Here is a 55,770-nt window from a genome sequence, read left to right on the forward strand (position 1 = left end):
GAACGATGTCTACATCCTGCCCAAGCACCTGGACGAAAAAGTTGCTCGTCTGCACCTGGACCGGATCGGTGTGAAACTGTCGAAACTGGCCCCCGAACAAGCGGCCTATATCGGCGTCAAACCCGAGGGCCCGTTCAAGCCTGAGCACTATCGCTACTGATCCTATCTTCCTTCTGATTTTCGGAATGAAGTAAACGTACAGAACACCCCGCCTTCGGTGGGGTGTTTTCTTTTATGTAACTGATTTTTATTTGCCTTTTAATAGGTCTGACCTAGCACGCACCGCGCGCGACAACGTTGTTTCGCGCTCAAAAGTTCCAATAATTTAATGTCGAGATTCCGGAAAAATCCGGGAACGTATTCGAGCGGCATGACGTTTGATTTCCGTACTTCAAACGAAGGAGAAAACGACATGACCGAACTGAAAACCAAAACCCGTATTCTTGCTGGTGTGACTGCTGCTGCCCTGATGGCTGGCGCTGGTATTGCGCAGGCTGGCACCTCGGTGCCGCGTGGCGAAAGCAAGGCTGACACCCAGATCGAAACCGTTGGTGGCCAGGAAACAACCGGCAGCGTGTCGCTCGACACCACCGAAGGCACCACCGTTCCGCGTGGTGAATACAAGGTAGATAGCGGCGTTGAGACCGTGAACGGCCAAACTCCGGCGGATGGCGATGAAAACGTCAATGTAAGCTCTGACGCTTCCACCACCATCCCGCGCGGGGAATATGATGCTTCGGATGCCGCTGGTGAACCTCTGCCGCCACTGGATGAGATGACCGTCGCTGATCTGGTCGGCAAAAACGTCTTCTCCGCGACCGGCGAGAATGTCGGTGAGATCGACTATGTGATCGAACAGGACGGTAAGATCGCAGGTGTGATCGGCGTCGGCGGTTTCCTTGGCTTGAATGAATACACCGTTGCCGTGCCGTTGTCCGACATGGATTTCACCCGCAACGGTCAGCTGAAGCTGAGCACACGTACCGAGGCGGCTCTGCGCTCGATGCCGGAGATCGACGAAAACATGATCAAGCCGCTGCAGGATGATCGTCTCATCGGTGACCGCGTATAACGCGACTCTGCCACATTGAATCGGCACCTGATTGAGGTGTTGTGAGATGGCTTTGGCGCCCCTCATCCGAGGGGCGCCATTTCTGTCGTGTTCGGCGATTGTTCGTCGTTTCGCACAGAAATGAGAGTTTACCGCCGAAATTCCCGGTTGCCCTGTTCCGTTCTGCGACTAAGCTGCTGGAATAAGAACTGATCAGGCGCAGTGCCTGGCGATACCAGTAGTTCCGCTGAGTAACATGGGAGAGAGAGTTTTGGGAAAACGCGACGATCTGATCGAGCAATATGCAAGTGATCTGAAAACCAAATGTGGCATGGATCCGGATATGGACCTGCTCACCAAGGTCACCATCGGCTGTGGTCCGGCCATCTATGACGCCGACGCATCCACCGTAGCCTCCAGCCAGCCGGCAGAGCTGGAGACCGTCAAAAATAACTTCCTGATCAAGAAATTGGGCCTGTCCGATGGGCCCGAGCTGATGTCTGCAATCGATAGCGTGATCGAGACCTACGGGAAGTCTGAGCGGAACAAATACCGCGCAGTCGTCTACTATATGCTGACCAAGCACTTCGGAAAAGAATCCGTCTACGGCTGATCAGATTGCCTGAAGACCGCTGAGGATCGCCCGTCGGAAGCCCCCGGCGGGCGCTTTTCGTATATCATGATGTATGGTGGGGCGGCTTCTTCTAAGTCGTTCTGTCATTGGTTCGTGGAGACACCGGGATTAACCGACATCACGGCGACACGGAACATGCCCCGGTTGTACATGTATTGCATTTTACCTGTATTGCCTTTGCGGAATCACCGCTGGTCGGCCTATCTTCTAGATACCGGTCAGGATGGCCAGGATCACAGATTTACGAACACGTGTGGTGGAATTGGAGCACGTGGGGTGAAAGGGAAGATCCTGTCATATGATCGGATCTTCCCTTTTTTGTGCATAGCGTTTCGCCAGCCAAGGGCGTCAGAACAACGTCAGCACGATACCAATCGCACCGCAGGCCAGCGTGGCGTAGCCGCCATCAATCATTGACAGGCGCAGCGGTCTGACAGCGTAGAGGTTATTGATCATGATCCATGGGGTGATGAAAAACAGCCCTACGCCCAGCCCGCCGACGAGGCCACCGCCCACGGTATCAATCCCCGACAGGGCAAAGACATGGCGCATCATGCCCGCAACAATGAGCTGAAGCACAAAGGTAGCCGCGAAAACCGCCGGTGTTTGCCCACCTGTCGGTTTGCCGTTTTCATCGCGAGGCACCTTTGCCGCCTGCATCCAAGGCTCAGCCAGCACGCCATACCAGACCGCGCCCAGAACAAAGCCGGCAATCGCGGCTGCGATAACATTCAATATTTCCATTGCACTCTCCCTGATACCAGCGCCAGCCTGAGAATTCTGTCAGATCAACCGGGATCTGTCTCCCCCAACGCGCAGATATGGGCCCATTCTTCAGCGGTGACAGGTTGTACCGAGAGGCGGGAGTTCTTGACCAGAACCATGTTTTCAAGCCGCGGATCGGCTTTTATCTGATCAAGTGTCACCGGTTTAGAGAAGCTGCGCACCGCTTTGATATTGACGCATTCCCAGCGCGGGTCATCCGTGGTGCTGTCTGGGTGGGCCTCGGCACAGATTTCGACGATCCCCACCACAGATTTCTCCTTCATCGAGTGATAAAAGAACCCGAGGTCGCCGATTTCCATGTCGCGCATGAAGTTGCGCGCCTGGTAGTTGCGGACGCCGTCCCACTCCTCACCCGCGTCACCTTTGGCTAACTGATCAGCCCAGCCCCAGGTGGAGGGTTCGGATTTGAACAGCCAATAGGCCATCAGCCGACGACCTTTTTCCAGGTGATCAGCTCAACCGCTTCAAACAGTCCGGCCTTTGCATAGGGGTCGCTATCCGCCCAAGCCTGGCCCGCAGCCATGTCTTCGACATCAAGGATAATCAGCGAGCCGACCATGCCGCCGTCTTGATCCAGTAGCGGTCCCGCCTGCGCAACAACGCCGGTCTCCTCGATATAGGCCAGATGCGCGGCACGGTTGTCCATCCGGGTCTGCAAATGATCAGGTTTATCGCGCGCGATCAGGGCAATCAGCATGTCATTCCTCTTTTAGTGGTCTTGCAAGCAGTTGAGCGGTGGCATCGGCAATCGTCAAGCGCTGATCGAGCAGGGCGACGACGATAGCGGTGATAGGCATGTCCAGTTGCCGCGCCGTGGCCGCGGCATGAACCGCGCGTGCCGTGGCGGCGCCTTCGACTGTGATATTTGGATCGAAAGCCTCGCCGCGGCCGATGGCAAGCCCCAGGCGGTAGTTTCGCGACAGATCAGAGCTGCATGTGAGCGTCAGATCGCCAAAACCGGAGAGACCGGCCAGTGTCTCGGGGCGGGCCCCTGTGGCCAGCGCCATACGCTGCATCTCGGCATATCCCCGGGTCATCAGCGCGGCGCGGGCGCTATCGCCCAGACCGGCGCCAATCACGGCGCCGCAGGCAATGGCGATAACATTTTTCAGCGCACCGCCAATCTCTGCGCCAATCGTATCTGTCGTGCGATAGAGCCGTAGGGTCTTGGTGGTCAGCTGTTGTTGTAATTCCCTGCCGGTCTCTGCGTTACCACAGGCCAGCGTAAGGGCCGTTGGCAGGCCCCGTGCGATGTCAGCGGCAAAACTGGGGCCGGTCAGCAGCGCCGTTCGGGCCTCGGGCAGGCAGTCACGGATCACCGCCAATGGACCAAGCCCGGTTTTGAGCTCCATCCCTTTGCAGCAGGCCACAAGCCTGCGGTCGCGCAGCAAAGCGGCGTGAGCGGTTATGAACCCGCGCAGCGTCTGCATTGGCACCGCAAGCAGCACCGTTTCGGCCTGTGCGGCGCGTTCCAGATCGTCTGTCACCGTCAGCTTGTCCGGCAGCGCAGCATCTGGCAGGCGCCGACTGTTGCGGCGGGTTTCCTGCATCTGCAGCGCCTGGTCGGCGTCGCGCGCCCAGAGGGTGACCGGCCCGTTGGCTACCAGCGATATCGCCAGAGCAGTGCCAAAGGCACCGGATCCGAGCACGGAAACACTCATGCCTTTGCTCCTTTCTTGCCGCTGCCCAACATGGCAGGGCTGCTTTGGTCCAGCGGCCAGCGTGGTCGCGCGGCAAGGTCCATGCCGTCGCGCTCGCCATTGCGAAACCGTTCCAGTCCGGCATAGGCAATCATCGCGGCATTGTCGGTACAAAGTGCCAGCGGCGGGGCAACGAACCGGGCGTCGAACTCGGCACAAACTGTCTCTAACGCGGCTCGAATGGAGGTATTGGCCGCGACACCTCCGGCAACGGCAACCGTGCGCGTGTCGGGGCTCTCCTCGAGGTAGAGCCGGATCGCCCGGCGCGTTTTCTCGGCCAGAACATCGGTGACAGCTGCCTGAAATCCGGCGCAGAGATCGGCCCGGTCTTGACGTGTCAGACCGCCTTTTTCGGCGATAACCTGATCGCGCATCCGCATCAGCGCTGTCTTGAGGCCGGAGAAGGACAGGTTACAATCTGGACGATCCAGCAAAGGGCGGGGGAAGCGGAAACGACGAGGATCACCGGTCTCCGCCTCAGCCTGTACGGATGGGCCACCCGGTTGCGGCAGACCCAGAAGGCGGGCGGTTTTATCGAAAGCCTCACCCGGAGCGTCGTCAATGGTGCCGCCAAGCCGTCTGAAATCGGCAGGCCCACGAACGATCAGGTACTGACAATGGCCGCCGGACACCAGAAGCATCAGATAGGGGTAGGGGACCGCATCGGTCAGCCGTGGAGTCAGCGCATGACCGGCAAGATGGTTCACGCCAATCAAGGGCAGCCCGCTCGCGGCGGCCAACCCCTTTGCGCACATGACCCCGGAGATGACGCCGCCAATCAGCCCGGGACCTGCGGTGACCGCGATAGCATCCATATCCGATAATCTCAGGTCGGCGGCAGCCAGCGCATCCCGAACGCAATGATCAAGTTTTTCAGCATGAGCGCGGGCCGCGATCTCCGGTACAACGCCTCCAAAGGCACTGTGAAGCTCGGTCTGGCCGAAAACGATGGAAGACAGCACCTCCGCCGGGCCGTGTCCCGGATGGCGCACTACCGCTGCCGCCGTATCATCGCAGCTGCTTTCCAATCCCAGCAGGGTGAGGTCTCGTGTCATGGCGTTACCGTTGCATCATATCCCCGCTGGGGCTACCACCTATGGCAGTGGCGAACAATCCCGAGGGGCGTGTGATGGTCGGCCTATTGATGACACGCCCCCGGGCGGCGGCGGAACGGTTCGTTGCGGATCTTCCGGCATCCACCCGCTCGACGATGCAGGTGATCTACGCACCATTGCTTGATGCGCAGCCCGTTGATGTGCAACTGACTTCGCCCGAAACCGATCTCTATACTAGGGATGTGGTTTTTTCTTCCGCCAATGCAGTCCGGTTTGCCCCTAAGCCTCAGTCAGGTCAGCGGGCCTATTGTATCGGAGACCGCACGACCGACGTCGCCAGAGCAAAAGGGTGGCAGGCGAAATGCTGTGGGCAGGATGCCGATCAGCTGGTCCGGACGGTGACAGAGTTATCACCTGAAACCCCACTCGTTCATCTTCGCGGTGTCCACAGTCGCGGTGATATCGCAAAGCGGCTTTGTCAGGCCGGTATCAACTGCCAGGAACATGTAATCTACGATCAGGTTCTGCTGCGCTACGACGATCAGTCCCGTGCGGCGCTGGATGCGCAAGCCTCGCTGATCGTGCCGCTTTTTTCACCGCGCACTGCGCTGCAATTCGTCAAATTGGCACCATATCGCGCAGAGCTCCATCTGATCGCCTTCAGTAAAGCAGTGGCCGAGCCTTTGAACATATTGAAATGCAAAGACTTACAGATATGTAACTCTCCAACGGCGAAGGATATGTGCGCATTGGTGCGTGATGCCGCAGCTGGTCTGGCGCGGGTTGAGGGTGGACCATCGGCACAGTAAGTTTATTGCCGAGTTGATGTTATGAGATTTTTAGAATCGAGGGGGATGTCGGCGTGGCTGACAAGAAAACATCCGATGAGACGCAGGCCGAGAGGGGCCAGACGTCTGTCTCCAAGCTGGACATCGACGAAACCGCAGCTGGCGACGATCCGTCCGAGCTGGTCGAAGCGACGCAAGCTGAGGACTCCAAATCCGAGGTGGATTCAGAGGCCGAAGACGTGCAGCCAAGCGAGCCGGTAAATGCTGAAACCGGCGCTGTCTCTGATGATCAGCGCGATCAACTTGACCCGCAGCAGGCAGAAACTGCCGAACTGGCCGAAGCCTCGACTGCGGAGACCGCCGCTACGGAGCGCAGTGCAGATGATCTGCCCCCCTTCACCCCACCGGCGCCCGAGGTTGAGCGTATCGTAGAGAGACGCGGCGGTTTTGGCGCAGCGGTTCTGGGAGGGGTCGTGGCGGCTGGGCTTGGGTTTGTGGCCGGGCAGTCGAATGTGCTGGACGGCTTTCTGCCCCCGTCGTGGCGCAGCGCCCCGTCGGTTGATGCCACGGCTCTGGAGGAGCTTCAGGAGCGCCTGAACACAAGGATTTCCGAGCTGGAAGACCGGATTGCCGCCACCGCTGCCGATCTGAATATTGCACCGCAGGCGGAACAGCTGGATACGCTGAAGCAGGAGGTGGCCGCGCTGCAATCCGGAGCGACCGCCGCAGGTGATACCGGTCTCGCGGACGCGCTGGATAGTCTGGCGATCCGCGTTGATGCGCTGGAAAGCCGTCCGATCACGGACGCGGCTAGCCCAGAGGCTGTTGCTGCCTTTGAGGCGGAACTGAACAAGCTTCAGGACAGCTTGGCTGCACAGCGGGCCGAGGTCGAAAAAATGGTCGATGAGGCGCGTGCAATGGATGCAGCCAGCGCCGAGGCCGCCCGAATCGCCAGTGCGCAAACAATTGTCGCGCGGCTGCGCTCGGCGCTTGATGCGGGGACAAGCTTCAGCGGTCTGCTGGATGAGCTGCGGGCGGTTGGTGTGACGCCGCCAGAGGCGCTGGCAGGCTCTGCAGAGGCTGGCGTCAGTACCCGCTCCAGCCTGCGCGATGGGTTTGCCCCGGCTGCACGTGAGGCGCTGGCTGCGGCACGTCAGGAAGCCAAGGGAACCGGCGGTATCGCCGCCTATATGCGGCGTCAGCTTGGGGCACGTTCGGTCGCACCGCGCGAAGGGGATGATCCTGATGCCGTTCTGTCCCGTGCCGAGGCAGCCGTCCAGAATGGCAATCTGCAGGACGCACTGATGGAACTTGAGGCCCTGCCCGAAACCGCGCTTGCGCCGCTCGCTGATTGGCAGGCTGCTGCACGCGCGCGCCTCTCGGCGGTTGCTGCCGTGAATGAACTGGCCCAAAGCCTGAACGCCAAATAAGGAAGCTGCCATGCTCTGGTCATTGTTGAAGATTCTCGTTTTCGTCGCCATCGTGGCGGTGCTCGCCTTTGGTGCCACATTGCTGACGGAAACCGCTGGCGGCGTTCAGATCACGGTTGCCGGCACCGAATACACCCTGAGCGCATTGCAGTCGGTCATTGCGCTTGCAGTTCTGGTTTTTGCCGTTTGGGTTGCATTCAAACTTCTCTCACTTCTTCTGGCGACGCTACGGTTCCTTAATGGCGATGAAACCGCGATTTCGCGCTATTTCGACAAGGGGCGCGAGCGCAAGGGCTATCAGGCGCTATCCGACGGGTTGATGGCGCTGGCTTCTGGCGAAGGGCGGTTGGCAATGGCCAAGGCTGCGCGCGCGGAGAAATATCTTGAAAAGCCGGAGCTGACGGACCTGCTGACAGCGCAGGCTGCGGAACTGGCAGGCGACACCAAGAAGGCAGCGGAGGCCTATAAGCGGCTGGTGAGCAACCAGTCCACCCGCTTTGTCGGGGTGCGCGGCATCATGAAACAGAAGCTCTCCGAAGGGGATACCGATACGGCACGTCAACTGGCCGAGAAGGCGCTTGCTCTGCGGCCCAAACACGAAGAGGTGCAGGATACGCTGCTGACACTTCAGGCGCGGGCGCAGGATTGGGCTGGTGCGCGCAAGACGCTAACGACGAAGTTGAAGACCGGCACCCTGCCGCGTGACGTCTACAAGCGCCGCGATGCGGTGCTGGCCCTGTCCGCCTCTCGCGCGATTGTCGAAGACGGGGCGACCGTCGAACAGCAGGAACAGGCGATCGAGGCCAACCGGCTTTCGCCGGATCTGGTCCCCGCGGCGGCCATGGCGGCCCGTGCCTATCTGGCGCGCGACAAGAAGCGCTACGCCATCCGGGTTCTCAAAAAAGCCTGGGAAGCGCAGCCGCACCCGGATCTGGCACATGCCTTTGCCGAGGTCGAGCCGAATGAAACCGCCGCGGAGCGGGTGAAACGCTTTGCTCAACTGTCGCGGCTGGCGCCGCAGCATGATGAAACCCGGCTGGTGATGGCCGAGCTGCATATCGTCGCGGAGGATTTTCCAGAGGCCCGTCGTGCGCTGGGCGATTTGGTCGAACGAAATCCCGATGCACGGGCGCTGACCTTGATGGCGGCCATCGAGAAGGGCGAGGGTGCCTCGGACGCGGTAATCCAAGGCTGGCTGGCACGGGCGTTGAATGCGCCACGCGGACCACAGTGGGTCTGTGATACCTGCAATCATATCCACGCGGAATGGGCGCCGGTCTGTGAAAACTGTTCTAGCTTCGACACACTCAGCTGGCGCCGCCCCGAGGCCCCCGAGATTGTCGGCGCCACTGGTGCGCAGGTGCTGCCCTTGATCACAGGCACGCCGGAAGGGGCCGCCGGACCGGATACAAGTGACATCCCCGAGGTCGAATTGCTGGAAAGTGACGATCCGGCGGCGGTACCGGATCCAGACAGCCCAGCATCAGACGCTTCCGAAGAGCCCAAGGGGAAATTCCAAGGCGCGAAATAGATCTTTTCCAAGCGGCGCGCCAATGCTAAAGCGCGCCGCACAGACCGCTGCGGGCCCTGACCCGCGCTGGTCGCCGCTGTAGCTCAGCTGGTAGAGCACGTCATTCGTAATGATGGGGTCGTAGGTTCGAGTCCTATCAGCGGCACCACCCTTCTCAGACGTCACCCCGATTTTAGCACTGAAATCAACTCCTTCGGGAAGCCCGCAAGGTGACGTTTGCGCTTTCGATTTTGGGACATCCGGGCTAGGCTGCACTCAGGATTGGCAAAATGGCCGATCTCGGGGCGTAGTAACCCCTCCCGTAGCGGTCGGTGCAGACCGTAATGCACCTCCTCGAACCTTATGGTCGGGGAGGCACTGGCGTATGTCCAGGGCTTCGGCCTAAAGGCCAGCGCGGTTGTCTACGGGCGGCTTACTAACTCCCCGGCTGCCAGAGGAAACTCTGGTGGCCGATTTCGTTAGTAGAGGAGCCGTTATGAGCAGCAGTGAATTGAAGAAACAGGGAACGACCTTCGTCGGAGTATTTATCCGTTCCCAAATTGTGATTTTGGAACTCGTCGCCTTTGGCTTTGCCCTACATCTACTCCAACAGAACAACGTGAATGCCCAGACGCTGGTGGCAATGCTGCTATTCTGCGTATTCGCCTTTACCCTACTCACTGGCAAAGGGATTCCGCACTTTCGCCATCGGGGCAAAGCATTGCTGTTTCTAATAGTCGCCGGGTTCTTCTCCCTGCAAGGCGCGGTCATGTTCGAGGAACAACGCGAGGCCCGTTGGGCAGAACTCCGCGTCAGCGACCCAACGGCATATCTCGCGGAATTGCATGAAGTGGATGTAGACAGATGGTTTGCCGAACTGCGCGAGCTTGATCCCGATGCCTATGCTGCGGAGGCGGACCGAAGGACTACCATGGCGGAAGCCGAACGGCTTGCCCAATGCACAGACCCGAAAGCTTCTCAAGCCTACGTCATGATCCAAGCCGACGTGCGGAGGGGGTTGGTTGCACCTTCAACAGCCGAGTTTCCGGGGCGTTACGGGGCAGGCACTCGCCATGTCGGCGATTGCGTGTATCGGGTGAACGGGCATTTTGATGCCCAAAACGGGTTCGGCGCAATGCTTAGGGGAACGTTTACCGGCACCACCCGTTATTTCCCCGAAAGTGGTAGCTGGCAAACCCAATCGCTTAGCGTCAACTAGGCGCGGTGCCAGCCCAGCGCGCTTGTAAAAACCTATACCTGCCAGCCCGGCGAAGCAGGCGGGAGAGGCGCAAAGCGGGCCGCACAGGCCCTGCCGGGGGCGTGCCCTTCCCACCCACACCACTGCAAGCCCAAAGCGCCCTGTACGCCCTCTCTCTGGTGCCCAAGGCAACAGGCTTATTTGTCTGCCACATATCCTTTTTGTAACTTGTAACCGTAACTTAGCTCAGAACGTTTCAAAAACGCAAAAGGCGGGGCACCGTAGCGCCCCGCCGGGTATTGCAGGCCAGTTTGGGCCTTATGTTACGTTACAGGTTGCGCTGGGCGGCTCAAAACGGCGGTTCACCGTCACTCCGCGTATCAACAGGCATGATCACGACCACACCACTGTCCATGCGCTGTGCGATGAATTCAGCCTTGCGCTCATCCTTGTCGCCGCGCGCGAACCCTTTGCGCTGGCGTTTTTCACGCCGACCCAGGTCGTGTAACCGATGGGTGCCATAATCCCAGCCCATCTTGGCCATGATCGAATTGATACGCTCAGCATCCATAGGCAACATACGTGCTGTGTCGAGCCCCAGGAGCAGCTTAATGCTGTCCATCGACACCCGTCCCTCGGTTTCGCTGAAGGCGGCGCTTAAGACGTCCTCAAAAGCATCTTCCACCATGCGCTGCCCCTGCAAGACGGAAGCTGCATCCCACAAACGTTGCGACAAGGTAATCGACTCGCCTTTGGCCTCCCGCACGACCGCTTCTGCCCAAAGTTGATCGACTTCAACCGTAAAGTGTTCAAGGTCAATTTGACCAACAGTCACCGGCCAGATTCTACGATTACCCGTGCGGTCGCGTAGGTAGGCGCGCTCGTTTGTCGTACCTAAGATTATGCAGTGACGACGAAACTCCGTGGCATTGCGCGCGTAGGCAGGCCGGAACATGTCGACAGCAGTGCTCAGGAACTTTTTCAAGCTCTGGCTCGTCGTCTTGTTCATGCCGTCCAACTCCTGACACTCGACAACCCACGCGCGCGTCATCATCTCGGCCTTGGTCTTGTCGTCGCTCTTGAGGTCGAGGCTGCCACAGAACCACTCATCGCGTATTGCAAGGCGCTGGGCGATTTGGGATTTGCCCGCCCCTTGCGCGCCTTCGAGTACCAGCATCGTGTCGAACTTGACGCCCGGTTGTTTGATGCGACGCACGCCGGCGATTAGAAGTTTGCTGCCAAATTCGGCGTTCAACTCATTGTCTTCCGCGCCGCAGTATTCGGCCAACCATTTGTCGATACGAGGCGTACCGTCCCACACCAACCCGCCAAGATAGTCTTTCACAGGGTGGTACTGTTGCTCGTGAGCGATGGCCAGCAACTCACGCTTGATGTAGGCGGGTGCTGCGAAGAAGTCTAAATCACGCAGGAACGCACTAGACAGTATTTCCACGATATCGTTCAGGTCACGCCCATCAAGGCCGTAGCCGCGAAACTCGTCCGTTTGCGTGAACGTGTTGCGCTGGGCATCGACACCCAACACCGCCAGCGCGAACCGAATGTTTTGCGGAAAATTCTTGCGGGGACGGCCATCATCGTCACGGATCGGCCAGTCGCCGGTACGTACCTCGATCGCAGCCATCGCCCGCACCACTTGGCGGTGCGCGTAGGCGAGCGGGCTGGGATTTTCCAGCACATGGGCGCTGATGCCGACATCCGGGGACACTATGATCGAAAGGACATGCCCCGGCTGCACTCCCTTGCCAAGCATCCAGATCACGGCGGCAAAAACCAGTTCCGAACGGGATGCGTAGGTCTTACCGGGGGGATTGTTCCCGGTCATGATCGCTTCGGCCCATTCCGGCTCCGGCGGCAGCACTTCATAGAGATGATCGGGGAGCGGGAGCGGTTCGATCTCGACCACATGAGCGGCCAATGCCGAATTCTTCCCGGTGGGTTTGGGTGCCTCTTTGGGCAGCTTCACGCGAAAGTCAGCCACCGAGTAGGTGCGGGGCGGCTTGGTCAGGTCCATCGGTTCGAAATGCCATGCTAGAGCGGGTTCGCGACCAGCCGCACGCTTTCTGTCATCGAGCCAGTTCATCGTCCAAGGCAGGCGAAGCAGGCGGTCGGCGTTGTGCGTCCCTGGCCCGCCCTGAAGGACAACCAACAAGGCTTTATTGAGTTCCTCGGCCTTATCGATGCTCAACGGCTCGTCCAGTTTCCACACTGCCTGACCGCCACCACCCGTAAACGAGATCGCAGTAGGCAGCGGAATACCCTTCGGACGCTTCTTGTCGTCGAGGAGGATGTCCATCACGTAGTCTGCTACTTCGTTTTCGTCGCCAGGATAGTCTTTGTAGTCCAGATCGACATGCAGGAAGCGCACAGCGGTAAGGTTTTCTTTCTTGCGTGTGCCTTCCAAAAACTCGGCATTCGGCAGGAAATACATGTTGCGCTGGGTGTCATCCGAGTTGCCAGACGCAACGAAGGCCACGGCTTTCTCGTGTTCCAAAAGTCCGAAGACCTGTGCCTTCGGAGTCGCCTTGCCTTTGTTCGCCATCGACTCAAGATAGAAAGAGGCCTCCGGGTTCAGCCAGCGGAGGAATTCAATGGCACGGATCGGGTTAGGTTTCAGATTATGCGCCATGAGTGAATTCCTCACAGCTGCGAGCTTCCAACCATGCGTCAATAACGGCGCGGCGATAGAATACGCGCGCACCGATTTTCAGATAGGCAGGGCTCTTTTTGTGGGAACGGCGTTTCTCGAAGAAAGACGCGCTCATATGAGTGTATTCGGCGACCTGTTCAGTAGTCAGCAGGTCGAGTTTTTTGGATTCAGCCATAGTAATCTCCAAGCTGAAACAATCCGGCTGCAGAGACAGCGGGATGTTTGCATGAAGACTACGGCGCGGGGTTTCCGTTCCTTTAAGGGATCACCACACGTTAACTGATCCCACCGTCCTACTACCGGCCTTTCACCGGCCCTGCGTTTGTCGTTGACGCGCTTGGGGCATATTTCTTGTAGGCAGAGGTCTAATATCAAAATTCCAGCCGTATTCAATCGCATAGTTTTGCCCGTGCAAGCCCGTCCGGAACAATCAAACGTGGTCTAATGCGCGCGCGCGAGGCAACATCTCGAAGATCAGTGGTTAAACACTTAGGCGCGTTCGTATTGCAGCGAACCGGACTCGTGGATTCGATCTGAACCGGTAGTCGGTGGCAAGCTCTCACCCTGAGAGCCGTCGATGGGGTGGGGTCACCCGAGGGTTAGTCGCGCGGCTCTTTCAGTTCAAGGATGCGCTTGGCCACCAGTTCGACCGGCTCCCGCAGGCGCTCGGCATTGACTACGATATAGCCACCGGTCACGTCGCCGTTGGTGCGGTGGTTTAGCAGACGCTTGAGCGCGTAGTAGGGGACGTCGAGGCTTTCCGCGATGGTGATGAAGGTGCGCCGCAGGTCGTGCAGAGTGAAGCTGACGCCAGACCCAGCCGACACGCGCAGAAGGAACTTTTTGGTTTCGACCAGATGACCAGTGCGTCCCGGGCCGGGGAACACCCAAGGGGAGCCCCGGTTCACCTCGCGCCGTTGGGCCAGCAGTTCGGCCAGAAACTCCGACAGCGGGAGGGTCAGCGGGTCACCGTTCTTGGTGGTCGGCAAGTGAAGGGTCTTGGCCGAGAGGTCCACGTTCTCCCAGCGCAGTTGCATCACTTCGCTGCGGCGCATGCCTGTGAAGAGGGCAGTCAGCAGGAAATCCCGCGAGTAATCGGGTTCGGCCATAACCGCCTTCCACCATGCGGGCAGATCGACAGCAGTCACAACGGTCTGGCGGCGACGTTCCTTAAACCACGCCCGCGCTTGGGTCAGGATTACTACTGGATTGTTCGGAAAGTCATCCTGCGTTGCAGAAGTGAAGTTATACACCGCTCGAAAGTGCCGCATTACGTTGTTGGCCGTGGTCTTTCCATGCTTATTGCCAATATCCTGATGCTTCTTAAGAACCATCTGGCGGGTGATTTCCTTCATCTCCTTCTTGCGCCACGCCTTGAGGTACAGTTGCTCCGACCGGCGGTAGTTGCTGACCGTGTTGGGGGACAGCGTCTTTCGGGCTTCGAAGAAACGGTTGAAAGCCATTTCCACGGTGACACGTTCCTGCTTCTCTTTGCGTTTCTCGGCATTGGGGTCACGCCCTTCGGCCATCTCGCCCAGAATGACCAACGCCTTCTTGCGGGCGATCTCGGGAGCGAATACGTCGGCCCGGCCAATCGTGACCCGCCGCGTGCGCCGGTTCACCTGCCCTTCGGCAAAGAACACCTTGGAGTTGGCCCCGACCCGTAGCCCAAAGCCCGACAGCATGGTGTCGCGGTAGAAAACCTGTCCGTTCTTGGGATGTGGAACTTCATCGACTGTGCGGCGAGTAAGTCGTAGACTTGGCATTGTGACCCTCCTTCTGGCCACAAGTCATTATAAGCACATCCAAGGAAAAAGCTCGACTTTTCATCGAGTTATGAGGTTCGGTAGTGCTGCGTCTGGCAAAATGAAAGGTTATCCAAGCCTATGGCGATGACCGGAAGAGAAGGCAGAGCCAATGTTCACAGCTAATCGTCCCTAAGAACTGCGTTTGTAGGATTTCCTGCGCTCGACAAAGGCAACATCTCCTTCGTTTCGCACATTGACCAAGGCTGACGGAATCCAGATACGTTTGCCGTTTGCAAGAACTCGTTCATGGGCTCGGCGTAAATGTGGGATGGGACTCGCATGAGTTCCACCTTTGTTGGACGATTTCGAAGTCGAGCCGAGGGCTGTAAAATACTCGCGACCATCCACATCATAGTGCCCGGGTATGACACTCTTTCCTTTGCGTGCACGCTTCGCATTCACAATGGTAGGTGCTCGCCTTAGGTCAATGCTGCATCCCCGAGTGTTGAGCATGGCAATTGCGGGCGGATACAGCGATCCAGCAACACGATCCTCACTATCTTCATCCCGATTTTGAACCGTCACCGTTGTGCCATTCGCAGTGTGGTGAAAAACAAACTGGTTTGTGAAACGCAAGCCCTTCGGTGTGGCCAAATAATCTTTGACCACAACCGAGCCACCGGCTTGTGGAAAGACCAATCCGACAACCGGAATCGGTGTTTTGTTCCCATCTTGTTTATGGGTCGAAATCTCATAGACGAAAGCCCAAGGATGTAGATCAAAGGGTTGGCCAACATGGTCCTTTAAGCCTTCAATCACATCAGTAACCCGACCATGTAGGTGATCTTCATTCTCGAAAACACCAAAAGCAAATATTCGCCCTTCCTCGATGATCCCTCGGGGAGCCATGCCGCGACTAGCAAGGCCAGAAATCCTCTCAAGGACGCGCTGTAATTTCATGCCAAAGCCCCAACCTAGCAGTGCGTCACCAGTTTGACCTGAGCGAAACAGCTTTGAGCGCGACCGGGCGCATTTTTCCATTCTGATCCACAGTGGCAGCGGACGTTCGTATTCTTCTTGGTGTTTTCTTGAACCATTGCGAACACAGTTTGGCCAAGTCTTGAATGCCAAGATGTTCGACAATCGGGATCAAAACTGATTCAGACAATTCTGGACTATGCGTGAGGAAAAAGTCACCAGCTTTGGTCATTTCGTTCGGGTGTTCGGCCATGTCTGACGCTCGTTTTTGAAACATCCTTGGACGTGCCGTAAACTCGGTTTTCTTGAGTTCTCCAAATTTTGGGGCCATGAAGTCGAGCAACCAACCGTCAGCCTCGACCCAGCAATGGAAGCCCTCTTGTGTGCTGGTGACACCCAACGGGGTTTCCTCGCCGAAGCAGAGAACCTGATGGTCGCCGCCCAAATGGTATGTTGCCAAGCCGCAACGAACCTTCGCGTTTATTCCGAAGTGATCGACTAAAATATTTGCACCAAAAAGACTGTAGTGAATGCATGCATGTGCGGGATCACCCTCTTCGCTTTCCACTACCGCCGAAACGATCTGATGTATTCTCTCGTAGTCTCTTAGTTTGATGAGCATTGGCCTCCTCACTCATTGTCTTAGGAGCGACGTGGCATTTTTCATGATGACAGGTGTCTTCTTCGTATCGCCAGATACCGAAGCGGCTAACAACGCACCGAGCGGTTTACTGTTGGTACTTGGCGCTTCGATTTCAGAGTCTCCAAGCGTATTGATCCATCGCTCGGCACATTCCGAATTGGTAAGTTTCGAAAGAATAACCGAGTCTTGAGGTAACTGCTGCGTCAAATAGTAAGCCCATCGATCGGAAGTCATAGTGTTTAAAATCTGGTCTGCGTATTGCTGAGCATCCCAAGAGACCCCATAACGGTTACCCAGTTTTACCGCCAGCACGGCTGTCATCACACTGGCAAAGGCTGGCCCGGGAATCGAGGAACCCATCGCGGCCAACTCCCTCATAGGTTTGGGTTCATTGTAGAAGTTATTCATACCTTGATGAGCTGTGAGAACCGCATGGGCGGCTTTAGTAAAGCTGTTTGAGCGGAGGCTTTCGGGGACATAGTCAAACCCGCTTGTTGCGACCAGAACACTATGGAGCGTCTTTATTGCAGCACTCTTACCGTCGTTAAATAGCTCCGAATAGGCTTGCCCCACCTGCCATTTTTCAGGCCCTTTTAGTTCTGGCCAAACTAATGGCACTATAGATGCGGTATTCCTACTACCATTTTCGAGAGCCGCACCCTTCGCAGATTTCAGGATATTCAAAAGAATACTGACACATGTTTTTTTGAAAAAATAGGGAGAGGATAGCAACTGAAGCACTTCGGGTGCGTCGCTGCTTAGTGTTGTTGAACTAAGTTTTTCTCGGAAATCGATGAAGCTTTGGGCGGCCTCAACTTTTTCGAGACCTAAGACTGATTGCACACAAACTTTAATGCAACCAAGGGCCTCTTCCTGCAACATGTCAGCGCCATCATCGTTTGCATCGAACGACCCGGCGAAATGACTAACAACGTCGGCAGAAACAAGAAGCCGCATTCGCTGCGTTTTGTTTATGGCTCCAAGTTCAAATGCGAGATCAATAGCCTCAAAATCTGAGACAGCTTGAGACGGATCAGAGTCAGCATCGATATCGGGCCTTTGCAGGAGCTCGCCGATAAAGTCCATTCCCATTGAGGCCAAGTTCATTTTTAACAAGGCCATTGACTTCGTCCAGACGTAGCTGCTGGCCATCTCATAATTCTCAAGTTCGAAGTTTGAGATAATCTGCTTTTGCTCTTTTGGCCGAAGATTTATTGCCTTCCCAATAATCACACTGGGCTCGAGCACCTTGTCCAACGAGACGAGGTTTTCAACCGGTTGCCATGGAACAACATTAGACTGGCTCATTGGAAACCTCCTTGTACTCTGTCGTGCCGTCTTGGGACCTGAAAAGCGCTGATTTTAGTTCATTCGATTTTAGCGAGGTCACGCCAGCAAATGCTCGCCTCCGAGCACCTCCGACTACTTGCTGTGCTTCCCCGTTGTCCCCCGCTTCGTAGAATACTCTGTAAGAAATTATTTTTCCTTCCGGGGAAAACGTGATCATTCCATCGCAAGACAGAAATCCATTTAGTAGGTCTTCAGCCCGTTGAAGCTCAAGAAGCGATTCCGCATCGTTGGATTTGCAGAAAGCTTCAAAAAGGCAGAACAAATCAATTTTCTCATCTAACGAAATACAATCATCAATACAGGCGGATTTTTCATGAACATCATCTGATGCGCACAATAAGATCGTTCCGTGGCAATCAGTTAGCTCCCTTGTCAGAAGCCTAGTTAGGTATTTCTTGAATCCTTCTGTATCAGCATCGATCTCAGAAATTACATCATCAATGAATCTGGATATTTCTGCACCAGAGTCGTCATCTTCCCGGACAGTCGACATCAAAATGGACACCGAGTTGCCCTTAGAGCCTAACACTTGAATGGTTGTTGGGGATGACTTTTTAATTAGAGCTGCAAACTGAGTTTCATCTAGGGTAAGGGCTTCCTCAATCCCTATTGCCGTTGGAGAGCGCAGAAAGGAGAAAACACCGTAGTCCAGATTTTCACCTTGGCCGCAGCGCTCAACAAAGATTAGACTGCTTTCTCCTGTTAATGGTGCACAGTCCTTTAGAATTCTCTTAGCCGCTTCTTCACTAGAGGCGCAGTCGCCGATCACTAAGCGCGAAAAGCCCGGAAGCTTTTTGGAGAACGCAACAATATCGTCAGCAAATACAATCGAAGGGCTAAGCTCAACACCTTCTTCTTTGTAATTCCACAGCTTTCCAATAATTCCAGAAATAACCTTATTTGAATACGCGCAGTCTTTACCTTCGCGCTCAAGGAACTCAGCCAGCTCGCCGCGCGTGGACACGCGCAAACTGACGGTCTTCTGCTCCACTGCCAAAATCGATCTCCATGCCGCTATGAGGGGATTGTATGTTCTTCTTCTTCGCAATCCTAGATGCTGATCATCAAAAATTTAGCTTCTTTACAATTGCTTAGGCCTTCTTTTCAGAACTCAATTCAATTCCGACCGATCTCCCCTATGGGGAACGATTCGGGCGGCGTGGATTTGTTCTTCACCGGTTCGAATCCATTCCGAAACCCTTGGTTGCTCAGATATAGAACTTGAAGGGCTGCCTCTCCGCGTCTTGAGCGCTGCCCATCACTAGAACATCACCGACCTTATCTGCGAAACGGATCGTGACGGGTAGACCATCGTTGTAGTTTGCAGCATTGTAGTTGATCTTGGTCAGATTCATGATGTCCTGAAGAACTGTTTCAATTTTTGGTGGATCACCTGTCGACTTCAATACCGTTACTGAAATCGGGTTGGGTGTTTCTGGCCCCATGTACGTATCGATACGCGGAACATAACCCGAAGTCCAAAGAAAGGCGTCGCTTTCCCCTAAGACTATCGCAGTGCCCCGAATACAAGGATAGTCGCCTTCCCGAAAGAGCTTGACTTCTCCATGCGTTGGTCGAATTCGAACAGCGACGATGTTTGTTCCATCAGGTGCCGCCTCGGAGAACGCCTCCCACTCCTCCGCGCTAAATTTGGTCTTCCCGTGAATGAACAGCTCTTTTGGGTTTGAGCCGAACTTGTCTCGATAGGTAGCAAGAACCGAGTTTATCAGACCTTTCGCTGCGTCTTGTGAAAGGTGAAACTCCTTGTCTTCCGTCATCCAAGGTCCATTTGCCCCACGAAACACCACGCCATCCCCTTCACTTAGGAACATCTGAGCCGCACAACATGCGTGACTATCCCGATGGTTCGGCAACAGTTTGAATACCAGCCCAATATAGCAGACCCCCTCTCTCATACCTGCGATTTTCCATGGAGGTGAGGCTTGACTCTTGTAGTAAATTGCCGTTGCCAAGTTCCACGAAATCGTTGCAGCATCTTGAACGCCGCGGATTGGATTTCCGGCGCGATTAAGGAATTTGCTAGGTGTTAACGTCGTTTCTCGGACCAGTTGGCAAACCTCTCCGATAGTTAAGAGTTTTGCTTTGACTTGACGATGAAAGTCGGGAATATCATCAAAGATATCCTCACCTGTCATTGTGGGATCCCCGGCAAATAGAGGCAGATCCTCACGTTTCTTTTGACGCTTGCTGAATTCACCAGGAACCAGACTTGCAGATGCACGACGCTTGATAGCTTCGGGCCTACATCGTTCGTGAACAATCTCTGGAAGCACCATAAGCCAAACATCGACAGTTTCCTCCTCCTCGCGCTGGTGCCGGACAATAATGTCAACGAACAAATCTGCGGTTTTCGCAACGGCTTCATGACCGTTTTCAATTGAAGACGCTTCGTCAATTTCATCAAGCGTAAGCGTGTACTCGGTCAGCGATTCAATATCGACTTTGATACTGAGCGCTTCAGCAAGACCGGGAAATTCGGACAAGTGAAGCCGAACGTCTTTGTCACGTTCTGTGCGCGCCGGAACGGCCACGCCCTTCATTAACCGGGATAACCAGTCTTTAAAGTCAGAGATGCCGTTGGAGGTACCGATGACGCCAAGCTTCACCTCCTTTCGCGACAGCCTCCCCTCAGGACCGTAGAGGAATAGGCCATCTTTGGGGTGGTCCAAGACCTGCCCCAAGCCGAATTCCAGCTCTGGTTCTTTGACATGAATGACTTGTAGGGATGTTTCCGGAAAATCAATCACGCGTCATCCTCCGGAAAAAAGCCGTCGATTGTCGAAAGATCATTCTCTTCGCCATCCTCACCGAGCTTGTTTCTTTGACGCGCCGAAACAGGAGATGTGGCCTGGATTGGCATTGCATCAAGCACAATGAACTGTCCCATACCAACCGGGAGGGACACATAGGGGCTTTCACCGGCCAACAACTCCATGAATGCCATTAACCGTCCATGCCAAGCTTTGTTTCGCCATGTACTACAAATTGAACGGCGAAGGCGATGCTGAACCTTGGCGTCCTCAATCGCAGCAGCCTTCTCCTTCCCGTTCGCTTCTGAAAACAAAACTCGCGCCTTCAGGCGAAAATGCGGGAATGGGAAGAAACTTGGTTGCGCGCTTACGCCGTACTCCCATACCTTTTTTCGCGCGACATTACGTAACATTGAGTTTCGCCGTTTTCCTTGCCGCCCCCAAGAAATGCGCTGTGAGATTTGAGCTCTTTCATCGCCAACAATGAAAGCTAAACCATTTGCAAAACCAGTTTTTGTGAATCGCTGTCTTCCAAGGTGCAACTCCCATGCTTGACGGAACAAATTCATAAGAGCCTTCTTCGCTTCACTAGGTTCAACTCCTTGTTCAGGCCAACCCACATCACGAAAATCCAAAAATCCCACAGATCCAACTATTTCAAACGATCCTGTTCTCGGGAACGACTGCTCAAAATCAAATGAGCCTGCAAAAGTCAGATAGCCATCTCCAAATGGAACAACAGGAAAATCGGAGTTGTTAGCAATAGCCTCTTTAGTTTGCTTTCCAACGCTGCCGACAGGAGCGACAAAGTTGACGCGGTCAGGGGCGCTCATTACTCGCAACCAGTTCGATGTGAGGATTTCAGGGCGAGCTTGGAGAGACACACTCTTCCTGCGTTGATAGTTCGCCCAGTTTAGCTTCACATTAGGAGTGTGGAGCTTGGGGATGTCTTCCTCTTCCAGAAAGGCGAGTAGTTGCGTAAGCCCTTCTGCCCAACCTCGTTCGAAGTCTATGTATTGAAGCCCACCAATTCCAAACAGCTTTTTGTAGCGTTCCATTTTCAATGGAATGATGAAATTGGGGTCAGATAAGCTCTTTGACAAGTCTTTGGCGATCTCAATTTCCTCAATGACGCCTTCGCGGTTAAGGGTTGTATCGCTACAGCAAAGCAACATTTTTACGGCTTCGTCTTGAAGCGTTTTGGTAATCTTTAGTCGCCACCCATCACCCGGTCTGAGTTTCAAGATATCAGCAAAGACTTCATAACCCTCCGCTTCCAATCGAGGTGCAAGCCAGAGCGCAAATGCATCGTCGCCGGGCGTCGCTTTCGAGATGAAGACTATTTTTCGGGTTGCGTTTTGCTCGTTGCTCATAGCGTTATGCTAATGGTTGTCGACCACAATTTATAGAGGTGTAAAAGCCTTTACCCACAACAAAATGGTGGGGCTACGAAGCATACTGATCGCTGAATGTCTTTGGACAGGTCGACTTTCCATTGCACAGAAGAGGGCGCAGCTTGCATCGGTGCTGCGGCTGTTGGTTTTAGTAGGGTGCCAATTTTGGCGCTAGTAGGGGATTAGTAGGGTGCGTGCGTCAAACAACCGGAAACTCTCTGCGGCTGTATCCAAAGGATTGCTCCGAATTAGTCAAGCAATCGTAGGGAGTTATGCGACTGGTGGCGACTTGGTCCGGCCACATGCAACGACTCGACGCCAAAATTCGTAATGATGGGGTCGGGGGTTCGAGTCCCTTCAGCGGCACCATACCACCACCGGCAAAAGATCATCGCGGCAGGATCGTCCGACTTAATATCGGTGGCCGATCTATAGCCGCGATCAATCAAAAGACCGCAGATATCTGCCAGACCCCCTGTTGCATTGGACCTGCTCCACGCCAAAGCGGAGCCAATTGCCGGTGCCAGAGTTGAGTTTGCCTGCCGAAACCCCTATCTCGGGGCCAAACCCGTTGTACCTGCCAGACAAAGGATCGCGTCTCTTGGCCAATCACCTTTACCAGAACGACCTGCCCGACGGGCTTGATCTCGGGCCAGTCGTTGCGATCGACTGCGAGACGATGGGTCTCAACCCGCATCGGGACCGGCTTTGCGTTATTCAGATGTCAGGCGGTGACGGCAACGCGCATATCGTGCAGGTCTCAAAGGGGCAGTCCGAAGCCCCCAATCTCTGCCGGATGCTCAAGGATCCCAACGTGCTGAAACTGTTCCATTTCGGCCGCTTTGATATTGCGGCCATGTATCACGCGTTTGGAGTGCTGGCGGCACCGGTGTATTGCACCAAGATTGCCAGCCGCCTGGTCCGCACTTACACGGATCGCCACGGGTTGAAGAACCTGACTCAGGACCTGATCGGTGTCGATATTTCCAAGCAACAGCAGATGAGCGACTGGGGGGCGCCGCAACTGACCGATGCGCAGCTCGACTATGCCGCGTCCGATGTCCTGTATCTGCACCGGCTGCGCGCGGCGCTGGACAAGCGTCTGGATCGGGAAGGTCGCAGCGAAATGGCGCAGGCCTGTTTCGATTTTCTGCCGATGCGTGCCAAGCTGGATCTCGCCGGCTGGCCCGAAACCGATATCTTTGCACACTCATGAGCAGCGCAGAGACATTCCTCGCCACCGCGCGACAGGTGATCACCGACGAAGCCCGTGCTCTGGATGCGCTGGCGGACAGTCTGGATGCACGCTTTGCCGAGGCCGTAGACCTCGTGCTTCAGGCCGAAGGGCGGATCATCGTCAGCGGTATCGGTAAATCCGGTCATATCGGGCACAAGATCGCCGCGACCCTGGCGTCTACCGGGACGCCCGCTTATTTCGTCCACCCCGCCGAAGCCAGCCACGGCGACCTCGGCATGCTGTCCAAAGGTGATGTGGTGCTGGCGATTTCCAACTCTGGTGAAGCGCCTGAGCTGGCAAATCTGCTTTCGTTCACGCGTCGCTTTGGCATCCCGCTGATCGGACTGTCCAGCCGGATGGACAGCACCCTGATGAAAGAGGCCGATGTGCATCTGCAAATCCCCGCCATGGGCGAGGCTTGCGGTTTTGGCATGGTGCCCTCGATTTCGACGACGCTCACTCTGGCGATGGGCGATGCGCTGGCCATCGCCCTGATGAAGCACAGGGATTTCCGACCCGAAAATTTCCGCGCCTTCCACCCCGGTGGCAAGCTGGGCGCACGGCTGTCGAAGGTTGACGACCTGATGCACGACGGGGCGGCCTTGCCGCTGGTCAGCACCGAAACCCCAATGCCCGACGCGCTGATCGAAATCAGCCAGAAAGGATTTGGCGTTGCTGGTGTCACTGATGCGGGCGGTGTGCTGCAGGGCATCATAACCGATGGCGATTTGCGGCGGCATATGGACGGGCTGCTGGAAAAATCCGCCGCCGATGTCATGACTCACAACCCGACCACCATTGCTCCCGGCTCGCTTGCGGAAGAAGCCGTCGCAATCATGAATGACCGCAAGATTACCTGCCTGTTTGTCGTCGATCCCGATGCAGAGACGGCAAAGGCTGTCGGACTGCTGCATATCCACGATTGCCTGCGCGTCGGGCTTGGCTGAGGGGGGGACGGCGAACCATGGATGGCTATTCCCGCCTTGTGGCCTATCTGAAGGTCTTGCTGCCGCTGATGGCCCTGGCGCTGATGTCGACCATGTTCCTGATTTCGCGCGGCGTCGAAACAGATGCGGTGATCCCCTTCGCCCAAGAAGATCTGAAGGATCGCACCCGCGGACAGCAGATCACCGCGCCGTTCTTTTCGGGAACCACCGCGCAGGGTGATGAAATCATGGTAACCGCCGCCCTGGCTCGCCCGGGTGGCCCAGACGCGCCAGCAACCGCAGTGAACCTCGAAGCCGAGATCAGGATGACCAGTGGCGGCCGCTTCCTGCTGAGTTCGGACACAGGCGCCTTGCGCCCGGATAAGAATATGGCAAACTTTCGCGGCGATGTTGAAATCCTGTCGAGCGACGGTTTGCGGGTCATCACGCAGGAATTAAACGCCGCTCTCAATGGTGTGCAGGCGGACAGCCCAGGACCCGTTCAGGCCAGTGGTGCGATGGGCGATCTGACCGCAGGCGCCATGCAGATCGACACAAAAACCGAGGGCGGGCCGGTACATATGGTTTTCAACAAAGGGGTCAAGCTGCTATATGACCCGCAACAATCAGAAAGATAACCTGTGTTGTATCTGCGTGTATTGATGTTCTGCCTGCCGGTCGCCCTGTTCTCAACGGGGGTGTCGGCGCAGTCCGCGTCCATCGCATTCGGCTCGATCAAGGCTGATCCGTCGCAACCGGTGGAAGTCACCGCAGAGACATTGGACGTGAATCAGGCTGACGGGTCAGCTCGGTTTGTTGGCGACGTTGTGATCGTGCAGGGTGTTATGCGATTGTCGGCCGACAACGTTCTGGTGATCTACAAGCAGGACGAAACTGGCAAAACAGGCGTCGAACGGCTGGAAGCCACCGGCAATGTCATCCTTGTAAACGGTCCCGACGCGGCAGAGGCGGAGAGAGCCGAATACACCATCGACTCCGGAACCGTGGTGATGACGGGCAATGTATTGCTCAGTCAGTCCACCGGGACGCTGACGTCCAATCGCCTTGTTGTGAATCTGACTACTGGCACCGCCAGCCTGTCTGGCCGGGTGAAAACCATTCTGAACGGCGGCGGCGACTGATGGCCGCGCCCGCATTGACAGTCACCGACGGCAGCTCAGGTCTGCGCATCGAAAAGCTGCGTAAATCCTACAGCAAGAAGGTCGTCATCCGCGACGTCTCCATGTCATTGGACCGGGGTGAGGTCGTTGCACTGCTTGGGCCGAACGGCTCAGGCAAAACCACCAGCTTCTACGCGATTGCTGGTCTGGTATTCCCTGAGGCTGGCTCGGTTACCATCGATGGGCAGAATGCAACCACGCTGCCGATGTACCGTCGCGCGCGCATGGGCATTGGCTACCTGCCGCAGGAAATGTCGATCTTTCGCGGCCTGTCGGTGGAAGATAATATCTCCTCCGTGCTCGATATTGCGGTGAAACACGCCCACAAACGCCGCGAGCGTCTGGAAGAACTGCTGTCTGACTTCTCGATTGAGCATCTGCGCCGGGCGCCGGCGCTGGCGCTGTCTGGCGGTGAGCGTCGCCGCGTCGAAATCGCCCGCTGTCTGGCTGCGGATCCGAAATATCTGCTTCTTGATGAACCTTTTGCCGGGGTCGACCCGATCTCGGTCGGGGATATTCGCCATCTGGTTGGTGATCTGAAAAAACGCGGTATCGGCGTGCTGATCACCGACCACAATGTCCGCGAAACACTGGAGATCGTGGACCGCGCCTATATCCTGCATGATGGCAAGGTGCTGATGTCCGGCACACCGTCCGAAGTGGTCGAAAACGAAAATGTGCGCCGCGTCTATCTCGGGGACAATTTTCGGATCTCTTGATCCCTGCGGACACGGTCCAGCTGCGCAGTGACATGCCCGGTCTGCGCCTTGCCGCCCACCGTTAACAGCAGCGCGTCGTCAACCATTTGAGAACAGGTGGAAACCCGCCCCTGCTCATAAATGGGTAACCGTTTGACGCCGATTTGCATTGACTCTCTCGCCTGGTTGTCATCGAATTGACTCATGGCAAACCCGCAGTCCGATGCTGTCCTCGCTCCAGCCTTGTTAACAAGGCCCAGACGAATGCAATCGACTGTCTTGCCTAAATCCCACTTTCAGAACTGAAGCGAGAGCAGCCGGGCTTGGCCCGAGCTGGGTTTTGAGGGTCTATTTGTGAAGGAGATCACATGCGTTACCAAATCAGCGGAAAACAGATCGACATTGGCGAAGCGTTGCAGTCCCATGTGCAATCGGAGCTTGGCGTGGCGGTCGCGAAATATGCTGAACGCCCGACGGACGCCAATGTCGTCTTCTCGCGGTCTGCGCATGAATATGTTTGTGAAACGACCGTGCACCTGTCCACTGGTCTGACCGCGCAAGCAAAAGCGCATGCCACTGAAATCTATGCCGCATTTGAGGATTGCTGCGAAAAGATGGAGAAGCAGCTGCGTCGCTACAAGCGTCGGCTGAAGGACCATCACCGTGATCGGAGCGAGCCGGTTGAACTCTTTGGCGCAAGCTCTTATATCCTCGCCTCTGAAGACACCGGCACCGAGTCTGAACCAGAATCATTGCAGCCTATCATCGTCGCCGAGATGGAAACGCAAATTCCATCCCTTTCGGTTGGTGAGGCCGTGATGCAAATGGAACTGGCGGGCGCCCCGGTTCTGGTGTTTCGCAAAGAAGGCAAGGACGGCCTGAACGTCGTCTATCGTCGTGAAGACGGGAATATCGGGTGGATCGATCCGTAACCTGTCACGGCGTTTTACGTGAGTTGAGCGGAGCTATTGAAGTATGCAGATCTCTAACATCCTGAAGCCTGAGGCCGTACGTGTCTTTGGCGCTGCATCCAGCAAGAAGCGTCTGTTTCAAGAAATTGCAGATGTTGCTCAACTCGCCTACGGGCTCCCGGCGCAACCAACGGTCGAGGCTTTGCTGGATCGCGAAAGCCTTGGCCCCACCGGTGTGGGGCACGGTGTTGCCCTGCCACACGCGCGCCTTGATGGTCTGGACAAGGTTGTCAGTGTATTCCTGCTGCTGGAGACACCGCTGGAATTTGGTGCGGTGGATCGCCAGCCGATTGATATCGCCTTCGCGCTCTTTGCACCGGAGGATGCCGGCGTTGAACATCTCAAAGCGCTGGCACTGGTATCGCGCACGCTTCGTGAACAGAGCTTTTGCACCAAGCTGCGGGCCAACCCTGACCCGGCGACGCTTCATACCATCCTGACCGAGGATCAGTCGGTTCAGGCGGCCTGACGTTGCACACGTGCGGGCGGGCGTGTCAGCGCGCCCAGGCGTCAAACCCGAACAATATGTAATCGCGCTGGTAGACAGTTGCGATCTGTGCCTCCAGCGTGTCGTCATAAATATCCTGAAGACTATACGGCTGGTCGACCCCGGGTGCGTCCGGGGCGCTGGCTTTGGATTGGCCAAGCCACCGGGCAAGATCAGGCAAAGTCGTGGCCAGATCCTCTTCGCGTAGGATCAGATCTGGCGATTGTACAGCTGAAAACCCCGCAATTGTCTGCGCCTGAGTGGCCCAGCAGGCATCGGTGCGAAACCCGGTCTGACCTGAAAGATTGGCACCAATCACCTCGACAAAACTTGCAAAAGCCGTTCGATGCTGTTCGCGGGTATAGGATCCATGTGCAGGGTCCTTGGGCAGCGGAACCTTGAACTGTTTGCGCAGCAGATTACGGATCTGGCGCAATGTTCCTGTCTCTGACCCGAGAATGCGCGTGCAAAAGACATGATGCAGCCGGGCCGCCGGATGACGCAGAACGGTGAGGCTGCGGAACCCGGGATGGCCGCGCTTCCATTGCCGCAGCTGTTTTTGGTTCATCCCCTCAATCAAGGCGCCATCGCCGTCTGGTTCCTGCCCGGCCATCCAGCTGCGTATGACATCCGTCGGACCACCGCTGATCGGCAGATACAATAGCGGCAGCTGCTGCCCCGCGATGTAATCAGGCACTGCCGGGCCGCGCCGAGGTTCGAAATTCGGGGTCCGAGAGAGGTTGAAACGATCCAGCCGCGCCATCGCACGGTCAAGCTCCGAAGGATTGGCGACCTTCTCTTCCAGCGCAGCGGGGTTTTGCGGTTTGAGACTATCGTCAAGCTGCGCCAGCCGGGCATCGACACCCAGCCACTTTGCCAGTCCGTTGATCACCTCCAGATCCTGAAGATCCTCATAGGCCAGATAAAAGGCTGTCTGGCCAGACCTTTGCAGCCGGTTCAGCAATGTAAGCTGAAAACCCTGCAGCTCGGCAACGTGATGGGCAAATTCCTCCGCATCGACCGTCGCCAGCCCGTCCTTGCGGCGTTTCACGTTTGTCAATTTCCACTGGCCGGTACTGCGCGCGATCTTATGCGAGACATAGCTGTCTACCGGGTTCCGAGTCAGGATGATTTTGGCACAACGTGGATCGTCAAGCAGCGCGTCCAGAACGCGCGGGTCATGGTCGTGGAAGTAGCGAAAACCGTTCAACGCGCCCTCGGCGTCGCGGATCTGCGACAGAAATCCCAGAACGTCACTGTCGCGCTGTGCTTGTGTCCAGCCCAGCGTCGTCTCGCGGTTGGGATAGCCGATAAAATAGGGGTTAAAGGCCTCGCCGTGACAGGTGACGCCCTCAAGCGCGTTCAGATTGGCTTCGAGAAAATTGGACCCGGTCCGCATCTCCGCAAACACAACAAAGTAGTCAAAGTCTTGGGTCATGGTTCGCTATTGCACCAAATAGGGTTTGCGCGGCGTCTTCGGCATGTTCAACGGCCCCTGTTCCGCCGGGAAATCGCCCATCAGATAAGGGTGCATCCCCTGGTTCTTCAGATTTTGCAGAAACTGACCAAATCCCGCCAGATCCACCATCGTTGGCGCCGTCGTCAGATGGCGCTGCGCCTGTGCACCGAATTCATCCAGAATGGTCTGTAGGGGCTCCATCGGAGATTCGACAAATTCGGCCATCGACCAGATCCGCACACGCGCCTTTACGTATTTGGAGCGGAGAATTTCGATATGTTTCGCCTCGATCTGCTGCAATCGTGCCGCTTCACGTCGCAGGTCGGAGAAATTTCTGTTGGACCGGAACAGGGGCACCGCCCAGGCACCGGAAATCACCGAAACCTGTGCATTGGGGTCGCGCGCTACCAGCCAATTGATACTCTGATTGTCCTGCGGTCCAAACTGGAAACATTGCCGTTCACCACGGGTGTTCCAGATCAGATTGGTCAGAAACCCCTTGGGATGATAATCCCGTAGCTTGGCACTGTCGCTCAGACCGCCGTTCATCAGCGTCTGGCGGTCAGCAAATTCCACTCGCTCGGGGGCAAAAAGATGCCCATGAACCTTTGCGCCGGTGACCTGGGTCAACCACTCCTCAAAATTCTCGAACAGCTCTGTAAAACCCTGAAACATCGAGTAGGGGTTGCAGGTGATGCCATTCTCCAGCCCGTTGGCCGGAAGGCGGCTTTGCATATAAAGGCCGGGACGACCGCGGGTGCGCCGCTCAACCGCCTTGGAGAAAATCCGGTCTATCTTGCCCGGATTGGGTTCCGAGGTTTTCATCAGATCCGGCTGATCGCCCAAAAACGTCGAATAGAGCCGATCCGCATGAGGCCAGATTTTCCGCGCGACAAAGCAGTCGGACCGACGCAGCAGTTGCAGATGGTCGTCGTAGAAATTATGCGGCTTGCCCTGAAAATCGAACTTGGACAGGGTCAGGGACCGGCTTTCGATATTGCTGGAATAGAGTCGAACGAGGGTTTGGTAATAACTCTCATCCGGGATCCAGACCTTGCGAAAATACCGGTCGTAGCGCGGCCGGTCTGGGTCTTCCAGAATCGCCGAGAGTGTCTGCCGCGTCAGGCACCACCACTGACTGCCCATATGAGGCACCAGCCCGTCGGGGATCCTGCGCTTGATGCCCAGCTTGCGCTGAAGCGAGACATATTTGTCAAAAAGGTATCGGCGTTTCTTCCACGAGAAGGGAAAGCGCAGCGTGAACCGTTCCACATCTAGCCCGCCGACAATCCATGGCACATCGGCAGTGGTCGCGCTTTCGATGAAGTCGGTGCGGGGCCGGGCGGCAAGATAGTCCACCAGGTCAGACACCGGGCGCAGCGGCAGGCAGGACCCCGAAGCAAGAAACACATGCCGCACCGAGGGATATTTTGCCAGCATCAGCCCGGATGCGGATTGAGAGGCTGCGACGATGCCCCAGGTCCCCCATTCGCAGCGATGCCGCCGCGAGAACCGCACCATTGGATCACCTGCAAATGCGGCCTTGAAGGCAGAATATGTTGCCTGAGGGACCTTCTTATCAACGTGCAGAACAACGGGGCACCCGCCTGCGACCCAATGGCGCGCGACCTGTTCGGCCCGGTCCAGTGCCGTATGGACCAGCAAGACGATGCCAACCGTGCTCATGCCCAGTTGCCCTTGGACATCAGGCCAAGAATCTCCAGCTGGCGCCAATTGATGTATTTCTCGCTCCACTTGCACCAGAGTTCTGGCTGATCCTCTACGGCCTTGGCGTAGGCTTTGTATTCGGCCGATCCCGCATAATGCTGTTCACGCAGCATCTCTTCCTCGGCCTTGGTCACAAACGTGTGGAGGAATTTTGTGTGCAGCAAGGCGCCGCTGGCCTTTTCACCACCATCCGTTTCATAGACCTGATTGAGGCCGCGTGGCAGCAAGGCATGGGTCGAGCTGACATAGGTATAGCGGCGATCCCATTTCACCAGCGGGATCTTGTTCAGCGCCGGTGCTTTCTTTGGTTGATCGGCAAAAAAAACACGCGCCCGCGGCCCTCCCTGGATCCACAGGTTGCCATAGATCGGATTGCGCTTGATCGAGTAGTTGCCGCTGTCGAACCAATTGGCGATTTCGAGCGGATCCTGTCCGGCGCGATAGGGAACGGCATCCAGTTTCCCTTTTGGATAGACGTCAATCAGCATGGCCGAGAAACTACGGATCGCAGAATTGTCGAGCCAGTCGGTCAGTGCCCGCAGCGGACGACTGTCGCAGAACGGGTAGATGAACAGCTCATCCGGGTCGACGACCAGCACCCAGTGACCATGGGCGTAGCGACGTTTCAGATGGTTCATCCAATCAATGCCGAAACCGGCACGCTTGTAACTGGCCACTGTGTGCCAGACCGAGACATCGGGCTGGCCTTGCAGATATTCGCGCGTGCCGTCGACCGATCCATTGTCTACGACGAGGAAATGATTGACGCCCAGTTTGCGATAGTAATCGAGGAAATATGGCAGCCGGATCTGTTCATTGCGCAGGGTTGTCACCAGCAGTATGTCACCGGGCCGGATCTGATCGGTCTGATCCTGAACCGCTGACAATTCGCGGGACTTGCGCATGGCACGCAGGATCCGGCGTTTCCGCCGCAGCCGCATGCGATAAGACTCCCAAAGGCTCAAGACTGCTTCCATCCCCGGTTGCAAAGGTGCCGTGTCGGACTGTCGTCAACCCGACCGCATCACCGCCAGCGACATTCCGCACAATATGCCATGTAAGCTATTTGGAAACAATGAATTTGGGATTGACGGTGTTGTTGCGAAATGGCTCCCGCAAAGCCCCTCAGGCGGCTGCGAGGCACGCGTCCAGAGCTGCCCGTTCCAGCCGATAGGCGCGGCTGTCCGCCTCACCGTCGCGTTCGTCGCGCCACCGGCAATAGGCCACCATGCGCCAGTGGAACCAGGGTTTCAGCTCCAGGTAGCGCGCCACGACCTGCGGATCAGGGTAGGCCGCCAGGAATGCCGCCTCCTCAACTGCCGATAACGGTGCACCGCGATAGACTTGCTGCATTGCCGGAGACAGGAATAGCGCGACGTCCTCTGCCGGATCCCCGATCTGTGGGCATTGCCAGTCGATCAATGTCAGCTGCCCATCGCAGGTCACTATGTTGCCAGGAACCGGATCCCCGTGGATGAGTCTAGGGACGCCAAGCGGTGCGACAGGTCTCGTGGGTTCAATCCGCAACAGGTCATTGCCCATGCGACAATGGCCCAGAATGGTGCGGGTCTGGGCGGCAATCTCTGCGCTGCCAGATATGCCGTTTGGAAGATCTGGAATGACAGGCTGTGTGTGCAGACGTCCCAGCAGTTCTGCCACATGGGTGGTACCGGAGGACCAGGTCACCCCGGGCGAGTGTTGATAGGCCAGCCAGTCGCGCCCTTCGAACTGACCCGCGGCCAGCGGAGTCGGCACCATGCCAGTGCGGTAAAGCGCGCTGAGTGCCGCCTGCTCGCGTGAGGGATCATTGGCAAACAGCGGGTTGGCATTGCCTCTGCCATAGAGCTTCACAACAATACCGCCCAACCGCCAGACCCGGTTGGAGCGACCGCCCAGCAGCGGACATGGCGCAGCGTCGCTCAGGCCGAGGCCAGCGAGATGCGCAAGAAAACGTGTTTCGAACTGTGTCCGATGGTGTTGCAGGTCAGGCTCCGTCGCTATGGTCTGTGTTACCACACAGTCCAGGTCTTCGGTGCCATTATGCGTCAGACTGCAGGTGCCGTAGGTTCACGCAATGCTGTCACCGATGACGCCAAAATCGCCGAGCCGCCCTCAAGGATCAAGGCCACTTCGTTGCCCCGCATCTGAGTTTCTTTCACCCTAGTATAGGTCTCAGCAGTATCGGAGAGAACGATTTCACCGTTTTTCTGGCTTTCCAGCGTGAAACTATAGCTGCCAGCATCAAACGCGTACCCGTCATCGTCAATACCCTGCCACTGATACGGCTCGGCAGTGACCGGTAGGCTGATCCGCTGAACTTCCTTGCCGCTATCATCCTTGACCACCAGGTGAACAGTGTCCGCGATCTGGGCTGGATTGGGCGACACGGTGACAGGATTGGTCCCGTCAAAATAGGCAGGCGCCGCAGACCGGGTTTCCATACCGACCCAGCCCGACATAGCTGCCATATTGGCGAGACCCAATTGGGCCTGGATACCTTCCAGAACCTCATTGCCCTGAACCTGCTGCTCGACCATGGAAAACTGTGCCAGCTGCGCAGAGTACTCTGTCGAATCAATGGGTTCCAAAGGGTCCTGATATCGCGCCTGCGCCGTGAGCATCTTCAGAAACGTCTCAAAGTCAGAGGCAATTCCGGTGGCTTTTTTCGGTTCCGGCGCGGCGGTCGCTGCCTGTTGCTGTTGCGGTGCCGCAGCACCCGATACAGTTGTCATCGTCTTACATCCTCATATCAAGCCCAACCTCACCGAGGTTGAGTGATTGTGTCATCGGTTCTACGGGGAGATCGGCCATCTCTTCCTCGCCACGCCCTGCGGATCGACCCGCTGGGGTATGGGAGGCGTCATGGCCACCGCCCTGATTGGAGGTCTCACCGCCTGAGAACTGGAACGAGATATCCTCAAATCCCATGCGCCGGAATTCATCCGCCAGTTCGTTGATATGGCGGCGCATCAGATCGCCGGTTTCGGCGCGTTCGGTCTGGATCATGACGCTGACGCCGGTATCCGTGACTGAAACACGCATATTCACATGCCCCAGCTCCTTGGGATTTAGAGCAACGTCAACGTTGCGATCCCCTTTCATCGCGAGGGCTTCGGCCATCTGATTCGCAATCAGACGAGGGGTTTCCGGCTTGTGAACGGTTCCCGGGCTCACGGTTGCCTCGGTCAGCAATTGCGCCAGGCCTGGTAGTTCCATTCCTGTGCTGCCGCCTGTGACCTTGGCCCCTCCGGCCTCTGCTGAGGTCAGCGAATCAAGCGCTAGCGCCGAAGTGGCGTTGGCGCTGGGCATCGCGGCAGTCAGGGTCCCGGCACCAAGGCCGAAGCGGGCCGTCGAATAGGTGCCCTGCGGGATATGTGCAGCGGTCTGAGCGGCTGTGTTCTGCTGTACCTGCTCAGACGCGGCGCGCCGGGCTTCAAATTTCTCTCGTACGGGCGGCGGTGCTGCCTCTACCGGGATCGGTGTTGCCGTCCGCTGTTGCTCGACGGGCTGGGTCTGCTGCGCCGAAGGGGGTTTAACCGCCTCCTTTGCCGCTTCAGACTGCGGTGCAGTTGCAGCCAGCGACTGCGCGGTTTTTTGCTCCGCCTGAGTACGTGCTGTGGACTGCGCAAGGGCATCAGTGCCTGCAGGCTGGCGGTTCAATCCTGCACCGGTGCCAGGCACCTCGGGCGTCGCTGTGCGGTGATCACCGGTCAATTGTCGATCCGCCTTGGCTTCGGCGCTCGTCGGATCGCCTTTCAGCGCAAGCTTTTGATTCGCCTCTGCCGCGGCGCGTTCCGGCATGCTGGCTGTCTCAGACTGCGCCCCTTGAAGCCCTCCGTTGCGGGGATCACCCACCGCCTGTTCCCCGGCTTCAGATTGTTGGATCATCGCAGCGGACCCGGCAGTTTTTGCAGCATCCGAGGCTGCTTTAAGGTTAGCAGCCTGATCATCCGACGCGCCGTCAACCGTTCTCTCGGATTGCATCGCCTGCTTTCCGCTTTCGGCATCGGGATCAGATGATCCATCGGTCTGACTGCCGCTCTGGCCGATCGCCACTGGCGCAGGATGCGCGCTGGGCACCTCATGCTGTTCAGCTGTCGTTTCCGGCTGAACCATCACGATTTTGGGGTCTTCAGAAATCTGTTCTTCGCTCGACGTATCTTGCCGGGCTTCGTCGATGGGCGCCTCAGCGTCACCATCCTGTACGGTTTGATTCGCTTTTTCCGAAGCGCCGGACGCTGAGGTCTGCTGTTCTGCGAGTTCCTCAACCTCGGTCACCGCGGTTTCTGCGCTATCCGAAGATTTTGCAGTCTCTGCCATAACCGCGTCAAAGCTTGCGCCTTTACGCGATTTTGCCGATTCGCCTTGCTGGATCTTCTCCGATCCCTGCGCTCCACCAGAGGTGGGAGTCGTAAGTGCGTTGATAAACATTGGCTTCCAGACATTCTATCTCGATCCATGCACCTTAACGCCAATCGGTTACGGCAATTTTAACCGATCATCCGCCAAAATAGAAAAAATCGAAGCAATTTCGACGTCTCAGAATGAGGTACATCATGGAACAGATTGCTCAACTACCGGCGCTACAGCGCCCCCAAGCGATCAAACCGCCACAAGACCCGCTGCGCAAAGCAGCTCAGGAACTTGAGGCGACCTTTCTTACAGAAATGTTGAAATCCGCAGGCCTTGGCGAAAGCCGCGAAACCATGGGCGGCGGCGCGGGCGAAGATCAGTTTTCCAGTTTTCTTGTGCGCGCACAGGCGGAGCAGATCTCCAAAGCAGGCGGTATCGGCCTGGCAGAATCACTTTATCACGCATTGAAAGAGGCACAGACCAATGACTGATCAGACACCGCAACAACTGATTGAGGAACTCGATTCCCTGCTTGATGCCGAACGCGCGGCATTGGTCAGTGGCAATCTGCAGGCGCTGGAGCCGCTGCTTGCAAAAAAAGAGGCAATCATCACGACGCTGAATATGACAGCCGATCTGGAGCGCGAGGCTCTGGAGCATGTCCAGGGCAAGGTTTCGCGCAATCAGGTACTGCTCGATAGCGCGATGGAAGGTATTCGGGCGGTGGCTGCCCGGATGGCCGAACTGCGTCGTGTGCGCAAGGGGCTGGATGTCTATGATCAGTCGGGGCGGAAAACCCGCTTTGCGACCGGGGGCACACCCAGCTTGGAAAAACGGGCATAACCAGCCCAATTTAGGGAAAATTCTAGCAATGGAATTTCCGGCATTAGCACTCCTTTAGCACATAGTAGGCCAATGTCACTTTGCACCTTCCAAAGAGGGTGGCGCGGAAGCCGGACGGCGGAACGCATAGTCAGAAAGACGTCAGAGAGCGCCCTTCGGGGCAGGGAAACCAGAGGTCAAAACGCCTCTAATCAAAGGAATACATGCTATGTCCAGCATTCTGACTAACAACGGCGCAATGGTTGCACTGCAGACCCTGCAGTCCGTGAACAACAGCCTTGACGAAACGCAGAGCCAGATTTCGACCGGTAAACGTATCGGTTCGGCCAAAGACAACGCGGCCGTTTGGGCGATCTCCAAAACCATGGACTCCGACATCGCCGCCTATAAGTCGGTTCAGGAATCCCTGGGCGTTGGTGAGGCAACTGTTGCTGTTGCTCTGTCCGGCGCGGAGCAGATCGTTGAAACTCTGACCGAGATGCGGCAGCTGGCGGTTTCCGCGAACTCGGAAAACGTTGACCATGCTAAGATTCAGGACAGCATTGCCAAGAAGGCGGCGCAGATCGAGTCGATCATCGACTCTGCTGAATTCAACGGCGCGAACCTGCTCGATGATACGGTCACCACTGCACTGACTGTTCTGGGTGGACTGGATCCGGCCGCAGATACAATCACTGTGACCTCGATCGACTCGGCAGCAAACATCAGCACAGCGGGTATCACCAGCATCACCGACGTTGCCACCGCGTCTACTGCTCTGACCGAGATCGAAACCATGCTGGGCAACGCAATTGATGCGGCAGCTCAGCTGGGTGCGGACTCCAACCGTCTGTCCGACCAGGGCATGTTTGTGTCGAAACTGTCCGACTCCCTGACAATGGGCGTCAGCACCATGACCGACACAAATATGGAGGAATCCTCTGCAAGGCTGAAGGCGCTGCAAACCCAGCAGCAGCTGGCGGTGCAATCATTGTCGATTGCAAACCAGGCGCCACAGACCCTGATGCAGCTGTTCCGTTAATGACAGCTTGATCTGGGGCGCTGTTGCGCGCCCCAGATCCCCTATCGCAGAGAATCTGTAGATTACATGTTAGGATAACACGTGAATGCCCTTCTAAAGGCGAAGAGCGCCTATTCGGCGGCGAAGGCCCCGACCCGAACTGCAAAGAACCTCGAATATGAAGTCATTGCCCGAGTAACACGTCGCATGGTTGCGGCCGCACAGAAAGGTAAGCCTGGGTTTACCGAACTTGCCGCAGCGCTCACCGACAACCGTAAACTCTGGTCGATCTTTTCAATCGAAGTTGCAAGTCCAGGGAACCCACTCCCGGATGAACTGAAAGCTCAGTTGCTCTCGCTTGGGGAATTTACCCATCAACACACCAGTAAAGTCTTGGCCCGTAAAGCGGACGTGCGGCTGCTGGTGGAAATCAACACGGCCATTATGCGTGGCCTTCGCAGCGGAGCGTCCTGAATATGAGCGGATTGGTCCTGAAACTTGCCCCGAAAGAGCGGGTATTGGTGAATGGTGCAGTAATTGAAAACGGGGATCGGCGCAGCCGGTTGTCGATCGTAACTCCGGATGCAAACATCCTGCGCCTGCGCGATGCCATCCACCCAGAAGAAGCCAATACGCCGGTACGTCGCGTCTGCTACGCCGCGCAGCTGGTCCTGTCTGGCGATGTTGACGGCGAGGAAGATCGCTTGCAGATGTTGCGCCGGATTGAAGAGCTGAGCCAGGTCTTCACCGATCCGGACAGTCGCGCCTCGCTGGCAGAGGCCACTGATGCGGTTCTCTCCGACAACCATTATCGGTGCTTGAAAGCGTTGCGCACCCTCTTGCCACGCGAAGACCGGTTGATGGCAGTGCGCCCATCGTGAGTTCTCAGCCGATCATGCCGGAAACGGCATCGTCGGCTGGAATTGTCATCACAGAGAATGATCAGGCCGCCTTGGGCCTGTGAAGCACAATCCAGGTGTGGGCGTCAAAGCGGGCGTCTCACACAGAGCTTGAGTTTGAATATTCTGCCTCGCCTCATGTACATATGGTGATAACGGCAGAAACACCAGTCAAACGGCGGACATCCCGGTTGGATCCGCTGGCTCAGAGCGAATTGCTCGTCCCTCGGATCGATTGGCAGACGCAGCATCTAACGGAATCAGCATCAATGAGATCACTTGCGTGGTGCAGCGGCCCGCCCAGACCACCTCAATGTCGCCATTCTTATCTGTAGCGGCGGGGCGCATTTTACCAAATGCTTGATCGATATGGCAGATGTCGGCGGCCTTTCATCTGCGACAGATTGCTGTGATGCTGATCACTTCGCCTTGGATAGATCTCTGGTTGGAGCGCGTGCACACAGGATAGCTATGCGCCCTGTTCTGGACCGTGCGCGGCGTCTGAAGCAGGTTCGATATCCCTGACATGAGGCATTGGCGCAGTTTTCAACCAGCTGGAGAAGCTGCTGCTCCGTCCCGTCAGAACCCGGCGCGGCCTGTGCGGATCACAAACCTCTCCATACGTCAGTCTGCTCACAATCTGCATCTGCTCGCAGGACGTCGTCTTGACTACGCGGATGTACTGCTGGCGTCCGTCGATAGAAACCGGGGTACAAGATTGCCCTATCGGATCGCCACGGCGCGTCGCATCATCAGCATCAGGCGGTTGAAACTGCTCTGTATCCCTTCCGGGTCTGCTCTACCGAAAAAGGAATCCAACTCAGGCCAGAGCTTTACGGCCTGATCAAGCGTGACGTCGTTGCCCTCGGAGTAAAGGCCTGCGCGAATCATAACCTCGGATTGCTCATAGGCGCCCAGGTATTTGCGAACATCCAGAATCGCTGCATTCTCGTCAGGCGATGCAGCGGCGGGCAGGCTACGGGAGACGGAACGCGAAACGTCGACAGCCGGAAACCGCCCCCGCTCCGCGATTTCGCGGTTGAGCACTATGTGACCATCAAGGACGCCTCGCAAAATATCTGCAATCGGCTCATCCATATCGGAGCCTGCAACCAGAACACTGAAAATAGCTGTGATATCCCCCTGATTCTCGTTCCCGGGACCGGCTCGTTCGCAGAGGCCGGTGATCAGCGGAGTGACCGAAGGCGGGTATCCACGCAGTGCCGGAGCCTCGCCGGATGAAACGGCAATTTCTCTATGTGCCTCGGCAAACCGGGTCACCGAATCTGCCAGGAACAAGACATTTTTCCCCTGGTCGCGAAAGTGTTCAGCAACCGCCATAGCCGACCAGGCGCAGCGACGGCGAACCAGTGCCGACTGATCCGATGTGGCCGCGACGACCACCGCACGCTTCATCCCCTCGGCACCCAGCACGTCCTTGACGAAGTGGTTGACCTCGCGTCCGCGTTCGCCAATGAGCGCAATAACAACCACATCAGCTTCCATATTCTGCGCCAATGTTGACAGCAGCGTGGATTTCCCCACGCCGGATCCGGCAAAAAGTCCGATACGCTGACCTTTTACAATCGGCAGAATCGTATTGAACACCGCCAGCCCAGTGGCGAGTCGTTCTCCCATCGGGCGCCGTGAGGCGGCTTTGGGCGGCGAAGCCATCAGGTCCCGCGTGGCTTCGCCGCGCATGAGAGGACGTCCGTCCAATGCTGCACCAAAGGGATCAATCACCCGGCCGATCCAGCTGTCAGAGGGCGCAAAATCCGGCGTCGGATGCAGAAGTACAGCATCGCCAATCGCCACGCGATCTGGCGCTGTATCAGGTAACATGCTGACTTCACTGCCAGAAATCCTCATGACTTCGCCCTGCAACGGGTCGCTTCCGGCTCTGCGCAGAATCAGGCGGTCACCGATACGTGCCTGGCCGTTCAACCCCGATACCGTGATTGCACCACCTGATATTTCCGACACCCGACCCACCGCCGAAGACAGTCTTTTGTTCGCCAAATCCTGAGTCAATGCGTTGATGGCTGAGATCATGTTCTGGTGTCTCCAACTGTTCCTGAAAACAATTTCTAAAGGAATTGGGGTTAAGCCTTGATTGAAATTGATCGAGGGAGAAGCCCCGGTGTTTAAAGAACTGAACGTCTTTAAGATTGCCTACTCAATGGCGACCCACGCAGGGAAGCGCCAGGCATTGGTGTCACAGAACATCGCCAATGCCGACACGCCAGGCTACCATGCCAAGGATATCAAGCCTTTCAAAGAGGTATACGCTCAGGGTTCGCGCCCCGGCGACATGATCGCCAGCCGCTCCAACCATCTGAACGGTGCCTCAGGCAATGGGATGGACTGGGCTGTGACCCAGACCAACAACAGCACTGACCCCAACGATAATTCCGTCTCGATCGAAACCGAAATCCTGAAAGGGGTCGAGGTGAAGCGGCAGCATGATCGTGCTTTGGCGATATACAAATCGTCGATGAACGTTTTGCGCAGCAGCCTTGGCCGGAACTGAGGAGGTTAGATCATGAGCGAGTTTTCCAAGTCCCTTTCCGTTTCCGCAAGCGCACTGAAGGCACAGGCAAGCCGTCTGCGCCACGTGTCGGAGAATATTTCCAATGCGGACACGCCCGGTTATCGCCGGAAGACCGTCCCGTTCGAAGCGGTGCGAGATCTGCGCACGGATGTCGAGAAGGTCGAAGTTGGTCCGGTGCGTCTGGACCGGTCAGACCTGGAGCAGATCTTCGATCCCTCGCATCCGCTGGCTGACGACAGCGGTCATTACGAAGGGTCCAACGTCGATCTGATGATCGAGATTGCCGACGCCCGTGAAGCTCAGCGCAGCTACGAGGCCAACCTCAAGATGTTCGAACAGGGGCGGCAGATGTCGTCCTCGCTGATGGAACTGCTGCGCAGATAACATCGAAATTTTCTGAAACACACTGACATACTTGGAGATCCAGAATGGATATTCGCAGTCTTTCCGCCACAAACGGCTATGCCGCAGCGCGTCCCGCAACCAAAGTTGACCCCGAGCACGCGCCAACAAGCGCCGAAGCCCGGATCAAGGCCAGCTTTGAGGAATTTGCCGGCACGCTCCAACAAAGCGAGCAGGTCTCGGTCACCGCCATGACCGGCAACGGCGATCCGCATGCCCTGGTACAGGCACTGGCACAGACGGAGCTTGCCGTGGAAACCGCAGTGACCGTGCGCAACAAGGTCGTCGAAGCCTATCAGGAAATCCTGCGGATGCCGGTGTAAGCCGATGATGAGCGAAGGGCTTTTCTACGACACTCTGCGCCAGGCTCTCTGGGCTGCGGTCATGATGTCGACGCCGGTTCTGCTGGTCGCGCTGGTTGTTGGCCTCGCGATCGGCCTGTTTCAGGCTCTGACATCGGTGCAGGAAATGACCCTGACCTTTGTCCCGAAGCTTACCGCCATTCTTGTCGTTTTCTGGATGACCATGGGGTTCATGACGCAAACCCTGGTCGCCTTTTTTGATGGGCACGTTGTGCCGCTGATTTCAGGAGGTCTGTAATGGGAGACACCGGTTACACCACCTTGTCCCGCCAATCCGGTCTGATGCGCGAAATGCGTGTTGTGGCAAACAATATCGCCAATTCCGCCACCACCGGCTACCGGGCTGAAGGCTTGATCTTCTCGGAGTTCATCCAGTCTGCCCCCGGCCAGGAATCCCTGTCGATGGGGCGGGCCAACATCCGTAACACCTCCATGGCACAGGGGGCGCTGACCCAATCCGGCGGTGACCTCGATCTCGCTATTGAAGGCGACGGTTACTTCATGGTCGAAACTCCGATGGGTGAGCGCCTGACCCGGTCGGGGGCGTTTTCAACCAACGCCGAAGGCGATCTCGTCACTATGGATGGCCATCGGGTTCTGGATGCGGGCCGGGCGCCGGTCTTCATTCCGGGGGATGCCAAGTCGATCAAATTCGGCGCCGATGGCACGCTGAGCGCGGACGGTCGCGCGCTTGGGCAGATCGGCATTTTCAAGCCGGAAGAGAATTACCAGATGGTCCGTGAAGACGGGGTCATGTTCCGTGTTGATGGAGAAATCGAAGTGGCCGGAGAAGCGCGCGTGCTTCAGGGCTTTCTCGAAGGCTCCAACGTCAATGCCATCTCTCAGCTGGCCCGCATGGTCGAGATTCAGCGTGCCTATGAAATGGGCCAGAGCTTTCTTGAGACCGAACACGAACGTGTCCGCAACGCCATCAAAAACCTGACTAAGTCGTAGGAGTACCCCCATGCGCGCCCTCAAGATCGCCGCAACCGGAATGACCGCGCAGCAACTGCGTGTAGAGACGATTTCGAACAACCTCGCCAATATGAATACCACTGGTTACAACGCACGGCGTGCGGAGTTTGCGGACCTGCACTATCAGCAGGTGACGCGGGCCGGCACGGTAAATGCCTCTGATGGAACCGTGCTGCCAACCGGTGTGCAGGTCGGTCTTGGTGTGCGTGCCTCGGCGATTTCCATTCACCTGGCCCAGGGTGCCCTGACCCAGACCGGCAACGATCTGGACGTCGCAATTGACGGGAAGGGCTATCTGGAGGTTACCCTGCCGTCCGGCCAATCCGCCTACACCCGTGATGGCGCGCTCAAACGGTCGGCCGAAGGGTTGATTGTCACCTCCGACGGGTTCACCGTGTCGCCGGATATCACCATCCCGACCGATGCACGCAATGTGTCGATCAATGCCGAGGGCGAGGTCTACGCCTATTTCGACGAGGCCGCCGAAGGCCAGTTGATGGGACAGCTGACACTTGCCGGCTTCTCCAATCCCAAGGGTCTCGAAGCGCTGGGCAGCAACCTCTTTGTCGAAACCGAAGCCTCCGGCGCAGCCAGCGTGGCGACGCCCGGCGAGAATGGTCTTGGTACTCTGCGCCAGGGCTACCTGGAGGCCAGTTCCGTCGATGCCGTGCGCGAGGTCACCGAGCTGATCGAAGCGCAGCGCGGCTATGAAATGAATGCCAAGGTCATCTCTGCCGTCGATCAGATGATGGGCGCAACCACACAGGTCCGCTGATGAAACCGATCCTCGCCATTATGATGCTGCTCTGCGCCGAGCCTGTCTGGGCCGATATACTGGTCCCCGTGCGCACCATCCGCGCCAAGGAAATCGTGACGGCCGAGGATCTGGTTCTGAAACAGGCCGAGGTGCTGGGCGCGATCTCAGATCCTGCTCTCGTGATCGGGCAGGAGGCGCGCGTGGCACTCTATGCGGGGCGGCCGATGCGTCCCGGTGATGTCGGCCCTCCGGCCATCGTCGATCGCAATGATCTGGTCACCATTCGTTTCAAACGTGGTGGACTTACCATCCTCGCCGAGGGCCGCTCGCTTGGCCGTGGCGCAGATGGAGAGGCCATACGTGTCATGAATTTGTCGTCACGCACAACCATCAGCGGGCGGATCGCCGCAGATGGAACAGTTGAGGTAAACTGATGAAAAATAGAATTTATTTGGCAAAATCCGCCCTTGCTGGTGTGATCATGCTCAGCGCCTGCGGACGGCTCGACCATGTTGGCAAGCCTCCCACGTTCAGCCCGGCAAATGAATCGCCCGAGCATGTCGCCATGCTGTTTCAGGGGCTGCCGGTCGATACCCAGACACAGCGTCCGGTTGACCAGGCCTCGCTCTGGAGCGGCTCGCGTCAGTCGCTGCTTGGGGATCGGCGGGCAACCAAACGGGGCGATATCCTGACGGTCGTCATCGAGATTGACGAAGAGGCCGAAATTTCAAACGACACCAAACGGTCCCGCTCCGGGTCCGAGAGCTTGGCGCTGCCGCAGCTGCTGGGCCTGCCGCAGCGGATTGACCGGAAATTGCCGGACGGTGCCACGATGGCTGATGCCGTCGATATCGGCAGCAGCAGCAGCTCGGGTGGCAAAGGGTCCGTGAAACGGAGTGAGAAACTGGAACTGCGGGTTGCCGCGACTGTGGTCGATGTCCTGCCGAACGGTGTTCTCTCCATCAACGGTACGCAGGAGCTGCGCGTCAACTTTGAGATGCGCGAATTGCTGGTGACCGGTTATGTCCGCCCCGACGATATCAGCCGTCAAAATGAGATCACCTACGACAAGATCGCGTCCGCGCGGGTCTCATATGGTGGCCGCGGCCAGATCACTGATGTCCAACAACCGCGTTACGGCCAGCAGGTGCTGGACGTGATCCTGCCATTCTGAGGCCTGCACATGCTGTCAAAACTACTGCCTGTCATTCTACTGCTGGTCGGAACTGCCGGAGGTATCGGCGCCGGGATCATGATGGCTCCGGCACCGGCCCCAGAAGACCACGCTGAGGATAGCGGCGAACATGCCGAGGAGATCACTCCGGAGCTGCCGGGTGATGAGGAAGAGCAGCGCGAATACATCAAGATGGCGAACCAGTTCGTGGTTCCCGTTGTCGAGCGCGAACAGCTGTCCTCGCTGGTGGTGGTGTCGCTCAGCCTGGAAACCAAGGCTGGCATGAACGAGAAGATCCACGCTTATGAACCCAAGTTGCGGGATATCTTTCTGCAGGTTCTGTTCGATCATGCCAATATGGGTGGCTTTCGCGGGGCCTTCACCCGATCCGACATGTTGACACCGCTGCGGACCGCGCTGCGTGAGGCCGCGCAGAAACAACTGGGCAAAGATATCTATGACGTCCTGATTGTAGAGATGTCGCGACAAGACGTCTGACCAATGCACTGCCGAAAAGAGAAAGGCCGGTTCATTTGAACCGGCCTTTCTCTTGGATGCCATCCTGTGTCAGGTGGCTCAGTCCATATTCATCAGGCGATTGTGCAGTTTTTGCGCCTTGTCTTTCTTGACCCTCAGGCGCTCTTCGATCGCCATTGTCTCCACCGCGTGTTTGCGACCGAATGCCTTGCGCAGATTGTCCATTGCCCGCAGTTTCTGTGCCGTGATCTGCGCCAGTTCCATATTCAACTCTCGACGGGCGCGGGTATGCCAGCCTTGCCACAGAAGATCGGCACCAAGCGCTTTCATTGCATGGTCGGAGCTGGCCAGATCGCGGCTGTCTTTGATCTGCTGGTCCAGCTTAGTCAGCTGGCCGCGCACGCGGGCTTCCGCATCCAGAACCGGCTTTACCTTGGCATGTTCCTGCAGATACAGGGCTTCGGTCACATCGGCCATCTGATCGAGCATTTTCTGCTTCATCACACCATCCCCTTGGCCCGTTGGCGCATGTTCTCCGCAAAGCGGATCGCGGCGGCAACCGGCGCATAATGCTCTTCGTGAATTTCCTCGCCGATCTGAACCGCGGCATGCAGGGCGCGCGCGGTCGGCGGATCGCTATGGATCGGGACACCATTCTCATTGGCAACTTCGCGAATGATAGCAGCGACTTCATCCACCCCCTTGGCCACACAGACAGGCGCCTGTCCTGGTGCGCGGTCCCATTTCAATGCGACAGCGTAATGAGTCGGGTTGACGATAACGACATCTGCCTTTGCCACATCTGCGACGCCCTGGCCCATGGCAATCTGATGGGCCTTTTGTCGGCGGGCGCCCTTTAGATGCGGGTCGCCTTCGGACTCTTTGCTTTCGTCCATGATTTCCTGGCGGGACATCATGTTTTTCCGATTGTGCTCTGCCTGCTGAAACGCGGCATCGATGACACCAATACCCAGTGCGATGATCAGCGCGAGGATGAGAAACTCCAGTGCCAGCTGCGCCATCATCATCACGACGACAAAAGCGCCGGTGGCAGAAGACGCGATCATATCCGGCAGCCGATAGTTCAGGTAGACACCCATGCAGACCGAGTAGAGGATCAGCTTTACGGTGCTCTTGAAGAACTCAAAAAGGCCCGAACGCCCGAATTTATTCTTGGCATTGGAAATGATCGAGATCTTTGAGAGTTTTGGCTCCAGCTTGCTGGGAGCAAAAACCAGGGCCCGCTGGGCGACAATGGACAGGAAAACAGCGGCCATAGGGACGATAAAGATCGGCAGACTTGAGGTCCCGACAGCCATCATGATCCCGCCAACCGGCACGGTACCGGCGCCGTTGAAGAATAGTTCTGCCAGCCGGTCGGGTTGATCGAGAAACGACATCAATATCGTGCCGATTTCGGCGACAACGTCTGCCCCCGACACGTAAATCGCGATGATCAGCCCGAGATAGGACGCCGCCACCGACAGGTCGGTAGATTTTGGAACTTCACCTTTTTTCCGAGCTTTCTCAAGCTTCTGCGGTGTTGGTTCATATGACTTGTCTGAGTCGTCGTCGCTCATTTCATCCCCTCACCCGGATTGGCAAAGAAGCTCATAAGCGCGGTGCTCCAGATATCCAAGATCATCGGGCTGGCAACCATCAGGATTGCGAGACCTCCGAAGGTAACCACCGGCGCACCGACAAAGGCCACCATCAGCGCGGGCATGGCGCGGTTGATGACACCCAGTGTCAGATTGTAGACCATCGAGCCGATCAGGAACGGTGCAGCGAGAGAGAACCCCATCGCAAAGGCGCGCGAAACACGGTGTACACCCCAATCCGACAGGCCAGATGCCGCCGGAAATTCACCCACCGGGAACATCATGTAGCTGTAGATTATGAATTCAGCCACACGGATATGAAGACCCAACATGACCGCCAGCGCCAATCCCGAGATCAACAGGACGGCGCCAATAGCGGGCATTGGCTCGGCACCGATACCGCCCAGAACCTGTGCGAGAGACGTCGACTGCGCGGCAATTGTTCCGGCGATCTGGATTGCATGAACAAACATGCGGATCGCGACCCCGAGGGCCAGACCAACAACGGCTTCACTCAGCGCGAGACTGGCGTAATGCAGCGGGCTGGCCGGTTCCGGCAGCAACGGCAAGGCCGGCGCCACGATAAATGTGAACGCCAGCGAAATGGCCAGTTTGATCCGCACCGGGACATATTTTTCGCCAAAGGCGGGTAGTACGGACACCATGGCCGCAACCCGCAGAAAGACGATTGCCCCATGCCAAAAGCCGGCGCCCAGAAGGGCGACCAGCTCAGGCGGCAGAAAGCCAATGCTCATGCCGGAACCATGCCTACCAGGGCAGGTCTGGCCTCAAGTCCGATTTCCTCGAAAGACAAAACCGGATTGAGGATGCCGCGTGATTTCAGGATTGTCCGCAGGTATCGACGACGCCGGGTCGAGGTAACAACCGCTGCAAAAACGCCCTGTTCTGTCGTGCTGTTCAGTCGGTCGCTCAGCCCCTCGGCCAGTCGGTTGAACTGATCCGGCGGCAGCGCGATATCGACGGCGCCACCCTGAGCGTCGATCTGGTAGGTAGAGAAGGTCTCTTCCCATTCCGGGGCCAGCTGGATCAGCGGAATGGTCCCATCCTCGCGCTTCATCTCACCAACCAGCTGGAAACCGAGACGTTGGCGCACATGCTCACAGATGATCTCGGGCTGGTTGGTATGGAGGCGTGCCTCGGCAATCGATTCGAGAATGAGAGGCATGTTGCGGATGGACACCCGCTCCTCCAGAAGCAGACGCAAGACGCTGTGCAACGTGTCCATCGGCACCTTGTCCGGCACCAGTTCGTCCAGCAGTTTGCGATTTGCCTCGGCGCGGAAATCATCTGTCAGCTCGGTCATTTCGTTCAGCAGACGGCGCAGGGATTTCAGCGTCAGCAGACGCGGGAAGTTCTGCTTGATCACTTCCAGCAAATGGGTGGCCAGAATTTCCGGTGCGGTGACGATTGTGGCGCCTGAGAGCGCTGCATCTTCCTGGCTCTTCGAAGATATCCAACGCGCAGGTGCACCATAGACAGGTTCTGTCACATCGGTGCCGGGCGGCAGGGCTGCGTGATTGTCGGGCATCAACGCGAGCACCATTTCGGGATGCAGAATGCCGCGCACCTGTTCCACCCCTTGCACTTTGATCACATAGGTGCCGGTCATCAGCTCAGGCTCATCCGTCAGGCGGATCTCCGGCAGGATAAGCCCAAAGGTGGTTGCCACATGCGTCCGCATATTGGCAATGCGGGCATCCAGCCCGGTCCCGGCATCCAGAACCATGCTCACCAGATCCGGTGCGAATTCCAGGTGCAGGTCGTCCAGATCGAGGATGTCACCCAGCGCCCGGTTTTCCTTCGGCTCCATGACTTCTTCGATCCGCTCGTCCATATCCGCTTCTTCGCGGTCCTTCATGTTCTTGCTCATCTTATAGGCGGTGTATCCCAGTACAGCGCCCCCCACCATGAAGGGGATAAACGGCAGACCCGGAACCAGCGCAAACAGCGACATGAGCACGGCAACGGTCGCCAGAGCGGCCGGATGTTTGCCCAGCTGATCGGCCAGCGCGATATCGGTCGAGCCCGTCGCACCGCCGCGGGCCAGCAAGAGAGCTGCCGCAATCGAGATGATGACCGAGGGGATCTGAGAGACCAGACCATCGCCAACCGTCAGGATCGCATAGGTTTCAAATGCGGAAACAACCGGCATGTCGTGAACAAGCACGCCCATGATCAGGCCCATGATCAGGTTCAACAGGGTGATCAGCAGGCCGGCGATTGCGTCGCCTTTTACAAATTTGGACGCACCGTCCAGAGAGCCGAAGAATGTTGTTTCGCGTTGTTCCACCTCGCGACGCTCGCGCGCTGTGGCGTGATCAATGGCGCCGGCCGACATGTCGCTGTCGATTGCCAGCTGCTTGCCTGGCATCCCGTCCAGTGCAAAGCGGGCGCCGACCTCGGCCATCCGCGCTGCACCTTTGGTAATGACCATGAAGTTCACGATCAACAGCACCCCAAAGACAACGAGGCCAAGGAATACACTGCCCCCCATGACGAACTGGGCGAATCCCTCGATCACCCCGCCTGCGGCATCGGTGCCGGTATGGCCCTGACCGATAATCAGTTTTGTCGAGGACACATTCAGCGACAACCGCAGCATCAGAGAGGCCAGCAGGATCGTCGGGAATGATGAGAAATCCAGAGGTCGCTCGATAAACAAGGTTATTGTGAAGATCAGGATCGCAAGCCCGAAGGAAGCCGCGAGACCGATATCCAGAACCCAGGCTGGCATCGGCAAAATCATCATCACGATAATCGCCATCAGCGCGAGTGCGAGCAGCACGGTGGGGCTGAACAGTTTTTGTATATCAATATTTGGCACGGAAATTCAGCCCTTATTTCAGTACGATGAGAGCCTGCGCGGATGCGCCGCCGCCCGTTAATGGGACCAGTGAGCCCAATCGAGCTGCGCCGGAGGGCGCTGCGCCTTGGGTGATCAGCGGTGAGGGATTGTGAAGCATGGCGAGCGGTTGCGGGGCGGAGAAGGTGGCCCGTTTGCGCTCCACCGGCAGCGCGGCAACGGTCTCGACTGGCTTCAGATCAGCCCGAACGCGATCGAAACGTGCTGTATAGCGATTTGCATAGGTCGGCGTGCGCGAGTGATAGGCGCCGGCCGCCTGGGACCAATCGCCGAATTCATCATGCAGTTCGCGCAGGAAGCGCGCCGCATATTGCGCATTGGCAAGTGGGTCGAACATTTGGTCAATCGAGTCGAACGCCTGACCATGCCATTTGAAGTTGATCTGGAAACACCCGACATCAAAGCTGCGTGCGCCGCGCTTGAAGTGCGAGAAGACATAGGCTCTCGCCTCATCTTCGGTCTGAAACCACTTACCGGCGCCTTCCATATTGACCGTCCACGGCCATGGTTGAAGCCCTTGTTTGCCGCCACGACCGGTTTCCGTTCTGGTAATCGCGCGCAGAACGTCCAGTGGCACACCCTGATCACGTGCCGCGCGCCGTGCGGCGAGATCACATAACGCCGAAACCTGCGGTGAGGACGCATGTCCGGTCTGCGGTTTCAAAAACACCAATAGCCCCAGCGCCGCACAAAAAAGCGCAGGCCATACTGGCAAACTGACTGTGCAGCGGGCACATCGCCGCTGTTGTCTGAAAAGAAAGCTCAATTTCGGCATTCTGCCTGTCCAAATGAGGATTCACCCTAAGTCCGAGCCTAAGACCAGAGCATTGACAAACCGTTATCATCAGATGCGCCAAGACCGCCGGTGAGGCGGTCCTGGTATCTGTCAGCGTGGCAGAAAAGATCGTTGTCAGCTATGATCCGTCTTCGGAAAGCTCTGGCTGCCGCGTCACCTTCTGCAGCAGATCGGCAATACCGCCGCGTGTTCCCTCGCTGCTTTCGACCAGGGCCCTCGCATGGGCCAGGGGCGGCAAACCACTTGGTTCTTTTGCAGTTTCTTCGATCTGTGTCGTCACCCTCGCGACTCCGCCAAACTGCTGCGCAACATCAGCATCAATGGTTGCAAGATTCTCGCGATCTTCCGAGTGCCAGAAACCGCGCGCCGCCGCATCCTCTTCGTCTTCTTCAAGAAGATATTCGCCAGCTCTTGCATATTCACCGTTTCGCCACAGCGCTTCGGCGCGCAGCTTATTTGCTTCAGACCCGGACAGCCCCATCAGCTCCACCAGCGCGGAGTGCGGTTTGTCCATCGCGAGTGCTGCCTTGGCCAGAAGCAGGCGTCGTTTGGCGTTGCCGGGTTCCATGGCGAGCTTCTTCAGGATCGACTGTGCCTGCTGTGCAAACCCGAGATCAAGCAGCCGCTGAGCCACGATATCGGCAATCGGAGCTACCTCGGCCGGGGTACCATTGGCCGCAATGACCAGCGCATACTGCAGGAATGTCACATCATCTGCGCGTTCCGTCAGCAATGTCAGAAGCGGTTCCAGCGCGGCAGTGCGCGCCGCAGGACCATCACGTCTGCTCAAGGCATCCAATTCATTGAAGCTGTCATGGAACTGGCCGGTCAGGGCCAATGCCGAGACCACGGCGCGGCGCAAGTCCATGCCCAGTGGGCTATCGCGATTCTCGACCTCATAGGACGCGGCAAGATCCGGGACATCCGGCGACAGCGCAGAGCGCTCGGCAAAGCTGAGATCAATCAGCTCAATCAAGGCACGGGGGGCGTTTTCCGTCCGCTCCGCGACCTCCTCCGTCAGCTCCTGAGCCACGGTTTCGACGTCACCTTCCAATTTGGCGATTTCGGCTTCGGCCAGATTGATTTCGGGCACGTGGTCGACGCCGGTACGATCAACCGAACGCAGCGTGGCGCCCGCCAGATGAGGGTCACCGGCCTTTGCAAAAAGCGTGCTGACCCGCGGGCCGACCTGGACCCGCAAATGTGGTGGCAGCTTGGCAAAGGCCTGCTGGATTGCATCCGTCTTTGCGTTTTTCTTGATCGTGCCATCGGCCAGCGCTGCCCAGAGCGCCACTTCGCTGTCGCAGACCTGTTGCCCGGCGAAGGCGTGGTTTACGCCAAGGTCCTGACCGTCCAGCACAGCCCCCATCGCGGTCAGCGCCACGGCATCATCATGTTCCGCTGCGCCAGACGGCATCATACGCAAGATCGCCTGTGCCTCAGCACCGAACCCGAAAAAGAGATAGGCCCGCGCCAGGGTTAGGACGGCAGCCGGATCGACATCGTCGAATTCACGCACCAGTTCAGCCCGAAGCGGTGATATCTGGTCAGAGAATGGCTCATCAGTGCCCCATTCATGGATGGCAAGCTGTGTGCTCGACAAGCAGTGTGTCGGCTGATTGGAATCGCCCGAGCGGCGCGCAACCAGGCCGGTTTCGCGATCCACGGAGGACGTGACAGAGATCTGGTCCAGCGGATTAAGAGGGCGATCACGGCTGCTCAGCGGGTCAAGGATATGTCCGGCGGGACCATCGTGAACTTCTACACCAACAAGCTCCAGCAGGCCCTGATTGGTTGCCCGGCTGATCTGTTGCAACAGCCGCTGTTCAGATTCGTTGACTGTGGCTGCGCGCTCCGTTTCTGACAGGTCGAGCAGCATATCGGTATCAACCTGTACCGGGACCGGTGTTGGTTCCGGGGCTGGCGCGGCGGCAACACTTGTGCCCCCGGCAGGATTTGCTTCAGTGTTTGTGCGGGGTGTCCGGTTCAGATTGAGGGGCAGCACCACGGCTGATGGGGCGTCCGCCACAGCTACGGGGAGGCGCTGTACCGGATTGGGCCGGTCGGAGCTGCCGGACGTGACGCCGGCTAGATCGAGTGCGGCGCGTGCATCAGCAGCCGCGCGCGCGGCTAGATTGAAGCGATAGCCTGCGCTGTTGAACGTGCCGGGCGACAGAGGCAAGGGCGAGCCTGCGATGACGCGCCGCTCGGCCCCGGCGGAGCCATCGGCGATATCGATCACCAGATACCCGTCCTTCTGCACGAAGGAGGTCACCTCACATGCGCAGCCAAGCTGTAGGTTCAGCGGTTGTCCGGGACCGGCCTGCGACACAGATTGCAGGCGCGTCCGCGGAATAAGATCGAAGATTCGGGATGTATCAAACACCACTGTTGGCGTTTCAATGACCACCTGCGCCGATTGGCCTGACTGACGCAGCGACCATGGCGCGCCATTTGGAAGCCGCATGACCAGCCGGGAAAACCCGTCATGCTCTCCCGAACGGGCGACCACCGTCTGGGCATCCACAGATGCCGCAGCCAGGGTAAATGCTGCAAGGGTCAGCGCGCGCCACATCATGCTGCGTCCTGTTTCACCGACTTCAACGCGTCTTCCAGCTCAGAGAAGCCGGGGCGAATATGCGACGGGGTGTTCTGACGTCCGACTTCGATGCAGATCGCTGCGGCATGATTGTGCAGATTTGCCACCAGAACTTCTCGGATGAGGGAGTAGAAATGCGCATCTTCCTCGGTTACCGACTTCACCTTGCCGGCGAAGGGGCCAACCAGACCGTAGGCCAGGAAAACGCCAAGGAATGTCCCGACAAGCGCGCCACCAATCAGCTTACCCAGGACTTCCGGGGGCTGGTCGATCGAGCCCATCGTCTTGATGATCCCGAGAACCGCCGCAACAATCCCAAGCGCGGGCAGCCCGTCTGCAAGTGTCTGAAGCGCATGGCTGGAATGCAGCGCGTGATGAAGATTTGCCTCGATGCGCTTTTCCAGAACCTCTTCCACCTGATGGGGGTCGTCATAGTTCATCGAGGCGGACCGCATGGTATCACTGATCAGGTTCACCGCCTCTTTGTCGGCGAGAATCTTGGGATACCGGTTGAAGACCGATGAGTTCTCGGGATCCTCGATATGTTGTTCGACCTCAACGGGATTGGCCCGCGCGATCCGGATCAGAGAGAACAAGAGACACAGAAGATCGCGATAGTCGTCGGCCTTCCACTTGGGACCCTTGAACACTTTGCCCATGTCCTTCAGCGTGTGTTTCACGCCGCCGATGTCATTGCTGATCAGAAAGGCCCCGATACCGGCGCCGCCGATCATCATGAATTCAAACGGCAGGGCCTTGATGATGATTGTCATCTTACCACCGGCCAGGAGATATCCCCCGAACACCATGACAAAGATAACCACGATGCCTACAATACCGAGCATTAGGTCCACTCCGAATTTCGTTTGTTTCTACAAGTTTAGGCGATTCACGTTAAAAAAGCCTGAGGAGCAGCGCTTGCTTACTCCTTTGGAACAGACCCGTTGCGACCCGCCAGGACCACGCTGATTGTATAGGCTGCCTGCGGGCTGAGCCCGGCCATGATGCCTGCGGCTGCCTCAGGGCGCATGCGCGCGAGGAAACCAGCTGCAAATGCCGGATCCATCTCCTCAAACAGCGCTGCTGATTCCTTGGGTTTCATCTGCTCGTAGACCGCAGTCAGACGCGTCAGATCCCCTTCTGTTGCACCATCGGCGAGAGCCAGTGTCGATTTCAGCTCTTCCTCCGCCTGTTCCAGCGCAACAAGCTTCTGTTCGATTGCATCATCTGCGATCTCGAGCGCCTTCATGCGATCTTCAATCTCGGCCTCGCGCGCAGACAGTGCAGCTTCGCGCTCCTGAAAGGCCGCCAGCATGTTCTGGAGCTCTGCCGATGACGGCATCGACTTACCGTTCAAGGTGCCTTTCGGCTCATCCTTCAGAGGCGATTCGTCCTGCAGGTTTGCAACTTCCCGGGCGATCGCCGGTCCTGCCTCCAGCCCGAGGCGCACAATAGCGGATCCCATCAGCAAGAAGGCCAGCATCATGAGCGCACCGCTGCGTGTCCGCTTCATGCGCGTTGCTTTTTTTGGTTTTGCCTTCGGGGCTTTGGTCTGTGCTGTCTTGGCCATTATGCTACCCGGCCCTGCGAACGGTTGTGGCGGACAAACATCAGCCCTGCAGGTTTTGCAGGCTCAGGTTCCGGCGCCGCTTCTGGCTCGGCGTCGGCTTGATAAGCGGCGGCGAGCGCGTCGTTTTCTTCGGCAGCTGCGGGTTCGGGTGCCTGTGCCTTAGGCTCAGGCGCCGCAACTTCGGGCATGTCGTGCATGGATGCCATCATCAGCTCCAGGCGTTGTGCAACCGATTCGGCCCGGCCGGTCAGCTGGTCCAGGGCCTTGCTCGATCCATCCGATACATGGCGTGCTGCCAGCAGTGATTTATTCAGGTCATCAACCTGGGCGGAGAGCACGGCAACCGCTCCTCCCACACCTTTCTCCAGGTCGTTGAAACGCTTCAGCCGTCGCGAGAGCACCAGGCAATAAAAGCCTGCCCCCATGGCCCCGGCCGCAAGCAGGATATCTGCAATCAGTTCCATCCCGTTCTCCTAGTTCAATACGAAGTCCATAATCAGCAGATCACGCACCCGGCCCTGGCCGGTTGCGATATTGATCCGCCGCAGCATCTGTGCGCGCAGTTTCGGCAAGGCCATCGGATCGGTCAGATCCTCCAGTTCCAGTGCCCTGAGATAGCTGTTGAGAACATCGACAACACGCGGGAGGATTTTTTCGACCTCGGCCCGATGGGCGAGATCAACCTCCAGCTGAGAGCGGAATCGAAGGTGTTTTAGCCCACTTGCCTTGCGCAAGGTGATCACAATCGGTTCCATTTCGATAAAGGCGAGATTGGCGATATCCTCCGCCGTCTCACCGTTGTCCACGCCTTCTGGCGCCACTTCGGTCGCATCCACCCCTTCTGGGGCTGCGCTCTGACCAAAGGGAAGAAGGCCTGACTGGACAGCGAAGAATCCCCCACCGGCACCAGCAAGCGCAAGAACAACCCCAATGATAAGGGGCAGCTTGCTCTTCTTGGCCGGGGCGTCCTGTTCTGTGTCTACTACAGCGTCTGTCATGACTATCCCTAATACGTCGTGCCTCATCTTCTTAGCTTGCGGACACTAACCGAATGTTAAGGGCAATCCGGCAAAAGGGTTGCACATCGGACAGAATGCCGGTGCTACGGAGGTTAATGTGCAGCAGATCAAGAATGTCTGGGCAGGTTTGGACACGCGAAAGCGCCTGATTGCCGTGGGGGCCACGGTGATCGTGATTCTCAGCGTCCTGGCGATGTCCCGTGTGGCGAATACGCCCACGATGCAATTATTGTACGCCGGGCTGGAAAGCGGCTCGGCTGGGGATGTGGTGCGCGCGCTTGAACAGCGCGGCACAGAATATGAAGTTCGCGGGGGGTCAATTTACGTTGCGGCCTCTGCGCGCGACGAACTTCGCATGACACTGGCAAGCGAAGGCCTGCCGGCAAACGGCGGACGCGGATATGAGCTGCTCGATTCGCTCAGCGGCTTCGGAACAACATCACAGATGTTTGACGCCGCCTATTGGCGCGCAAAAGAAGGGGAATTGGCCCGTACTATTGTGGCCAGCCCGCATGTGACCCAGGCAAGGGTGCATATTGCCAATACGGGCTCGAACCCGTTCCAGCGCACGGCCGAACCGACTGCCTCTGTGTCGGTTGTCCCGATGGGCTCGCCCATCACGCCGGCCCAGGCGAATGCGATTCGGTTTCTGATTTCCTCTGCCGTGACAGGTCTCGCGGTGGAGAATGTTGCGGTGATCGATGCCAATGGCGCCCTGATCGGCTCGCCCGAGGCCGCCGCAGCTGTTGGCGCGGGTACGGATGATCGCTCGCAGTCGATTCGCGAACGGGTCATGCGCCTGGTCGAAGCGCGCGTTGGTCATGGTAATGCTGTGGTCGAAGTCAGCGTCGAAACGGTAACAGATACCGAATCCATCCGGGAAAAGCGCATTGATCCCGAAAGCCGTGTCGCAATCAGCACCGACGTGGAAGAACGCGCGGATTCGTCTCAGAACCAATCTGGTGAAGTGACGGTTGCGTCAAATATCCCGGACGGAGACGGGGCCTCTGGCGACGGGTCGAAAGCCAGCACCAGTGCCACTCGTGAACGGGTCAACTATGAAATCTCTGAGACAGAAAAAGAGATTCTGCGTGGACCGGGTGCGATTAAACGACTG

Annotated in this window: 60 protein-coding genes and 1 tRNA gene (2 of these 61 only partly in view); 30 read left to right on the forward strand and 31 right to left on the reverse strand. The window is 57.3% G+C overall.

The window, feature by feature from the left end; translation table 11 throughout:
- From ahcY to VWY75_RS14105, 3 genes are all read left to right on the forward strand, one after another.
- Positions 1-160: the 3' end of an adenosylhomocysteinase gene (ahcY, locus tag VWY75_RS14095; protein ID WP_340547089.1), read on the forward strand. 1,232 nt of this gene lie to the left of the window's left edge; only the last 160 of its 1,392 coding nucleotides appear in the window; its start codon lies off the left edge, out of view; the stop codon is at positions 158-160.
- Positions 161-412: 252 nt separating this feature from the next.
- Entirely contained in the window at positions 413-1,072 is a 660-nt protein-coding gene (locus tag VWY75_RS14100; RefSeq protein ID WP_416534366.1) for a PRC-barrel domain-containing protein, read from the forward strand.
- 250 nt (positions 1,073-1,322) lie between these two features.
- Entirely contained in the window at positions 1,323-1,664 is a 342-nt protein-coding gene (locus VWY75_RS14105; protein ID WP_340547087.1) for a DUF2853 family protein, read from the forward strand.
- A gap of 369 nt (positions 1,665-2,033) precedes the next feature.
- Here the strand turns inward: VWY75_RS14105 and VWY75_RS14110 are convergent, their stop codons facing one another.
- Genes VWY75_RS14110 through tsaD form a run of 5 tightly spaced genes read right to left on the reverse strand, consistent with a single transcriptional unit; the run spans position 2,034 to position 5,226 of the window.
- Positions 2,034-2,429, reverse strand: coding sequence for a DUF1761 domain-containing protein (locus VWY75_RS14110; RefSeq protein WP_416534367.1), 396 nt, complete (start codon positions 2,427-2,429; stop codon positions 2,034-2,036).
- A gap of 44 nt (positions 2,430-2,473) precedes the next feature.
- Positions 2,474-2,896 carry an EVE domain-containing protein gene (locus VWY75_RS14115; RefSeq protein WP_340547085.1) on the reverse strand — a complete coding sequence of 141 codons (423 nt, stop codon included), beginning with the start codon at positions 2,894-2,896 and terminating at the stop codon, positions 2,474-2,476.
- The gene (locus VWY75_RS14120; protein WP_340547084.1) at positions 2,896-3,168 is read right to left on the reverse strand and encodes a YciI family protein; all 273 of its coding nucleotides are present in this window, start codon (positions 3,166-3,168) and stop codon (positions 2,896-2,898) included. Before VWY75_RS14120 ends, VWY75_RS14115 begins: the two co-directional genes overlap by 1 nt.
- 1 nt (position 3,169) lies before the next feature.
- Positions 3,170-4,132 (reverse strand): NAD(P)H-dependent glycerol-3-phosphate dehydrogenase, encoded by a 963-nt coding sequence (locus VWY75_RS14125; protein ID WP_416538471.1) that lies wholly within the window; start codon positions 4,130-4,132, stop codon positions 3,170-3,172.
- On the reverse strand, positions 4,129-5,226 hold the full coding sequence (tsaD, locus tag VWY75_RS14130; protein ID WP_416538472.1) for a tRNA (adenosine(37)-N6)-threonylcarbamoyltransferase complex transferase subunit TsaD: 1,098 nt from the start codon (positions 5,224-5,226) through the stop codon (positions 4,129-4,131). Before tsaD ends, VWY75_RS14125 begins: the two co-directional genes overlap by 4 nt.
- 155 nt (positions 5,227-5,381) lie before the next feature.
- Between tsaD and VWY75_RS14135 the strand changes: the two genes are divergently transcribed.
- The 5 genes from VWY75_RS14135 to VWY75_RS14155 all read left to right on the forward strand — a co-directional run bounded on the left by VWY75_RS14135 (position 5,382) and on the right by VWY75_RS14155 (position 10,173).
- Positions 5,382-6,035, forward strand: a complete 654-nt coding sequence (locus VWY75_RS14135) for a uroporphyrinogen-III synthase (RefSeq protein WP_416538473.1) — start codon at positions 5,382-5,384, stop codon at positions 6,033-6,035.
- A gap of 53 nt (positions 6,036-6,088) precedes the next feature.
- Positions 6,089-7,444: a COG4223 family protein gene (locus VWY75_RS14140; RefSeq protein WP_416538474.1), complete on the forward strand. Its 1,356-nt coding sequence runs from the start codon at positions 6,089-6,091 to the stop codon at positions 7,442-7,444.
- Positions 7,445-7,454: 10 nt separating this feature from the next.
- On the forward strand, positions 7,455-8,975 hold the full coding sequence (locus VWY75_RS14145; RefSeq protein WP_340547079.1) for a heme biosynthesis protein HemY: 1,521 nt from the start codon (positions 7,455-7,457) through the stop codon (positions 8,973-8,975).
- A gap of 72 nt (positions 8,976-9,047) precedes the next feature.
- Positions 9,048-9,123: transfer RNA gene (locus tag VWY75_RS14150), tRNA-Thr, on the forward strand.
- Between the two features lie 327 nt (positions 9,124-9,450).
- A complete protein-coding gene (locus VWY75_RS14155) occupies positions 9,451-10,173 on the forward strand; it encodes a hypothetical protein (protein WP_416538475.1) in 723 nt (240 codons plus the stop codon).
- A gap of 328 nt (positions 10,174-10,501) precedes the next feature.
- Here VWY75_RS14155 and VWY75_RS14160 read toward each other — a convergent pair whose 3' ends face one another.
- The 9 genes from VWY75_RS14160 to VWY75_RS14200 form a co-directional block, all read right to left on the reverse strand.
- Positions 10,502-12,799 (reverse strand): VapE domain-containing protein, encoded by a 2,298-nt coding sequence (locus VWY75_RS14160; protein WP_416538476.1) that lies wholly within the window; start codon positions 12,797-12,799, stop codon positions 10,502-10,504.
- Positions 12,789-12,995, reverse strand: a complete 207-nt coding sequence (locus VWY75_RS14165) for a helix-turn-helix transcriptional regulator (protein ID WP_416538477.1) — start codon at positions 12,993-12,995, stop codon at positions 12,789-12,791. Before VWY75_RS14165 ends, VWY75_RS14160 begins: the two co-directional genes overlap by 11 nt.
- 424 nt (positions 12,996-13,419) lie before the next feature.
- Positions 13,420-14,586: a tyrosine-type recombinase/integrase gene (locus VWY75_RS14170; RefSeq protein WP_416538478.1), complete on the reverse strand. Its 1,167-nt coding sequence runs from the start codon at positions 14,584-14,586 to the stop codon at positions 13,420-13,422.
- Between the two features lie 171 nt (positions 14,587-14,757).
- The gene (locus VWY75_RS14175) at positions 14,758-15,528 is read right to left on the reverse strand and encodes a hypothetical protein (protein ID WP_416538479.1); all 771 of its coding nucleotides are present in this window, start codon (positions 15,526-15,528) and stop codon (positions 14,758-14,760) included.
- A gap of 25 nt (positions 15,529-15,553) precedes the next feature.
- Positions 15,554-16,168, reverse strand: a complete 615-nt coding sequence (locus VWY75_RS14180; RefSeq protein WP_416538480.1) for a DUF2026 family protein — start codon at positions 16,166-16,168, stop codon at positions 15,554-15,556.
- Positions 16,169-16,180: 12 nt separating this feature from the next.
- Complete coding sequence (locus VWY75_RS14185) at positions 16,181-17,497, reverse strand: hypothetical protein (RefSeq protein WP_416538481.1); 1,317 nt, start codon at positions 17,495-17,497, stop codon at positions 16,181-16,183.
- Positions 17,484-18,536, reverse strand: coding sequence for a hypothetical protein (locus VWY75_RS14190; protein ID WP_416538482.1), 1,053 nt, complete (start codon positions 18,534-18,536; stop codon positions 17,484-17,486). The genes VWY75_RS14185 and VWY75_RS14190 overlap by 14 nt, the downstream gene beginning before the upstream one ends.
- 211 nt (positions 18,537-18,747) lie before the next feature.
- On the reverse strand, positions 18,748-20,307 hold the full coding sequence (locus VWY75_RS14195; RefSeq protein ID WP_416538483.1) for an argonaute/piwi family protein: 1,560 nt from the start codon (positions 20,305-20,307) through the stop codon (positions 18,748-18,750).
- Positions 20,304-21,683, reverse strand: coding sequence for a toll/interleukin-1 receptor domain-containing protein (locus VWY75_RS14200; protein WP_416538484.1), 1,380 nt, complete (start codon positions 21,681-21,683; stop codon positions 20,304-20,306). Before VWY75_RS14200 ends, VWY75_RS14195 begins: the two co-directional genes overlap by 4 nt.
- Positions 21,684-22,305: 622 nt before the next feature.
- Between VWY75_RS14200 and VWY75_RS14205 the strand changes: the two genes are divergently transcribed.
- The 7 genes from VWY75_RS14205 to VWY75_RS14235 all read left to right on the forward strand — a co-directional run bounded on the left by VWY75_RS14205 (position 22,306) and on the right by VWY75_RS14235 (position 27,186).
- Positions 22,306-22,920, forward strand: coding sequence for a ribonuclease D (locus VWY75_RS14205; protein WP_416538485.1), 615 nt, complete (start codon positions 22,306-22,308; stop codon positions 22,918-22,920).
- Positions 22,917-23,888, forward strand: coding sequence for a KpsF/GutQ family sugar-phosphate isomerase (locus tag VWY75_RS14210; RefSeq protein ID WP_416538486.1), 972 nt, complete (start codon positions 22,917-22,919; stop codon positions 23,886-23,888). Before VWY75_RS14205 ends, VWY75_RS14210 begins: the two co-directional genes overlap by 4 nt.
- A 17-nt stretch (positions 23,889-23,905) precedes the next feature.
- Complete coding sequence (gene lptC / locus VWY75_RS14215; protein ID WP_340547076.1) at positions 23,906-24,505, forward strand: LPS export ABC transporter periplasmic protein LptC; 600 nt, start codon at positions 23,906-23,908, stop codon at positions 24,503-24,505.
- Positions 24,506-24,529: 24 nt separating this feature from the next.
- The gene (locus VWY75_RS14220) at positions 24,530-25,009 is read left to right on the forward strand and encodes an LptA/OstA family protein (protein WP_416538503.1); all 480 of its coding nucleotides are present in this window, start codon (positions 24,530-24,532) and stop codon (positions 25,007-25,009) included.
- Positions 25,009-25,767 (forward strand): LPS export ABC transporter ATP-binding protein, encoded by a 759-nt coding sequence (gene lptB, locus VWY75_RS14225; RefSeq protein ID WP_340547075.1) that lies wholly within the window; start codon positions 25,009-25,011, stop codon positions 25,765-25,767. Before VWY75_RS14220 ends, lptB begins: the two co-directional genes overlap by 1 nt.
- 347 nt (positions 25,768-26,114) lie before the next feature.
- Positions 26,115-26,678: a ribosome hibernation-promoting factor, HPF/YfiA family gene (hpf, locus tag VWY75_RS14230; protein WP_416538487.1), complete on the forward strand. Its 564-nt coding sequence runs from the start codon at positions 26,115-26,117 to the stop codon at positions 26,676-26,678.
- Between the two features lie 43 nt (positions 26,679-26,721).
- On the forward strand, positions 26,722-27,186 hold the full coding sequence (locus VWY75_RS14235; protein ID WP_340547073.1) for a PTS sugar transporter subunit IIA: 465 nt from the start codon (positions 26,722-26,724) through the stop codon (positions 27,184-27,186).
- Positions 27,187-27,211: 25 nt separating this feature from the next.
- On the opposite strand, the gene VWY75_RS14240 is transcribed toward VWY75_RS14235, so the two are convergent.
- From VWY75_RS14240 to VWY75_RS14265, 6 genes are all read right to left on the reverse strand, one after another.
- On the reverse strand, positions 27,212-28,642 hold the full coding sequence (locus tag VWY75_RS14240; RefSeq protein ID WP_416538488.1) for a nodulation protein NodH: 1,431 nt from the start codon (positions 28,640-28,642) through the stop codon (positions 27,212-27,214).
- A gap of 6 nt (positions 28,643-28,648) precedes the next feature.
- Entirely contained in the window at positions 28,649-30,349 is a 1,701-nt protein-coding gene (locus tag VWY75_RS14245) for a beta-1,6-N-acetylglucosaminyltransferase (protein ID WP_416538489.1), read from the reverse strand.
- On the reverse strand, positions 30,346-31,332 hold the full coding sequence (locus tag VWY75_RS14250) for a glycosyltransferase family 2 protein (protein WP_416534503.1): 987 nt from the start codon (positions 31,330-31,332) through the stop codon (positions 30,346-30,348). The genes VWY75_RS14245 and VWY75_RS14250 overlap by 4 nt, the downstream gene beginning before the upstream one ends.
- A gap of 184 nt (positions 31,333-31,516) precedes the next feature.
- Positions 31,517-32,407 carry a phosphotransferase gene (locus VWY75_RS14255; protein WP_416538490.1) on the reverse strand — a complete coding sequence of 297 codons (891 nt, stop codon included), beginning with the start codon at positions 32,405-32,407 and terminating at the stop codon, positions 31,517-31,519.
- Positions 32,408-32,436: 29 nt separating this feature from the next.
- On the reverse strand, positions 32,437-33,123 hold the full coding sequence (locus VWY75_RS14260; protein WP_340547069.1) for a flagellar hook capping FlgD N-terminal domain-containing protein: 687 nt from the start codon (positions 33,121-33,123) through the stop codon (positions 32,437-32,439).
- 4 nt (positions 33,124-33,127) lie between these two features.
- Entirely contained in the window at positions 33,128-34,711 is a 1,584-nt protein-coding gene (locus VWY75_RS14265; RefSeq protein WP_416538491.1) for a flagellar hook-length control protein FliK, read from the reverse strand.
- 236 nt (positions 34,712-34,947) lie between these two features.
- Here VWY75_RS14265 and VWY75_RS14270 point away from each other — a divergent pair, with 236 nt between their 5' ends.
- The 5 genes from VWY75_RS14270 (at position 34,948) to flbT (ending at position 37,468) form a co-directional block, all read left to right on the forward strand.
- Complete coding sequence (locus VWY75_RS14270; protein ID WP_416538492.1) at positions 34,948-35,235, forward strand: rod-binding protein; 288 nt, start codon at positions 34,948-34,950, stop codon at positions 35,233-35,235.
- Positions 35,228-35,587: a flagellar export chaperone FlgN gene (gene flgN / locus VWY75_RS14275; protein WP_340547066.1), complete on the forward strand. Its 360-nt coding sequence runs from the start codon at positions 35,228-35,230 to the stop codon at positions 35,585-35,587. The genes VWY75_RS14270 and flgN overlap by 8 nt, the downstream gene beginning before the upstream one ends.
- Before the next feature lie 208 nt (positions 35,588-35,795).
- Positions 35,796-36,608, forward strand: coding sequence for a flagellin (locus tag VWY75_RS14280; RefSeq protein ID WP_416534380.1), 813 nt, complete (start codon positions 35,796-35,798; stop codon positions 36,606-36,608).
- 81 nt (positions 36,609-36,689) lie between these two features.
- Positions 36,690-37,061 (forward strand): flagellar biosynthesis regulator FlaF, encoded by a 372-nt coding sequence (flaF, locus tag VWY75_RS14285; protein ID WP_340547064.1) that lies wholly within the window; start codon positions 36,690-36,692, stop codon positions 37,059-37,061.
- Between the two features lie 2 nt (positions 37,062-37,063).
- Entirely contained in the window at positions 37,064-37,468 is a 405-nt protein-coding gene (gene flbT / locus VWY75_RS14290; protein ID WP_014876468.1) for a flagellar biosynthesis repressor FlbT, read from the forward strand.
- A gap of 741 nt (positions 37,469-38,209) precedes the next feature.
- Here the strand turns inward: flbT and VWY75_RS14295 are convergent.
- Positions 38,210-39,538, reverse strand: a complete 1,329-nt coding sequence (locus tag VWY75_RS14295; protein ID WP_416538493.1) for a FliI/YscN family ATPase — start codon at positions 39,536-39,538, stop codon at positions 38,210-38,212.
- Positions 39,539-39,626: 88 nt separating this feature from the next.
- Between VWY75_RS14295 and VWY75_RS14300 the strand changes: the two genes are divergently transcribed.
- The 9 genes from VWY75_RS14300 to VWY75_RS14340 are packed head-to-tail and all read left to right on the forward strand — an operon-like array spanning position 39,627 to position 44,205.
- A complete protein-coding gene (locus VWY75_RS14300) occupies positions 39,627-40,016 on the forward strand; it encodes a FlgB family protein (protein ID WP_340547062.1) in 390 nt (129 codons plus the stop codon).
- Between the two features lie 12 nt (positions 40,017-40,028).
- The gene (flgC, locus tag VWY75_RS14305; protein WP_340547061.1) at positions 40,029-40,421 is read left to right on the forward strand and encodes a flagellar basal body rod protein FlgC; all 393 of its coding nucleotides are present in this window, start codon (positions 40,029-40,031) and stop codon (positions 40,419-40,421) included.
- A 44-nt stretch (positions 40,422-40,465) separates the two neighbouring features.
- A complete protein-coding gene (gene fliE / locus VWY75_RS14310) occupies positions 40,466-40,762 on the forward strand; it encodes a flagellar hook-basal body complex protein FliE (protein ID WP_340547060.1) in 297 nt (98 codons plus the stop codon).
- A gap of 4 nt (positions 40,763-40,766) precedes the next feature.
- Positions 40,767-41,039 (forward strand): flagellar biosynthetic protein FliQ, encoded by a 273-nt coding sequence (locus VWY75_RS14315; protein ID WP_340547059.1) that lies wholly within the window; start codon positions 40,767-40,769, stop codon positions 41,037-41,039.
- Positions 41,039-41,755, forward strand: a complete 717-nt coding sequence (locus tag VWY75_RS14320; RefSeq protein WP_340547058.1) for a flagellar hook-basal body complex protein — start codon at positions 41,039-41,041, stop codon at positions 41,753-41,755. Before VWY75_RS14315 ends, VWY75_RS14320 begins: the two co-directional genes overlap by 1 nt.
- Before the next feature lie 10 nt (positions 41,756-41,765).
- The gene (flgG, locus tag VWY75_RS14325) at positions 41,766-42,551 is read left to right on the forward strand and encodes a flagellar basal-body rod protein FlgG (RefSeq protein WP_340547057.1); all 786 of its coding nucleotides are present in this window, start codon (positions 41,766-41,768) and stop codon (positions 42,549-42,551) included.
- A complete protein-coding gene (gene flgA, locus VWY75_RS14330; RefSeq protein ID WP_416534382.1) occupies positions 42,551-42,967 on the forward strand; it encodes a flagellar basal body P-ring formation chaperone FlgA in 417 nt (138 codons plus the stop codon). Before flgG ends, flgA begins: the two co-directional genes overlap by 1 nt.
- The gene (flgH, locus tag VWY75_RS14335; RefSeq protein ID WP_340547055.1) at positions 42,967-43,707 is read left to right on the forward strand and encodes a flagellar basal body L-ring protein FlgH; all 741 of its coding nucleotides are present in this window, start codon (positions 42,967-42,969) and stop codon (positions 43,705-43,707) included. The genes flgA and flgH overlap by 1 nt, the downstream gene beginning before the upstream one ends.
- Before the next feature lie 9 nt (positions 43,708-43,716).
- On the forward strand, positions 43,717-44,205 hold the full coding sequence (locus VWY75_RS14340) for a flagellar basal body-associated FliL family protein (protein ID WP_340547054.1): 489 nt from the start codon (positions 43,717-43,719) through the stop codon (positions 44,203-44,205).
- Positions 44,206-44,283: 78 nt separating this feature from the next.
- Here VWY75_RS14340 and VWY75_RS14345 read toward each other — a convergent pair whose 3' ends face one another.
- The 10 genes from VWY75_RS14345 to VWY75_RS14390 all read right to left on the reverse strand — a co-directional run bounded on the left by VWY75_RS14345 (position 44,284) and on the right by VWY75_RS14390 (position 54,632).
- Entirely contained in the window at positions 44,284-44,685 is a 402-nt protein-coding gene (locus tag VWY75_RS14345) for a hypothetical protein (RefSeq protein ID WP_340547053.1), read from the reverse strand.
- Positions 44,685-45,764, reverse strand: coding sequence for a flagellar type III secretion system protein FlhB (gene flhB / locus VWY75_RS14350; protein ID WP_416534385.1), 1,080 nt, complete (start codon positions 45,762-45,764; stop codon positions 44,685-44,687). Before flhB ends, VWY75_RS14345 begins: the two co-directional genes overlap by 1 nt.
- On the reverse strand, positions 45,761-46,540 hold the full coding sequence (locus tag VWY75_RS14355) for a flagellar biosynthetic protein FliR (RefSeq protein ID WP_416538494.1): 780 nt from the start codon (positions 46,538-46,540) through the stop codon (positions 45,761-45,763). The genes flhB and VWY75_RS14355 overlap by 4 nt, the downstream gene beginning before the upstream one ends.
- Complete coding sequence (gene flhA / locus VWY75_RS14360; RefSeq protein ID WP_416534387.1) at positions 46,537-48,630, reverse strand: flagellar biosynthesis protein FlhA; 2,094 nt, start codon at positions 48,628-48,630, stop codon at positions 46,537-46,539. The genes VWY75_RS14355 and flhA overlap by 4 nt, the downstream gene beginning before the upstream one ends.
- A gap of 13 nt (positions 48,631-48,643) precedes the next feature.
- Positions 48,644-49,444, reverse strand: coding sequence for a transglycosylase SLT domain-containing protein (locus VWY75_RS14365; protein WP_416538495.1), 801 nt, complete (start codon positions 49,442-49,444; stop codon positions 48,644-48,646).
- Positions 49,445-49,583: 139 nt separating this feature from the next.
- Positions 49,584-52,040: a hypothetical protein gene (locus tag VWY75_RS14370; protein WP_416538505.1), complete on the reverse strand. Its 2,457-nt coding sequence runs from the start codon at positions 52,038-52,040 to the stop codon at positions 49,584-49,586.
- Positions 52,040-52,909 (reverse strand): flagellar motor stator protein MotA, encoded by an 870-nt coding sequence (gene motA / locus VWY75_RS14375; protein WP_340547048.1) that lies wholly within the window; start codon positions 52,907-52,909, stop codon positions 52,040-52,042. The genes VWY75_RS14370 and motA overlap by 1 nt, the downstream gene beginning before the upstream one ends.
- A 77-nt stretch (positions 52,910-52,986) precedes the next feature.
- A complete protein-coding gene (locus VWY75_RS14380; protein WP_416538496.1) occupies positions 52,987-53,634 on the reverse strand; it encodes a MotE family protein in 648 nt (215 codons plus the stop codon).
- Positions 53,634-54,098 (reverse strand): hypothetical protein, encoded by a 465-nt coding sequence (locus VWY75_RS14385; RefSeq protein WP_416534389.1) that lies wholly within the window; start codon positions 54,096-54,098, stop codon positions 53,634-53,636. Before VWY75_RS14385 ends, VWY75_RS14380 begins: the two co-directional genes overlap by 1 nt.
- 9 nt (positions 54,099-54,107) lie before the next feature.
- Positions 54,108-54,632 (reverse strand): flagellar basal body-associated FliL family protein, encoded by a 525-nt coding sequence (locus VWY75_RS14390; protein WP_340547045.1) that lies wholly within the window; start codon positions 54,630-54,632, stop codon positions 54,108-54,110.
- Positions 54,633-54,750: 118 nt separating this feature from the next.
- Here VWY75_RS14390 and fliF point away from each other — a divergent pair, with 118 nt between their 5' ends.
- On the forward strand, positions 54,751-55,770 hold the 5' portion of the coding sequence (fliF, locus tag VWY75_RS14395) for a flagellar basal-body MS-ring/collar protein FliF (RefSeq protein ID WP_416534390.1). The gene runs 666 nt beyond the window's last position; only the first 1,020 of its 1,686 coding nucleotides appear in the window; it begins with the start codon at positions 54,751-54,753; its stop codon lies beyond the right edge, outside the window.

The organism is Phaeobacter sp. JH20_08, from assembly GCF_048056635.1.
Taxonomy (GTDB): Bacteria; Pseudomonadota; Alphaproteobacteria; order Rhodobacterales; family Rhodobacteraceae; genus Phaeobacter; species Phaeobacter bryozoorum.

Excerpts from the sequence above, each read along its gene's own strand:
- VWY75_RS14100 (WP_416534366.1), top strand. The coding sequence starts at position 413 with ATGACCGAACTGAAAACCAAAACCCGTATTCTTGCTGGTGTGACTGCT.
- VWY75_RS14110 (WP_416534367.1), bottom strand. The coding sequence starts at position 2,429 with ATGGAAATATTGAATGTTATCGCAGCCGCGATTGCCGGCTTTGTTCTG.
- VWY75_RS14115 (WP_340547085.1), bottom strand. The coding sequence starts at position 2,896 with ATGGCCTATTGGCTGTTCAAATCCGAACCCTCCACCTGGGGCTGGGCT.
- VWY75_RS14120 (WP_340547084.1), bottom strand. The coding sequence starts at position 3,168 with ATGCTGATTGCCCTGATCGCGCGCGATAAACCTGATCATTTGCAGACC.
- VWY75_RS14125 (WP_416538471.1), bottom strand. The coding sequence starts at position 4,132 with ATGAGTGTTTCCGTGCTCGGATCCGGTGCCTTTGGCACTGCTCTGGCG.
- tsaD (WP_416538472.1), bottom strand. The coding sequence starts at position 5,226 with ATGACACGAGACCTCACCCTGCTGGGATTGGAAAGCAGCTGCGATGAT.
- VWY75_RS14135 (WP_416538473.1), top strand. The coding sequence starts at position 5,382 with ATGCAGGTGATCTACGCACCATTGCTTGATGCGCAGCCCGTTGATGTG.
- VWY75_RS14145 (WP_340547079.1), top strand. The coding sequence starts at position 7,455 with ATGCTCTGGTCATTGTTGAAGATTCTCGTTTTCGTCGCCATCGTGGCG.
- VWY75_RS14155 (WP_416538475.1), top strand. The coding sequence starts at position 9,451 with ATGAGCAGCAGTGAATTGAAGAAACAGGGAACGACCTTCGTCGGAGTA.
- VWY75_RS14160 (WP_416538476.1), bottom strand. The coding sequence starts at position 12,799 with ATGGCGCATAATCTGAAACCTAACCCGATCCGTGCCATTGAATTCCTC.
- VWY75_RS14165 (WP_416538477.1), bottom strand. The coding sequence starts at position 12,995 with ATGGCTGAATCCAAAAAACTCGACCTGCTGACTACTGAACAGGTCGCC.
- VWY75_RS14170 (WP_416538478.1), bottom strand. The coding sequence starts at position 14,586 with ATGCCAAGTCTACGACTTACTCGCCGCACAGTCGATGAAGTTCCACAT.
- VWY75_RS14175 (WP_416538479.1), bottom strand. The coding sequence starts at position 15,528 with ATGAAATTACAGCGCGTCCTTGAGAGGATTTCTGGCCTTGCTAGTCGC.
- VWY75_RS14180 (WP_416538480.1), bottom strand. The coding sequence starts at position 16,168 with ATGCTCATCAAACTAAGAGACTACGAGAGAATACATCAGATCGTTTCG.
- VWY75_RS14185 (WP_416538481.1), bottom strand. The coding sequence starts at position 17,497 with ATGAGCCAGTCTAATGTTGTTCCATGGCAACCGGTTGAAAACCTCGTC.
- VWY75_RS14200 (WP_416538484.1), bottom strand. The coding sequence starts at position 21,683 with ATGAGCAACGAGCAAAACGCAACCCGAAAAATAGTCTTCATCTCGAAA.
- VWY75_RS14210 (WP_416538486.1), top strand. The coding sequence starts at position 22,917 with ATGAGCAGCGCAGAGACATTCCTCGCCACCGCGCGACAGGTGATCACC.
- lptC (WP_340547076.1), top strand. The coding sequence starts at position 23,906 with ATGGATGGCTATTCCCGCCTTGTGGCCTATCTGAAGGTCTTGCTGCCG.
- VWY75_RS14220 (WP_416538503.1), top strand. The coding sequence starts at position 24,530 with ATGTTCTGCCTGCCGGTCGCCCTGTTCTCAACGGGGGTGTCGGCGCAG.
- lptB (WP_340547075.1), top strand. The coding sequence starts at position 25,009 with ATGGCCGCGCCCGCATTGACAGTCACCGACGGCAGCTCAGGTCTGCGC.
- hpf (WP_416538487.1), top strand. The coding sequence starts at position 26,115 with ATGCGTTACCAAATCAGCGGAAAACAGATCGACATTGGCGAAGCGTTG.
- VWY75_RS14235 (WP_340547073.1), top strand. The coding sequence starts at position 26,722 with ATGCAGATCTCTAACATCCTGAAGCCTGAGGCCGTACGTGTCTTTGGC.
- VWY75_RS14240 (WP_416538488.1), bottom strand. The coding sequence starts at position 28,642 with ATGACCCAAGACTTTGACTACTTTGTTGTGTTTGCGGAGATGCGGACC.
- VWY75_RS14245 (WP_416538489.1), bottom strand. The coding sequence starts at position 30,349 with ATGAGCACGGTTGGCATCGTCTTGCTGGTCCATACGGCACTGGACCGG.
- VWY75_RS14250 (WP_416534503.1), bottom strand. The coding sequence starts at position 31,332 with ATGCGGCTGCGGCGGAAACGCCGGATCCTGCGTGCCATGCGCAAGTCC.
- VWY75_RS14260 (WP_340547069.1), bottom strand. The coding sequence starts at position 33,123 with ATGACAACTGTATCGGGTGCTGCGGCACCGCAACAGCAACAGGCAGCG.
- VWY75_RS14265 (WP_416538491.1), bottom strand. The coding sequence starts at position 34,711 with ATGGCAGAGACTGCAAAATCTTCGGATAGCGCAGAAACCGCGGTGACC.
- VWY75_RS14270 (WP_416538492.1), top strand. The coding sequence starts at position 34,948 with ATGGAACAGATTGCTCAACTACCGGCGCTACAGCGCCCCCAAGCGATC.
- flgN (WP_340547066.1), top strand. The coding sequence starts at position 35,228 with ATGACTGATCAGACACCGCAACAACTGATTGAGGAACTCGATTCCCTG.
- VWY75_RS14280 (WP_416534380.1), top strand. The coding sequence starts at position 35,796 with ATGTCCAGCATTCTGACTAACAACGGCGCAATGGTTGCACTGCAGACC.
- flbT (WP_014876468.1), top strand. The coding sequence starts at position 37,064 with ATGAGCGGATTGGTCCTGAAACTTGCCCCGAAAGAGCGGGTATTGGTG.
- VWY75_RS14295 (WP_416538493.1), bottom strand. The coding sequence starts at position 39,538 with ATGATCTCAGCCATCAACGCATTGACTCAGGATTTGGCGAACAAAAGA.
- flgC (WP_340547061.1), top strand. The coding sequence starts at position 40,029 with ATGAGCGAGTTTTCCAAGTCCCTTTCCGTTTCCGCAAGCGCACTGAAG.
- fliE (WP_340547060.1), top strand. The coding sequence starts at position 40,466 with ATGGATATTCGCAGTCTTTCCGCCACAAACGGCTATGCCGCAGCGCGT.
- VWY75_RS14315 (WP_340547059.1), top strand. The coding sequence starts at position 40,767 with ATGATGAGCGAAGGGCTTTTCTACGACACTCTGCGCCAGGCTCTCTGG.
- VWY75_RS14320 (WP_340547058.1), top strand. The coding sequence starts at position 41,039 with ATGGGAGACACCGGTTACACCACCTTGTCCCGCCAATCCGGTCTGATG.
- flgG (WP_340547057.1), top strand. The coding sequence starts at position 41,766 with ATGCGCGCCCTCAAGATCGCCGCAACCGGAATGACCGCGCAGCAACTG.
- flgA (WP_416534382.1), top strand. The coding sequence starts at position 42,551 with ATGAAACCGATCCTCGCCATTATGATGCTGCTCTGCGCCGAGCCTGTC.
- flgH (WP_340547055.1), top strand. The coding sequence starts at position 42,967 with ATGAAAAATAGAATTTATTTGGCAAAATCCGCCCTTGCTGGTGTGATC.
- VWY75_RS14340 (WP_340547054.1), top strand. The coding sequence starts at position 43,717 with ATGCTGTCAAAACTACTGCCTGTCATTCTACTGCTGGTCGGAACTGCC.
- VWY75_RS14345 (WP_340547053.1), bottom strand. The coding sequence starts at position 44,685 with ATGAAGCAGAAAATGCTCGATCAGATGGCCGATGTGACCGAAGCCCTG.
- flhB (WP_416534385.1), bottom strand. The coding sequence starts at position 45,764 with ATGAGCGACGACGACTCAGACAAGTCATATGAACCAACACCGCAGAAG.
- VWY75_RS14355 (WP_416538494.1), bottom strand. The coding sequence starts at position 46,540 with ATGAGCATTGGCTTTCTGCCGCCTGAGCTGGTCGCCCTTCTGGGCGCC.
- VWY75_RS14365 (WP_416538495.1), bottom strand. The coding sequence starts at position 49,444 with ATGCCGAAATTGAGCTTTCTTTTCAGACAACAGCGGCGATGTGCCCGC.
- VWY75_RS14370 (WP_416538505.1), bottom strand. The coding sequence starts at position 52,040 with ATGTGGCGCGCGCTGACCCTTGCAGCATTTACCCTGGCTGCGGCATCT.
- motA (WP_340547048.1), bottom strand. The coding sequence starts at position 52,909 with ATGCTCGGTATTGTAGGCATCGTGGTTATCTTTGTCATGGTGTTCGGG.
- VWY75_RS14380 (WP_416538496.1), bottom strand. The coding sequence starts at position 53,634 with ATGGCCAAGACAGCACAGACCAAAGCCCCGAAGGCAAAACCAAAAAAA.
- VWY75_RS14385 (WP_416534389.1), bottom strand. The coding sequence starts at position 54,098 with ATGGAACTGATTGCAGATATCCTGCTTGCGGCCGGGGCCATGGGGGCA.
- VWY75_RS14390 (WP_340547045.1), bottom strand. The coding sequence starts at position 54,632 with ATGACAGACGCTGTAGTAGACACAGAACAGGACGCCCCGGCCAAGAAG.